The organism is Novosphingobium sp. Sphag1I, assembly GCF_056279125.1.
Genome location: NZ_JBWBQS010000008.1, coordinates 56,909 through 114,579, shown reverse-complemented (window position 1 = coordinate 114,579; position 57,671 = coordinate 56,909). Strand labels below are relative to the sequence as shown.

At 62.5% G+C, this 57,671-nt stretch carries 47 protein-coding genes (2 of these 47 running past the window's edge); 26 read left to right on the top strand and 21 right to left on the bottom strand.

Features of this window, described 5'->3' with window-relative positions; all coding sequences use genetic code 11:
- The 7 genes in view from ACZ9HU_RS11090 to ACZ9HU_RS11060 are tightly spaced (at most 47 nt apart) and all read left to right on the top strand, a layout consistent with a single transcriptional unit that may run on beyond the window.
- Positions 1–348, top strand: partial view of a chemotaxis protein CheA gene (locus ACZ9HU_RS11090; RefSeq protein ID WP_476104938.1) — the final stretch only. The gene continues 1,635 nt to the left of window position 1, outside the view; 348 of the gene's 1,983 nt are visible here — the last part of the coding sequence; its start codon lies off the left edge, out of view; it ends in the stop codon at positions 346–348.
- Positions 345–836, top strand: coding sequence for a chemotaxis protein CheW (locus ACZ9HU_RS11085; RefSeq protein WP_476104936.1), 492 nt, complete (start codon positions 345–347; stop codon positions 834–836). Before ACZ9HU_RS11090 ends, ACZ9HU_RS11085 begins: the two co-directional genes overlap by 4 nt.
- A gap of 47 nt (positions 837–883) precedes the next feature.
- Entirely contained in the window at positions 884–2,572 is a 1,689-nt protein-coding gene (locus tag ACZ9HU_RS11080; protein WP_476104934.1) for a methyl-accepting chemotaxis protein, read from the top strand.
- Positions 2,569–3,054: a chemotaxis protein CheW gene (locus ACZ9HU_RS11075; protein WP_476104932.1), complete on the top strand. Its 486-nt coding sequence runs from the start codon at positions 2,569–2,571 to the stop codon at positions 3,052–3,054. Before ACZ9HU_RS11080 ends, ACZ9HU_RS11075 begins: the two co-directional genes overlap by 4 nt.
- 5 nt (positions 3,055–3,059) lie before the next feature.
- Positions 3,060–3,917 carry a CheR family methyltransferase gene (locus ACZ9HU_RS11070; protein ID WP_476104931.1) on the top strand — a complete coding sequence of 286 codons (858 nt, stop codon included), beginning with the start codon at positions 3,060–3,062 and terminating at the stop codon, positions 3,915–3,917.
- 5 nt (positions 3,918–3,922) lie between these two features.
- The gene (locus ACZ9HU_RS11065; RefSeq protein ID WP_476104930.1) at positions 3,923–4,993 is read left to right on the top strand and encodes a protein-glutamate methylesterase/protein-glutamine glutaminase; all 1,071 of its coding nucleotides are present in this window, start codon (positions 3,923–3,925) and stop codon (positions 4,991–4,993) included.
- A 10-nt stretch (positions 4,994–5,003) separates the two neighbouring features.
- On the top strand, positions 5,004–6,770 hold the full coding sequence (locus tag ACZ9HU_RS11060; RefSeq protein ID WP_476104928.1) for a chemotaxis protein: 1,767 nt from the start codon (positions 5,004–5,006) through the stop codon (positions 6,768–6,770).
- Here ACZ9HU_RS11060 and ACZ9HU_RS11055 read toward each other — a convergent pair.
- From ACZ9HU_RS11055 to ACZ9HU_RS11045, 3 genes are read right to left on the bottom strand one after another with little or no spacing between them, the layout of a single operon-like run.
- Positions 6,767–8,164, bottom strand: coding sequence for an efflux transporter outer membrane subunit (locus tag ACZ9HU_RS11055; RefSeq protein WP_476104927.1), 1,398 nt, complete (start codon positions 8,162–8,164; stop codon positions 6,767–6,769). The two genes, ACZ9HU_RS11060 and ACZ9HU_RS11055, sit on opposite strands and share 4 nt — an antisense overlap.
- Positions 8,157–9,323, bottom strand: a complete 1,167-nt coding sequence (locus ACZ9HU_RS11050) for an efflux RND transporter periplasmic adaptor subunit (protein WP_476104926.1) — start codon at positions 9,321–9,323, stop codon at positions 8,157–8,159. The genes ACZ9HU_RS11055 and ACZ9HU_RS11050 overlap by 8 nt, the downstream gene beginning before the upstream one ends.
- Positions 9,316–12,507 (bottom strand): efflux RND transporter permease subunit, encoded by a 3,192-nt coding sequence (locus ACZ9HU_RS11045; protein WP_476104925.1) that lies wholly within the window; start codon positions 12,505–12,507, stop codon positions 9,316–9,318. Before ACZ9HU_RS11045 ends, ACZ9HU_RS11050 begins: the two co-directional genes overlap by 8 nt.
- 350 nt (positions 12,508–12,857) lie before the next feature.
- On the opposite strand from ACZ9HU_RS11045, the gene ACZ9HU_RS11040 reads away from it, so the two are divergent.
- Complete coding sequence (locus ACZ9HU_RS11040; protein ID WP_476104924.1) at positions 12,858–13,019, top strand: hypothetical protein; 162 nt, start codon at positions 12,858–12,860, stop codon at positions 13,017–13,019.
- A gap of 50 nt (positions 13,020–13,069) precedes the next feature.
- On the opposite strand, the gene ACZ9HU_RS11035 is transcribed toward ACZ9HU_RS11040, so the two are convergent.
- The 3 genes from ACZ9HU_RS11035 to ACZ9HU_RS11025 form a co-directional block, all read right to left on the bottom strand.
- Positions 13,070–14,419 (bottom strand): sensor histidine kinase, encoded by a 1,350-nt coding sequence (locus ACZ9HU_RS11035; RefSeq protein WP_476104923.1) that lies wholly within the window; start codon positions 14,417–14,419, stop codon positions 13,070–13,072.
- Between the two features lie 23 nt (positions 14,420–14,442).
- Positions 14,443–15,135, bottom strand: coding sequence for a response regulator transcription factor (locus tag ACZ9HU_RS11030; protein ID WP_476104922.1), 693 nt, complete (start codon positions 15,133–15,135; stop codon positions 14,443–14,445).
- Between the two features lie 68 nt (positions 15,136–15,203).
- Positions 15,204–16,199: a YeiH family protein gene (locus ACZ9HU_RS11025; protein ID WP_476104921.1), complete on the bottom strand. Its 996-nt coding sequence runs from the start codon at positions 16,197–16,199 to the stop codon at positions 15,204–15,206.
- A gap of 75 nt (positions 16,200–16,274) precedes the next feature.
- On the opposite strand from ACZ9HU_RS11025, the gene ACZ9HU_RS11020 reads away from it, so the two are divergent.
- A complete protein-coding gene (locus ACZ9HU_RS11020) occupies positions 16,275–17,153 on the top strand; it encodes a LysR substrate-binding domain-containing protein (protein WP_476104920.1) in 879 nt (292 codons plus the stop codon).
- Here ACZ9HU_RS11020 and ACZ9HU_RS11015 read toward each other — a convergent pair.
- From ACZ9HU_RS11015 to ACZ9HU_RS11005, 3 genes are read right to left on the bottom strand one after another with little or no spacing between them, the layout of a single operon-like run.
- Positions 17,136–20,303: an error-prone DNA polymerase gene (locus ACZ9HU_RS11015; RefSeq protein ID WP_476104919.1), complete on the bottom strand. Its 3,168-nt coding sequence runs from the start codon at positions 20,301–20,303 to the stop codon at positions 17,136–17,138. The genes ACZ9HU_RS11020 and ACZ9HU_RS11015 overlap by 18 nt on opposite strands.
- Positions 20,300–21,772 (bottom strand): Y-family DNA polymerase, encoded by a 1,473-nt coding sequence (locus ACZ9HU_RS11010; RefSeq protein WP_476105125.1) that lies wholly within the window; start codon positions 21,770–21,772, stop codon positions 20,300–20,302. The genes ACZ9HU_RS11015 and ACZ9HU_RS11010 overlap by 4 nt, the downstream gene beginning before the upstream one ends.
- Positions 21,773–21,785: 13 nt before the next feature.
- Positions 21,786–22,580, bottom strand: coding sequence for an ImuA family protein (locus ACZ9HU_RS11005; RefSeq protein ID WP_476104918.1), 795 nt, complete (start codon positions 22,578–22,580; stop codon positions 21,786–21,788).
- A gap of 172 nt (positions 22,581–22,752) precedes the next feature.
- On the opposite strand from ACZ9HU_RS11005, the gene ACZ9HU_RS11000 reads away from it, so the two are divergent.
- From ACZ9HU_RS11000 to mdoH, 4 genes are read left to right on the top strand one after another with little or no spacing between them, the layout of a single operon-like run.
- A complete protein-coding gene (locus ACZ9HU_RS11000) occupies positions 22,753–23,616 on the top strand; it encodes a TolC family protein (RefSeq protein WP_476104916.1) in 864 nt (287 codons plus the stop codon).
- Positions 23,609–24,787 (top strand): efflux RND transporter periplasmic adaptor subunit, encoded by a 1,179-nt coding sequence (locus ACZ9HU_RS10995; protein ID WP_476104915.1) that lies wholly within the window; start codon positions 23,609–23,611, stop codon positions 24,785–24,787. The genes ACZ9HU_RS11000 and ACZ9HU_RS10995 overlap by 8 nt, the downstream gene beginning before the upstream one ends.
- The gene (locus ACZ9HU_RS10990; protein WP_476104913.1) at positions 24,784–26,286 is read left to right on the top strand and encodes a glucan biosynthesis protein; all 1,503 of its coding nucleotides are present in this window, start codon (positions 24,784–24,786) and stop codon (positions 26,284–26,286) included. The genes ACZ9HU_RS10995 and ACZ9HU_RS10990 overlap by 4 nt, the downstream gene beginning before the upstream one ends.
- The gene (gene mdoH, locus ACZ9HU_RS10985; protein ID WP_476104912.1) at positions 26,283–28,055 is read left to right on the top strand and encodes a glucans biosynthesis glucosyltransferase MdoH; all 1,773 of its coding nucleotides are present in this window, start codon (positions 26,283–26,285) and stop codon (positions 28,053–28,055) included. Before ACZ9HU_RS10990 ends, mdoH begins: the two co-directional genes overlap by 4 nt.
- 79 nt (positions 28,056–28,134) lie before the next feature.
- Here the strand turns inward: mdoH and ACZ9HU_RS10980 are convergent, their stop codons facing one another.
- The 4 genes from ACZ9HU_RS10980 to ACZ9HU_RS10965 form a co-directional block, all read right to left on the bottom strand.
- Positions 28,135–28,632, bottom strand: a complete 498-nt coding sequence (locus ACZ9HU_RS10980) for a RidA family protein (protein ID WP_476104911.1) — start codon at positions 28,630–28,632, stop codon at positions 28,135–28,137.
- A 73-nt stretch (positions 28,633–28,705) separates the two neighbouring features.
- Positions 28,706–30,025, bottom strand: a complete 1,320-nt coding sequence (locus ACZ9HU_RS10975) for an APC family permease (RefSeq protein ID WP_476104909.1) — start codon at positions 30,023–30,025, stop codon at positions 28,706–28,708.
- 10 nt (positions 30,026–30,035) lie between these two features.
- Complete coding sequence (gene dacB / locus ACZ9HU_RS10970) at positions 30,036–31,472, bottom strand: D-alanyl-D-alanine carboxypeptidase/D-alanyl-D-alanine endopeptidase (protein ID WP_476104906.1); 1,437 nt, start codon at positions 31,470–31,472, stop codon at positions 30,036–30,038.
- A 13-nt stretch (positions 31,473–31,485) separates the two neighbouring features.
- A complete protein-coding gene (locus tag ACZ9HU_RS10965) occupies positions 31,486–33,537 on the bottom strand; it encodes a M3 family metallopeptidase (protein WP_476104904.1) in 2,052 nt (683 codons plus the stop codon).
- A 139-nt stretch (positions 33,538–33,676) separates the two neighbouring features.
- Between ACZ9HU_RS10965 and ACZ9HU_RS10960 the strand changes: the two genes are divergently transcribed.
- Positions 33,677–34,141, top strand: coding sequence for a (2Fe-2S)-binding protein (locus tag ACZ9HU_RS10960; RefSeq protein WP_476104902.1), 465 nt, complete (start codon positions 33,677–33,679; stop codon positions 34,139–34,141).
- On the top strand, positions 34,138–36,195 hold the full coding sequence (locus ACZ9HU_RS10955; protein WP_476104900.1) for a xanthine dehydrogenase family protein molybdopterin-binding subunit: 2,058 nt from the start codon (positions 34,138–34,140) through the stop codon (positions 36,193–36,195). Before ACZ9HU_RS10960 ends, ACZ9HU_RS10955 begins: the two co-directional genes overlap by 4 nt.
- Before the next feature lie 2 nt (positions 36,196–36,197).
- Here ACZ9HU_RS10955 and ACZ9HU_RS10950 read toward each other — a convergent pair whose 3' ends face one another.
- Complete coding sequence (locus ACZ9HU_RS10950) at positions 36,198–37,544, bottom strand: amino acid permease (RefSeq protein ID WP_476104899.1); 1,347 nt, start codon at positions 37,542–37,544, stop codon at positions 36,198–36,200.
- A gap of 76 nt (positions 37,545–37,620) precedes the next feature.
- Positions 37,621–38,097: a vgr related protein gene (locus ACZ9HU_RS10945; RefSeq protein WP_476104897.1), complete on the bottom strand. Its 477-nt coding sequence runs from the start codon at positions 38,095–38,097 to the stop codon at positions 37,621–37,623.
- 120 nt (positions 38,098–38,217) lie between these two features.
- On the opposite strand from ACZ9HU_RS10945, the gene ACZ9HU_RS10940 reads away from it, so the two are divergent.
- Positions 38,218–39,789 (top strand): amidase, encoded by a 1,572-nt coding sequence (locus ACZ9HU_RS10940; protein WP_476104895.1) that lies wholly within the window; start codon positions 38,218–38,220, stop codon positions 39,787–39,789.
- A gap of 9 nt (positions 39,790–39,798) precedes the next feature.
- Here ACZ9HU_RS10940 and ACZ9HU_RS10935 read toward each other — a convergent pair whose 3' ends face one another.
- Positions 39,799–40,377, bottom strand: coding sequence for a response regulator transcription factor (locus tag ACZ9HU_RS10935; protein WP_476104894.1), 579 nt, complete (start codon positions 40,375–40,377; stop codon positions 39,799–39,801).
- A 184-nt stretch (positions 40,378–40,561) separates the two neighbouring features.
- Between ACZ9HU_RS10935 and ACZ9HU_RS10930 the strand changes: the two genes are divergently transcribed.
- From ACZ9HU_RS10930 to ACZ9HU_RS10900, 7 genes are all read left to right on the top strand, one after another.
- Positions 40,562–41,509 carry an NAD(P)/FAD-dependent oxidoreductase gene (locus ACZ9HU_RS10930; protein ID WP_476104893.1) on the top strand — a complete coding sequence of 316 codons (948 nt, stop codon included), beginning with the start codon at positions 40,562–40,564 and terminating at the stop codon, positions 41,507–41,509.
- Between the two features lie 18 nt (positions 41,510–41,527).
- Complete coding sequence (locus ACZ9HU_RS10925) at positions 41,528–42,739, top strand: BaiN/RdsA family NAD(P)/FAD-dependent oxidoreductase (RefSeq protein WP_476104891.1); 1,212 nt, start codon at positions 41,528–41,530, stop codon at positions 42,737–42,739.
- Positions 42,740–42,813: 74 nt separating this feature from the next.
- Complete coding sequence (gene adhP / locus ACZ9HU_RS10920) at positions 42,814–43,839, top strand: alcohol dehydrogenase AdhP (RefSeq protein ID WP_476105123.1); 1,026 nt, start codon at positions 42,814–42,816, stop codon at positions 43,837–43,839.
- Between the two features lie 127 nt (positions 43,840–43,966).
- The gene (locus ACZ9HU_RS10915; RefSeq protein ID WP_476104889.1) at positions 43,967–45,049 is read left to right on the top strand and encodes a hypothetical protein; all 1,083 of its coding nucleotides are present in this window, start codon (positions 43,967–43,969) and stop codon (positions 45,047–45,049) included.
- Positions 45,046–46,050 (top strand): KpsF/GutQ family sugar-phosphate isomerase, encoded by a 1,005-nt coding sequence (locus ACZ9HU_RS10910; protein ID WP_476104887.1) that lies wholly within the window; start codon positions 45,046–45,048, stop codon positions 46,048–46,050. The genes ACZ9HU_RS10915 and ACZ9HU_RS10910 overlap by 4 nt, the downstream gene beginning before the upstream one ends.
- Positions 46,047–47,402, top strand: a complete 1,356-nt coding sequence (locus ACZ9HU_RS10905) for an RraA family protein (protein ID WP_476104885.1) — start codon at positions 46,047–46,049, stop codon at positions 47,400–47,402. Before ACZ9HU_RS10910 ends, ACZ9HU_RS10905 begins: the two co-directional genes overlap by 4 nt.
- A gap of 92 nt (positions 47,403–47,494) precedes the next feature.
- Positions 47,495–48,403: an SDR family NAD(P)-dependent oxidoreductase gene (locus tag ACZ9HU_RS10900; RefSeq protein ID WP_476104884.1), complete on the top strand. Its 909-nt coding sequence runs from the start codon at positions 47,495–47,497 to the stop codon at positions 48,401–48,403.
- A 123-nt stretch (positions 48,404–48,526) separates the two neighbouring features.
- On the opposite strand, the gene ACZ9HU_RS10895 is transcribed toward ACZ9HU_RS10900, so the two are convergent.
- Complete coding sequence (locus ACZ9HU_RS10895) at positions 48,527–49,120, bottom strand: TetR/AcrR family transcriptional regulator (protein WP_476104882.1); 594 nt, start codon at positions 49,118–49,120, stop codon at positions 48,527–48,529.
- Between the two features lie 207 nt (positions 49,121–49,327).
- Between ACZ9HU_RS10895 and ACZ9HU_RS10890 the strand changes: the two genes are divergently transcribed.
- The 3 genes from ACZ9HU_RS10890 to ACZ9HU_RS10880 all read left to right on the top strand — a co-directional run bounded on the left by ACZ9HU_RS10890 (position 49,328) and on the right by ACZ9HU_RS10880 (position 54,542).
- Complete coding sequence (locus tag ACZ9HU_RS10890) at positions 49,328–51,736, top strand: TonB-dependent receptor (RefSeq protein ID WP_476104881.1); 2,409 nt, start codon at positions 49,328–49,330, stop codon at positions 51,734–51,736.
- A gap of 3 nt (positions 51,737–51,739) precedes the next feature.
- Positions 51,740–52,879 (top strand): glycerophosphodiester phosphodiesterase, encoded by a 1,140-nt coding sequence (locus ACZ9HU_RS10885; protein ID WP_476104880.1) that lies wholly within the window; start codon positions 51,740–51,742, stop codon positions 52,877–52,879.
- 166 nt (positions 52,880–53,045) lie between these two features.
- Positions 53,046–54,542 (top strand): phosphomannomutase, encoded by a 1,497-nt coding sequence (locus ACZ9HU_RS10880; protein WP_476104879.1) that lies wholly within the window; start codon positions 53,046–53,048, stop codon positions 54,540–54,542.
- A gap of 261 nt (positions 54,543–54,803) precedes the next feature.
- Here the strand turns inward: ACZ9HU_RS10880 and ACZ9HU_RS10875 are convergent, their stop codons facing one another.
- The 4 genes in view from ACZ9HU_RS10875 to cyoD are tightly spaced (at most 33 nt apart) and all read right to left on the bottom strand, a layout consistent with a single transcriptional unit that may run on beyond the window.
- Positions 54,804–55,340 (bottom strand): response regulator transcription factor, encoded by a 537-nt coding sequence (locus ACZ9HU_RS10875; RefSeq protein WP_476104877.1) that lies wholly within the window; start codon positions 55,338–55,340, stop codon positions 54,804–54,806.
- Complete coding sequence (locus ACZ9HU_RS10870; RefSeq protein WP_476104875.1) at positions 55,337–56,638, bottom strand: ATP-binding protein; 1,302 nt, start codon at positions 56,636–56,638, stop codon at positions 55,337–55,339. The genes ACZ9HU_RS10875 and ACZ9HU_RS10870 overlap by 4 nt, the downstream gene beginning before the upstream one ends.
- Positions 56,639–56,671: 33 nt before the next feature.
- Positions 56,672–57,397 carry an SURF1 family protein gene (locus ACZ9HU_RS10865; RefSeq protein ID WP_476104873.1) on the bottom strand — a complete coding sequence of 242 codons (726 nt, stop codon included), beginning with the start codon at positions 57,395–57,397 and terminating at the stop codon, positions 56,672–56,674.
- Positions 57,397–57,671, bottom strand: partial view of a cytochrome o ubiquinol oxidase subunit IV gene (cyoD, locus tag ACZ9HU_RS10860; RefSeq protein WP_476104872.1) — the 3' portion only. 85 nt of this gene lie beyond the right edge of the window; 275 of the gene's 360 nt are visible here — the last part of the coding sequence; the start codon falls outside the window, past its right edge — the gene reads right to left on this strand; it ends in the stop codon at positions 57,397–57,399. The genes ACZ9HU_RS10865 and cyoD overlap by 1 nt, the downstream gene beginning before the upstream one ends.

The window sequence follows — 57,671 nt, the reverse complement described above, 5'->3', positions numbered from 1 at the left end:
GTGACCTCGACGGCCAAGCGCAACTTCCTCGACGTGCGTGGCGAACTGGTGCCCTATGTCCGGCTGCGCGACAGTTTCGGCACCGATTATCCCGCCGACCTGTTCCAGAAAGTCGTCATTGTCGGACAGGGGCGCGGCCGCGTCGGTCTGGTCGTCGATCAGATCATCGGCAACACCCAGACCGTCATCAAATCGCTCTCGCGCTTTCATGCGGGGCAAGGCTGTTTTTCGGGCGCCACCATCCTTGGCGATGGCAGCGTGGCGCTGATCCTTGATGTGTCGACGCTGATTGTCGGTGCGCAAAAGAACCAGCGCCTGCTGGCCGAACGGGCGGGGGAAGTGGCATGAACATGATGAATGGCGTTCCTGTTCCCGAACGGGTGCTGACCTTTGCGCTGGATGGCGAAATGTTTGCCATTGATGCGCAGGCCGTGCGCGAAATCCTTGAGGTTCCGCCCATTACGCGGGTGCCGGGCGCGCCTTCCTTTGCCAATGCTCTGATCAATGTGCGCGGGGCGATTGTGCCGATGGCCGATCTGGCCGTGGCCTTTGGCATGGCCAAAATCGACCATGGTGAGGACACGCGCGTTATCGTCATCGAGGCCGATGTCGAAGGCGAACCCACCACGATTGGCGTGGTTGCGGACAAGGTGCTGGACGTGGCCGCCATGGAGGGCGTTCCCATCGAGGAAGCGCCGCCCGTCGGCATGCGTTGGCGGGCCGATTTCATCCGCGCGATTGCCCGGCCCAACGGGCAATTCGTCATCCTGCCCGATCTTGAACTGATCTTTGCCGAAAGCCTGGCCCAGTCCGCACGGCAACATAACATCAATTGATCGCCGCCCCTAAATTCCAGAGGCCCCAAATTCCAGAGGATTGCCTTATGAAACTTACCCTTAGGACGAAATTGGCGGCGGCCTTTTCTGCCGTCCTGCTGCTTTCCACGGTGCTGGGCATCGTGGGCATTTTCAACATGAGCAAGATCAACGATCAGGCAGTCGAGATCAACACCAACTGGATGCCCAGCATCGATTTGATCCACACGATCGATACGGGCACGTCGGATCTGCGCGTCAATGAATTGACCCATGTGGCCAACACCGATCAGGCCAAGATGGCCGAGGTTGAAAAGGACACCGATCGTTTGCTCAAGGCGATTGCCGACACGCGCGCAAAATATGCGGCGCTGATTTCATCGCCGGAGGAAAAGGCGGTTTATGACCGATTTTCCCAGAAATATGAGCAGTTTCTGGTGATCCATAATGAGATCATCCAGCATTCGCGCAAGAATGAGAATGATGATGCGCACCGCAAAATCTTCTCGTCCAAGCCGCTGTATGATGACTTTTCGACTGACCTGAAAACGCTGGTCAAGATCAACGTCGATGGCGGCGCGGCCACGGCCAAGATGGCGGCGGAAACCTATACCAATGCGCGGCTGATGTTCCTTGCCATCATGGTTCTGGCCATTGTGGTCGGGGTTGGCGCGGCGGTCGTCGTCATCCGCAGCGTGATGAAGCAATTGGGCGGTGAACCCGATTATGCCCGCGATGTGATCAGCAAGATTGCCGAAGGCGACCTGACCGTGCGCGTGGAGACCAAGGATGGCGACACGACCAGCCTTCTGGCCAGCGCGCGCGACATGGTGAACAAGTTGGCGCAGGTGATCGGCAATGTGTCGAGCGCGGCGGACAATGTCGCATCGGGTTCGCAGCAAATGTCGGCAGGCGCCGAAACCCTGTCGCAAGGCGCCACTGAACAGGCCGCCAGCACCGAGGAAGCATCCAGTTCGATCGAGGAAATGGCCGGCAACATCAAGCAGAACGCCGACAATTCCGCCCAGACCGAAAAGATCGCCCGCCAATCGGCCAAGGACGCCGAAGTCAGCGGCGCCGCCGTCAGCAAGGCCGTCGTGGCCATGCAGACCATCGCGTCAAAGATCAGCATTGTTCAGGAAATCGCCCGTCAAACCGACCTGCTGGCGCTGAACGCCGCGGTCGAGGCGGCGCGGGCGGGCGAACATGGGCGCGGCTTTGCCGTGGTGGCCTCCGAAGTGCGCAAACTGGCCGAACGCAGTCAAGTGGCGGCCAGCGAAATCAGCACCCTGTCGACCGACACCGTCAAGGCGGCCACCGAAGCGGGCGAGATGCTGACCAAACTGGTGCCCGACATTCGCCGCACCGCCGAACTGGTGGCGGAAATCAGCGCGGCGTGCCGCGAACAGGACATCGGTTCGGCCCAGATCAACACCGCGATCCAGCAATTGGACAAGGTGACGCAGCAAAACGCCGGTTCGTCCGAGGAAATTTCCGCGACCGCCGAGGAACTTGCTTCGCAGGCCGAGGAATTGCAGGCCAGCGTCGCTTTCTTCCGCACCGACAACAAATCGCATGTCGCGCCGGTCAAGAAGGCCGCCAAGCCCGTCCGCAAGGCGCCGGTCGCACGCCCCACATTCCGCGCCCCGCGCGTGAATACTGTGGCCCATCAACAGGACCGCGTGCGCGGCTTTGCCCTCGATCTGGATCAGGGTGGACCTGACGCCGACGACCTCGATTTCGAGCGCGTGGCATGAGCGGGGACGGCGCCGTGCAGGCAGTCACTTTCAGCATCGGGGCTGAAATCTTCGCCGTTCCGGTCGAGCAGGTGCGCGAGATCCTGGATTATCAGGAATCGTTCCACCTGCCCGGCGCGCCGGAACATTTCCTTGGGTTGATCGACGTACGCGGGTTGGGCGTGCCCACCATCGACCTGCGGCTGCGCCTTGGCCTGCCGCGGGCCGAACCCACGCCTTTGACGCGCATTCTCATCCTTGAGGTGCCGCGTGAAGGGGAAACGATCGTGTTGGGTCTGGTCATCGACCGGGCGCTGGTGGTCAATGCCTATCCGCGCGACACCATCGAAAAGGCGCCCGATATCGGCGTGCGCTGGCGTTCCGATTACATCACCGGGGTCATTCGTCAGGATGGCGGCTTTGTCGTGCTGATCGACATTGCCAAGGTTTTGACCAGTCAGGATGCGGCCATGATCGGCCAATCGACCGAAAGGGCGGCATAAACATTATGTCCGGCAAGGCTCTCGCACTGGATACAGGTACCGGGTCCATCGGTGACCGGCAATTCCGGCAGATCGCGGCCTATATTCAGGCCCAAACCGGGATCAAGATGCCGGCGACCAAGGCCCAAATGATCGAGGGTCGCCTGATCCGGCGCGTGCGCGAGGGCGGCTTTTCCAGCATCAATGAATATTGCGAACACATCCTGTCGGGCTATGCCACGGATGAGGCGGTCGATGATTTCATCAACGCCATCACCACCAACAAGACCGACTTTTTCCGCGAACCGGGCCATTTCGATTACATGGCGCAAAAAATCCTGCCCGAAATGCAGGCCGAAGGGCGGCGGCGGATCCGGTGCTGGAGTTCGGCCGCATCGACCGGGATGGAGGCCTATACGATGGCCATGATGCTGGCCGATTTTGTCGGCACGCGTAAGGATATGGAATATTTCATCCTGGCCACCGACATTGACACCAATGTTTTGGCCGAGGCGCGGCGGGGGATTTATCCGGTGACCGCGCTTGCGCCCGTGCCGTCGCAATTGCGCGCGCGCTATGTCGCCGCCGCCCGCGATCCGCGCCGCGGCGAAGCCCGCATCATTCCCGAATTGCGGCGCAAGGTGGGCTTTGCCCGGTTGAACCTGATGGATGAGAAATATCCGGTTGGCGAACCGATGGACATTATCTTTTGCCGCAACGTGTTGATCTATTTCGAGCGTGATACGCAATACAAGGTCATCTCACGCCTTTGCGACAATCTGCGCCCCGGAGGCCATTTGATCCTTGGCCATTCGGAATCGATCCATGGCTTTGATCTGCCGCTCACCACCGTGGCCAACACGGTGTTCAGGAAAAAGGGGTAAGGCTGATGCCCAAGATCCGTGTCTTGATCGTCGATGATTCGGCCAGCGTGCGCCAGATGATGACAAAGATCCTGTCCGCCGATCCCCAGATTGAGGTGATCGCGGCGGCCAGCGACCCTTTTGCCGCGGCGCGCTATATCAAGGATGAATTGCCCGATGTGGTGACGCTGGATGTGGAAATGCCGCGCATGGACGGCATCACGTTCCTGCGCAAATTGATGAGCCAGTGTCCGGTGCCGGTGGTCATGTGTTCATCGCTGACCGAGGATGGTTCCGAAACCTTGCTGCAGGCGCTGGAGGCGGGCGCTGTGGACATCATCCTCAAGCCGCAGGCCGGGGTGGCCGATTTCCTTGCCGAACAGCATCAGCGCATCCGCGATGTGGTCAAAGGCGCCGCCCGCGCCCGCGTTTCGGCGCGCAACGAACGCACGATGATCAAGCCCCAGCAAAAGCTGACCGCCGACGCGGTTCTGCCGCCGCCGGGCACGCGGGCGATGAGCCGGACCACCGAACAGATCGTGTGCATCGGCGCCTCCACCGGCGGGACCGAGGCGTTGCGTGAAGTGTTGGAAGCTCTGCCCGCGAACTCGCCCGGCATTGTCATTGTCCAGCATATGCCGGAACATTTTACGCGATCCTTTGCCCAACGTCTCAATGACTTGTGCGAGGTTGATGTCAAAGAGGCCGAAGATGGCGACACCGTCATGCGCGGCCATGTGCTGATCGCGCCGGGGGGGCGCCATACGCTGCTGACCCGTCAAGGCGCGCGATATACGGTCAGTGTGCGCGAAGGGCCGCTGGTGTCGCGCCACCGGCCTTCGGTCGATGTTCTGTTCCGTTCGGCGGCGCAATCGGCGGGCAGCAATGCCGTCGGCGTGATCCTGACCGGGATGGGCGATGATGGGGCGCAGGGCATGCTGGAAATGAAGCAGGCCGGCGCGCGCACCATTGCCCAGGACGAAGCCACCAGCATCGTCTTTGGCATGCCCAAGGAAGCCATCGCTCGCGGTGCGGTCGACCGGGTCGTACCGCTGGGCAATGTGGCGCGTGAACTGCTCCACGCGGCCTCGAAATAAGGGAAACTTGATGAAACATACCAGCTTCCCCGTTTTCGACGCCACCAGCCCCGGCATCGGCCAGACCGCCGATGCACAGGCGGGTATGGCCGATATCGTCATCAGCCTCGATTCCCGCTTTATTCCGGCGGGCGAAACGCTGGCGCGGCTGGTCGAGGCGATGGGGGCTGTGCTTTCCGGTCTTGACGTGATGGGCCGCGTTCTGGGCGACGGATCGGGTGAGGACAGCGAGGCGGCAGAGGCTTTGCTCTCGGCAGCACGCCAGTTGCGCGAGGCGCCCGAACGCCAGAGCGAAAGGTCGCGTCAGGTCACCGCTCTGGCGTCTGTGATGCAGAAATTGGGCACATTGTCGGCGGAAATCGCGCGCATTTTGACGGTGCTGGAATTCTATACGGTCAATTTGAAGATCGCGGCGGCGGGCGCCGATGAATTTGTCGAATTCGCCAATGACATGGCCATCAAGCTGAAATCAGGCAGCCGCGAGGTCGAAGCCTTCAACAATCAGATCAAGGTGATGCAATCCAGCCTTGCCGATATGCGCCGGGTGGATGATGTTCTGGCCCGCGAATGCGCACGCGTGATCCCCCAAGTGCCCAATCGTCTTGTGGACGAGGTGCAGCAATTACGGTCGCGTCAAGCCTGGTTGTCAGAAATGGCGGGCAACACCCGCGCCATCATCATGCGGCTGCAAAGCCGGGTGGGCACGGCGCTGGCCGCGATGCAGGTGGGCGATATTACGCGGCAAAGGCTCGAACACGTGCTGGATGGCTGCCGCGCGCTGGAAAGCCTGCTGGCCGATCCGGCGGCGGTCGATCCGGACGGGACGCGGGGCCATATGCTGCGCCTTTATGGCGATCAATTGGGTGATCTGACCCGCGACTTTATCGACCAGACCGGCGATCTGCTCGATGCTTTGGGCGCGCTGGGGCCGGATTGCGCGCAATTGCTGGGCAATGGCCGCCGTGACGACACGATGCACCAAAGCAATGACTTTCTGCATGATCTGAGCAATTGCATCGCCGACGCCCATGGCATGACCGGCCAGTTGCAGCGCGCCAATGAAAAGGCCACCGAAATTGCCGAAGTCGTGGTGCAGGTTGTCCACGCCCTGCGCCAACGGGTACAGGCGATCGAAAGCCTGCGCTTTGACGTCGATTACATGGCGATCAACGTGAACATTCGCGCCCGCCGCGATGCCCAGATCGGGCGCCCGGTGGCGGTGATCGCCGATGAAATCCGTATCTGTTCCCAGCAACTGGCCGAATTGATCCTTGGCATCGGACATGTGGCCGACGATCTGGGGGTGCAAAGTCAGGCGTTCGAAAATGGCCATAGCATGACCGGCCAACCGGGCGTCGACACGATGCTGGGCAATGCGTTGCAGATCATCCGGCAAGGCGCGAGCGAGAGCGAGCAGGCCATGGCCGATGTTGACAAACGCGCCCAGGGCATTGCCAGCATGATTGATGCGGCGTCCGATGAACTGTCCATTTGCGGCACGTTGTCGGAAAGCCTGCGCGCGATGACCGACAGTTTTGCCGTTCTGGCCGGACGCGATGAGGTCGATGTCGCGGCGCAAAAGCCCCATCCGGTCGAAGGGTTGATGGGAGATATGGCCCGCAAATATACGATGAGCAGCGAACGGCGCGTGCATGATCGCCATCTGTTGCCCGGCATGGCGCCACTGATGGGCATCTCTGTGGTCCATGCCGGGCTGGGCGCCACCAATCCGCCGCCGGATGATGATGACGCCCTGTTCGATGACGCGTTGTTCTAAGCTGCTGGCCCTCCCAGCGCCCGGACGAGGGCGATGCTGACCTGCACGCGCTGCGTTGCGACTTGCGCGGCGCGGCGGCGGGCGGCCAGTTCGGCGGTTTCAGCCGTCACCACGTCCAGCAAGGTGTTGGCGCCCTTGATGTAGAGTTCATAGGACAGTTTGGAGGCTTGCCCTGCGGCGGCGGCGGCCCGGTTTTGCGCGGCGCCTTCCTGTTGCAATTGGTCCATGGATGTCAGGCTGTCCTCAACCTCGCGCATGGCCTGCAACACGCTGCCGCGATAATTGGCGCTGGCCGCGTCCCAATCGGCTCTTGCGGCTTCGATGCGCGCCTTGATCCGCCCCCCGTCAAAGATCGGCAGGCTGAATTGCGGCCCCACGGCCCAGAACGCATTGGGCGCGGAAATCAGGCTGGACACCGCCATGCTCTGAAACCCGCCATTGCCGCCCAGCGAGATTTGCGGAAACCGTGCGGCGCGGGCAACGCCGATGGCGCGATTGGCGGCATACATGCGCCTTTCAGCCGCCGCGATGTCCGGCCTGCGCTGCAACAGCGTGGCGGGCAGGGCGGCGGGCGTCGACAACACGCCAAGCGTTCCATCAAGCGGCGCAAATTGGGCTTCACCCGCCGGAATACCCGCCAATGTGGCTACGGCATGGGCCAGAATGGCGCGCTGGGCGCGGACCTGCGCCAGTTGTGCCTGCGCATCGGCCAATTGCGCATCGGCGCGGCCCACGTCGATGCCATTGGCAATGCCGCCGTCATAGCGGTGATGCGTCACATCATCGGCGCGTTGATAGGCCGCCACCGCATCGGACAGGATCGCGATTTCCAGATCCGCCCCGCGCATGGCCGCCCATGTGCTGGCCAGATCGGCCTGTAGCGCAAGGCGCAGCGCAGCCGCGTCATCGGCGCTGGCCAGAGCATTGGCTTTCGCCGCACGGACGGAATCGCGCACCCGGCCCCACATGTCCAGTTCATAGCTGACCGTGGCGCCGACCGTATCGGAACCATAATAATCGGGCTGTGTTCCGCCGCGCAAAGGGCGGTCATCCGATTGCCGGTTGCGTGTCAACGTGCCTGATGATTCCACATCGGGCATCTGCGCCGCCTTGCTCTGGCGCAGCGCGGCCATGGCAAGCCGGTGCTTGGCAAGGATCGCGGCAAGGCTGGGATTGTCCTTGTCCAGCCGTTCCTCCAACGCATCGAGCGCCGGATCGTTAAGCCCATGCCACCATGCCTTGTCCACCTGCGGCGCGGCGGGCTGGGCCTCGCCCCATACTTTGTCGGCATCGGCGAACGTGGCGGGCAGGGGCGCCTGGGGCGGGCGATAGGCGGGTGCCTGACTACAGGCCGCCGCCAGAAGGGGTAAAAACCCGATCCAGCGCTTAGCCATTCGCGCCCCCTGCAACATGGACCTTTTGACCGTCCAGCAGCGAGTCCGGCGGGCTGTCGATGACCTTCTCGCCCGGTTTCAGGCCGGATGAGATGTCGACCGAATTGCCCTGATCCTGCGCGATGGTGACGTTGGCGAAATGGACCTTGCCCGATGCATCCACGGTGGCCACCTTGGTCCCGCCGCCGCGCAGGATCAGCGCGCTGGCCGGAAGGTTCAGCCGTCCGGCGGGCACCGGCACATCAAAGTGCACTTGCGCAAAGCCGCCGGGGCGCAGCGCGTCGTCGGCATTGTCCATCACCAATTGCACCTGAAGCGAGCCGGTCTGCGGATTGATCGCGCCCGATTGATCGACCAGCCGGGCCGTGAAATTGCGCCCCGGCCATGCAGGCGCGGTCAAACGCGCCGTCAGGCCCGAACGCATCAGCGGGGCATATTGCTGGGGTACGCTGACATAGACGCGCAGGCGGTGGCCGTCGGCCATGGCGAACATCGGGTTGGGATTGGTCGATCCCGGCCCGACCAGATCGCCAATGTCGGCGTTACGTAAAGTAACCGTCCCGGCAAAGGGCGCGCGGATCGTGGCATAGGCCTTCATCGCCAGAAGCCGGCCCAGATTGGCCTGCGCCTCGTTCACGGCGGCGACGTGGGTGGCGGCATTGGCGTTTTTTTCATCGGTCTCCTGCTGGGAAACCGAATGGCTTTTGAGCAGGTCGGTCCAGCGCGCCGCCGTGGTGCGGGCCAACGTCGCCTCGGCCTTGACGCGGACAAGGGTGGCGCGGGCCTGAATGATCTGCTGGTCCAATTCGGGCGTGTCGATGGCGCCAAGGGGCGCGCCTGCGGCAACCTTTGCGCCAATATCGGCGTACCATGCGCGGACATATCCGGGGACGCGGGCGAACAGGCGGGCCGATGTCCATGCCTCGATCGTGCCAGGTTGAACCAGTTCGTCGCTGGCGCCGGTGGGCTTGGGCGTGATCAGGCGCACGGTGGGGGTGCTCTGGTCATCGGCCCATGCGCGCGCTTCGTTGTTTTCATGTGCGCGCGACCAGGTGCCGGCGAGCACCACGGCGATGGCTATTGCCCCTGCCGCGATGCCCGCCGACCGCAGGCCCCGAGGGGGGGGAGGGGTGGCCTGCGTAAAGGAAGTATCAGTCATTTTCGGAAAGCTCCTTCTGATCGCCGCGATGGATCAGGCTGAACACCACAGGCACGAAAACCAGCGTGGCCATGGTGGCAAAGATAAGTCCGCCGATAACGGCACGGCCCAGCGGGGCGTTCTGTTCACCGCCTTCGCCCATGCCCAGCGCCATCGGACCCATGCCGATGATCATGGCCAAAGCCGTCATCAGAACCGGGCGGAAACGGGTGGACCCGGCCTCCAACGCGGCCTGAAGCGCATTGCCGCAGGCCGCCAGCCTTTCGCGGGCGAAACTGACCACAAGCACAGAGTTGGCGGTCGCCACGCCCATGCACAGGATGGCCCCAGTCAGTGCGGGCACCGAAAGCGTGGTGCCCGTGGCGAACAATATCCATGCGATCCCCGCCAATGCCGCAGGCAGAGCCGAGACGATGGCGGCCGGATCGGCCCAGCTTTGGAAATTCACCACGATCAGCAGGTAGATCAGCACGATGGCCCCCGCCAAACCGGCAATCAGGCCGACAAAGGCGGTGTTCATCGTTTCCACCTGACCGCGCAAGGCAACCTGTGCGCCCTTGGGCAGGTCGCCCTTGGTGGCGTCGAGGATCTTCTGGATGTCGGCCGAAACCGCGCCCAGATCGCGCCCTTGCGTCGCGGCATAGATGTCAAAGGCGGGGCGCACCGCATAATGGGTGATCACCGCCGGGCTGGGGCCGCGCTTTAACGTGCCCAGAGCGGACAGCGTCTGGAACGCGCCGGTGCTGCCGCTGATGGGGGTATTTTGCAGGGCGGCGATGCTGTCGGTGTGCCACAGCGGGGCCTGGACCACGATTGGGTAGGACACGCCATTTTTGGGGTTGAGCCAGAAGGTGGGCGCCACCTGACTGGACCCCGACAGGCCGACGGATAGCGAGCGTGTCACGTCATTTTCGGTAATGCCCAGACGGTCCGCCTGTGCGCGGTCGATGTTGACGCCGATCTGGGGATAGTTGGACGCCTGTTGCAGGCGAACGTCCACCACGCCGCCAATGCGCGCCATTTTTGCCGCGACCATATGGGCATAGGCTTCATTGGCGGTGGCATCGGGGCCGGTGACCATCACGTCGATCGGGGCGGGCGCGCCAAAGTTCAGGATCTGGCTGACGATATCCACCGGCAGGAACGAGAAGACCGCGCCCGGAAACGCCTTGGGAAGATCGGCGCGCAGTTGGCGGACATAATCGTCGGTTGCGCCATGGTCTTCCTTCAGCGAGATCAGGATGTCGCCGTCCTGTGGGCCGATGCCGCCGGTGTTCGAATAGGCGCGGTTGATGCCCGATACCGGCGGGCCGATGTTGTCGGTCATGCTGGCGATTTCGCCCTTGGGCAATTGCGAGCGGACGCGGTCTTCGATCCGGTCGAACATGGCGGCGGTTTCTTCGATACGCGTGCCAACCGGCGCGCGGACGTGAATGCCGATCTGGCCCGTATCCACCGCCGGAAAGAAGTTGCGGCCAAGGAAGGGCACCAGCACCAGCGAAAGCGCGACGATGACCGCAAAGCCGACGATCACCTGTTTACGCCGGTTGAGCGCAAGGCTGAGTGCGCCGACATACCAGCTGCGGATCTTTTCAAAGCGCACCTCGAAACCATGCTGGAACCGGCGCAGCGGGTTGTGCGTGCCGGGATGGCCGACGGCGGCGTCATGCTCGCGCATTTGTTCGCCGATATGTTCGGGGGCATGGGCGCGCAGCAGATAGTTGCCCATGGTGGGAACCAAAGTACGGCTGAGGATGAACGAGGCGATCATTGCAAAGACGACCGACTTGGCCATCGGCGCAAAGAGGAAGCCGGCCACACCGGGCAGGAAGAACATCGGCACAAAGGCGATGCAGATGCACAGCAGGCTGACGAGAGCAGGCTGAACAATCTGTTGCGCGCCATCGAGGATGGCCTCCTGCACGCCTTTGCCCTGTTCAAGGTGCCAGTTGATGTTTTCGATGGTGACGGTCGCGTCATCCACCAGAATGCCGACCGCCAGCGACAGGCCGCCCAGCGTCATGATGTTGAGCGTTTCGCCCGTCATCGCCAAACCCATCACCGCGGCCAGAACCGCCAGCGGGATCGAGGTTGCGATGATCACCGTCGAGCGCCACGAACCAAGGAAGAGCAGAATCATCAGGCTGGTCAGCACGGCGGCAATCACGCCTTCGCGGATCACGCCCGAAACCGCGCCTTTGACAAAGACCGACTGGTCGGAAAGGAACGAAATATGCAGGTCCGAGGGCAGGGTAAGCTGTAATTGCGGCACGATCTTTTTGACGCCATCGACAATCGCCACGGTCGAGGCGGACCCTGCCTTGAGGATGGTCATCAGCACTGCGCGGGTGCCATTGACGCGCACGATATTCTGTTGCGGGGGCGATCCGTCGTGAACGTGGGCCACATCGCCAATCGTGATCGTCGTGCCGCCCACCGTGCGGATGGGCAGCTTGTTGAGATCATCGATCGCGCTGGGGCTGTTGTTCAGATGGACGGTATATTCAAACGTGCCGATGCGCGCGGTGCCCGGGGGCACGATCTGGTTTTGCGCGGCAAGGGCGGTGCCGACATCGGTGGCCGACAGGTGGTGGGCCTGAAGGGCGGCGGGATCGATGTCGATCTGGATCTGACGTTCGCGCCCGCCATAGGGGGTGGGGACGGCGGCGCCTTCGACCTGGGCCAGGCCGGGGCGGATGGCGTTGATGCCAAAGTCGAACGTCTTTTGTTCGCCCAGCGTCGGCGATGACAGCGCCAATTGCAGGATCGGCACGGTCGAGGCGTTATAATTCATCACCAGCGGCGGCGTCATGCCCGGCGGCATCTGTTTCAGCACGGTTTGCGAAATCGCGGTCACCTGCGCAGTGGCGGTGCGGATGTCGACGCCGGGGTGAAAGAAGATTTTGACCACGCCCATGCCGGCATAGGACTGGCTTTCGACGTGATCGATGTCGTTGACGGTGGTCGATAGCTGGCGTTCGTAATAGTAAACGACGCGCCCGGCCATGTCTTCGGGGGGCAGGCCCTTATAGGACCACACCGCCGCGATGACGGGCATTTTGATGTCCGGGAAAATGTCGGTGGGGGAACGAAGCCAGGCGATGGAACCGCCAAGCACGATGAGGATGGCCATCACCACAAAGGTATATGGCTTGCCTAGTGCGATTTTGACGAGTTGAAGCATGAAGACCCGATCTTGGCGACGCGATGGGGGGGGATGCGCCGGTTGCAGGTCTGCGTTTCGTACCCTTGGGGCGGGGTTTCAAATGAATTGGATTTTAGTTTGCTGCATTGCGGCAATCGGGGGCAATCTGACATGCGGTTTTTGCAATTGCGATGGATTGGATTGTCGCTTGCGCAAGGATGGTCACCGGGCGTATGGGCGCCAATGCCCGACGGAATTGGTCCTTTTTTAATGGTAAAGGGTGTCGCCGGGACAGGTTCAAGCGTTGATGCCCTGCATTGTGCAGATTTCCATCTGGACCGGCGTTTTGAGGCAATTTGCCTCGCCATAGAAAGAGTCAGCTATTCGCCATGGAATGGGTTCCCGTATTTTTGATCACCCTCAAGGTCGTTGTTTTTGGGACGGGAATGTTCTTCTCGATCAAATGGCATTACGATCAGGACAAGAAAAAGAAGCAGGAAGCCGCCATGGCGCAGGAGCGCGCAGAAGCGGGTGCCGAGGTTCAGGACTGACTGAATTCTGAGCGAGGCGTTTCTTTTACGGCATGCCTCGCTTCGCGGCTTTACGCGGCGTCGTTGCGCCATTCCGCGGCGCGTATGCGCACAACCAATCCCGGTCCGGCATCGCCCAGTTCCAATCCGAACCCGTGCAGATGCACAATCGCCGCAACCAGATTGAGGCCAAGCCCCGATCCCGGCGTTTGCCTGCTGGCCGCGCCGCGATAGAAACGGCGCAGCACCGCGTCGCGTTCCGACCGCGCAATGCCCGGCCCATTATCGGCCAGTTCGATGATAAGTTCCTGCGCCCGCCGGATCAGGTTCAGGCGGATACGCCCACCTTGCGGCGCGAACTTGATCGCATTGTCCAGCAGGTTGCCCACCGCCTCGACCAGCAGCGCTTCATCGCCCATGATCTGATGGCCGTAACTGCCGCTGATGGCGATTTCGATCCCGCGCTCCTCGGCCAGCGGTTCATAGAGTTCGGCCGCCGTGGTCATCAGCATCATCGGGTCAAGCGGGCCGAAACCGGCGCGGCGATTGGCCGCTTCCAATTCGGCAATGCGCAACAGGGCGTCGAAACGGCCCAGCACCGCGTCAATATCCTCTACCGCCTGATCCACGCCTTCGGGGCGCGGGTCCATCATGGCCAAACGCATGCGAAGCCGCGCCAACGGGCTGCGCAGATCATGGGCAATGGCATCGGTCGCACCTTTGACCTGTTCCATCAGGCGCTCAATCTCCTCGACCATGCCGTTCATCGTGTCGGCGACCAGATCGAGTTCATCGCCGCGCGGCGAAACCAGAATGCGGTGTGAAAACTCGCCCGCCGAAATGCGTTTGGCATCGGTGCGCAATTGGGCAATCCGGCGGATCGGGCCAAGGCTGAGCGCGATGGCGGCGATGGAGGCGGACAGGATCACGATGGCCCCCGCCGTCAGCGATAGGTCCAGAATGCGGGTGCGAAATTCAACCGCCGGGGTAATGTCGCGCGCCACGATCAGACTTTGCCCATCGGGCAGGCGCGTGGTCATGGACAACAGTGGTCCGGGGGCCAGCGTCCCGGCGGGCCACTCCTTCATCGCCTCGGTCGGGGGTGGGCCATTCCATTTCAGGTTGCCTGCGATTTCATGCCCTTGCGCATCGATCAGGGCAAAATAGTTGAGACCCGAAATGCTGGTGGCAATGGCGGCCTTTACCTCATCGGCGCGCAGGTTGGTGGGGGCATGGCCCAACCTTGCGGTTTCCGATGCGATGATGCGGTCGGACCGGTTGATCAACTCGCCCTTGGTCAGAAAATAGGTCAAGCCCAACAGCGCGACCACCGCCAGCAAGAACACTGCGCCCAGCATCAGCATCAGCCTGAACGCCGATGTCCGGCGCAATTCGCCCCATGGCAGATCGGGGCGCGGCATACGAGGGGGCTTGATGGGCAAGTTCAGTCTGCCACCAGCCGATAGCCTTCGCCCTTCACCGTTTCGATGATGGCGTTTTGGCTCTTGCCAGATTGGTTGGGCCGTTCCAGCTTGCGGCGCAATTTTCCGATATGGACATTGATCAGATTGTCCGCCGGATCAAAGAAATAGCCCCAGACCTGTTCAAAGATCATCTGGCGGCTCAAAATCTGGCCGGGATGGCGAGCAAGGAATTCAAGCAGACGAAATTCCTTTTGCAGCAAGGCGACCGGTTCGCCGCCCAACCAGACCTTGCGCTTGATGAGATCCATTTCCAGTTGGCCGACCACAAGGCGCCCTTCGGCGGGATAATCCCGTCCGCGCCGCAACAGCACCTCGACGCGCATGGCGACTTCATCGGGGGAAAATGGCTTGACCATATAATCATCGCCGCCCGCCCGCAGGCCCGCAATGCGCTGATCCACATCGCCCAGCGAGGAAATCATCAGCACCGGCGTCATCACCTGTTCGGCGCGCAACCGCGCCACCAGCGCCAGCCCGTCCATATCGGGCAGCATCCGGTCCAGCGTAATCGCATCAAAGCGGGTCGTGCGGGTGTGGGCAAGCGCCTCGCGCCCGGTTGTGGCTTGCAGGACATGATGACCTTGCGCGCGCAGGCAATCGGTGATCACCTGTGCCACTTCGGCATCATCTTCCACCACCATTATCTGGTTCATCGTCTTTCACTAAGGCCTTGGCGCGGGGCGGGGCAAGTGAAATGAAATTCATGCCGCCAGTTTGACGATCATGCCAGTTTGACGATCAAGATCGCCACGCCAAACAGCACGCCAAGGCACAGGATCGCGCTGGCGCTGACCCGCAGGCCAGAACGTGCGACAAGGGCCAGATCGACGCTGAGCCCCAGTCCCGCCATGGCCAGAACCGTGAGCAGCAGGCTGGCCCGATGGGCCGCATCCGACAGGGCGAGGGGGATGATGCCCACCGAATGCGCCACTGCCAGAGCCAGAAAGATCAGGATGAAGGCCGGAAAGAACCGCCCCCGCGCCGCGCCGTTTCCGCGATGGGCCAGCGACAGGACCGTCACCACCGGCCCCAGCATCAGCACCCGCACCAGTTTCACCAGCGCGCCCACCTGTACCGCAACGGCCCCCATCGGATGGGCCGCGGCCAGTACCTGCGGCACGGCATAGACGGTCAGCCCCGCCAGCATCCCGCCCCGCACCGCGTCCAGATGCAAGGCCCCCGCCAGAACCGGAACCAGCAGCACGACCACAATGCCCAGCACCGCCGTAAATCCGATCGAGGCAGCCACATCATCGCCATCGGCCTCAATCGCGGGGGCCACGGCGGCGATGGCCGAATTGCCGCAGATCGCATTGCCGCAGGCCACCAACAGCGCCATCTGCCCGCTCAGCCCCAGCCAGCGGCCAAGGGCATAGCCCAGCGCAATGGTCATCGCGATCAATCCGACAATCGCCCCCACCAGCGTCCATCCCATGCCCGCCAATGCGCCAAGGCTGATCGTGGCGCCCATCATCGCGACGGCCCATTCCATCACCGGCTTGGCGGCAAAAGCGATGCCGGTGGCGCATGTTTGCGGCGCGGGCTGGATTGTGCGACACAGTGCGCCAAGGATGATGGCCACCACCAAGGCATCCAGCCACACCCGGCCCAGCAGCGCCTGTTGCACCCATTCCACCCCAAAGGCGGCAAGGGCAATGGCGCCAACCAGCGTCAGGCCGGGCAGCAGGTGGGCAGGGATGTTGGGACGGTTCAGCATGGGATGCTTTTGCGCGTTTGCTATTCAATGATCCAATCAATTGAATATGTATATTTGATAGGCTATTTCTATGGAATGACCCTTGAACAGCTCCGCATCTTTGTTGAAGTCGCGCAAAGCCTGAACATGACCCGCGCGGCGCAGGCGCTGAACCTGACCCAGCCTTCGGTCAGCGCGGCGATTGCGGTGCTGGAGGGGCGGCACGGGTTGCGCCTGTTCGACAGGGTGGGGCGGTCCATCGAATTGTCCGAAGCGGGGAGAGCGTTCCTGCCCGAGGCACGCGGCGTTCTGGCGCGGGCGAGAGAGGCGGCGCAGGCGCTGGACGATCTGGCCGGATTGCGGCGCGGCCATCTGCGCATCGCGGCCAGCCAGACGGTGGCGACCTATTGGCTGCCCGCACGCATGGCCCGTTTTGCGCAGCGCCATCCGGGGATCACACTGGCCCTGACGCTGGGCAATACGCAGGAGGGGGCGCAGGCGGTATTGGCGGGCGATGCCGATCTGGCCTTTGTTGAGGGCGAGGCGCAGGGCGATCTGTTGCGCGTTACGGCGGTGGGAGAAGATCGCCTTGGCCTCTATGCGCGGCCCGGCCATCCTCTGGCGGGGCGGGCGCTGGACCGGGATGCTTTGCGCGGCGCGGTCTGGGTGTTGCGAGAGGAGGGTTCGGGCACGCGGGCGCATCTGGGCATGGCCCTGGCGCAGGCGGGGCTGGATTGGGAGGATCTGGACGTGCGGCTGGAATTGCCCGCCAATGGCGCAGTGCTGGAGGCGCTGGATGGCGGCGATCTGATCACGGCGGTGTCGGAATTTGCGGCTGCTTCGCGCGTGGCGGCGGGGCGGATCGTGCGTCTCGACTGGCCCTTTGCCGCCCGCCAGTTCTCGATGTTGACCCACCGCGCCCGGCGTTTGAGCGCGGCGAGCGAGGCCTTTATCACATCAATGGAAATCGCGTGATTTGGGCATGATGCGGACATTGCGCGGATGGGTGCGGGTGGGGGCGGGCCCATCTGTCTGCGTATCGGTCAAGGTGCCCAGCATAGCGGTGCGGTCGATGACACGGTCGATCATGACATGGACGACATTCTCCTTGCTGCGCTGAACCACGCCTTCGAGCAACATCAGGCGCGCGCCCATCACCGCGGCGCGCTGTTTTTCCATGTCACGTGCCCACAGCAAGCCATTAGCGACGCCGGTTTCATCCTCGATGGTGATAAAGACTGCATTGCCCTTGCCCGGACGTTGCCGGGTCAGCACCACGCCGGCCACGCGGATCTTGCTGCCATCCTTTACGTTTTGCAGGACAGAACAGGGCTTTACCCCCTCCTGCGTCAAAGCCTCTCGCAAAAAGCGCATCGGGTGGCCTTTGAGCGAATAGCGCAAGGTCTGGTAATCGGCGATGACTTCCTCGGCCGTGGGCATGGCGGGCAAGGGCGCATCGGTTTCGCGCCCCAATTCAGGCGCATCGGCATGGGCGAAAAGCGGCAATTGCGCGGGCGGTTTGCGGCGCACTTCCCACAGAGCCTCACGCCGGGAATGGCCCAGCGATCCCAGCGCATCGGCATCGGCCAGTTTGCGCAAGGCCGCAGGAGGCAAAGCCGCGCGATGGGCCAGATCCTCGACCGAGGCATAGGGCGCGCGGTTGCGTTCACGCGCCATCGCATCGCCCCATTCGCGCCGAAATCCGTCCAGCCGGGAAAATCCCAGCCGCAAAACCTGTCCCCCCTCCTCCAGCGTGCAATCCCATGCGCTGTGGCTCACATCGACACGGCGCACCACCACGCCATGTTCCTGCGCGTCACGGATCAGTTGCGCGGGGGCGTAAAACCCCATCGGCTGGCTGTTGAGCAGCGCGCAGGTGAAGGCCGCCGGATGCCGACATTTCAGCCATGAGGACACATAGGCCAGCCACGCAAAGGCCTGCGCATGGCTTTCGGGGAAACCATATTCGCCAAAGCCTTTGACCTGTTCAAAGCATCTTTCGGCAAAGTCGGGATCATAGCCATTGTCGATCATGCCGGCGATGAACTTGCGTCTGTGGTTTTCCTCGATCTGGCCATTGCGGCGGAACGCGGCCATATCGCGGCGCAGACGGTCGGCGTCGACCACACTATAGCCGGCACCGACCATCGCCAGTTTCATCGCCTGTTCCTGAAACAGCGGCACGCCCAGTGTGCGTTTGAGCAAATCGCGCAGGGCGGGGCTGGGATAGACCACCTTCTCCTCGCCATTGCGGCGGCGCAGATAGGGGTGAACCATCCCCCCTTGAATCGGGCCGGGGCGGACAATGGCCACCTGAATTACCAGATCATAGAGTTTGCCGGGCCGCATCCGGGGCAGCATCGCCATCTGGGCGCGGCTTTCCACCTGAAACGTGCCGATACTGTCGCCCCTTTGCAGCATGCGATAGGTGGCCGGATCCTCCAGCGGGACATTGCTGAGCCGATAATCGCCCAGCCGGTGCTGGCGAAGCAGGTCGAAGCTCTTGCGGATACAGGTCAACATGCCCAGCGCCAGCACATCGACCTTCATCAGGCCCAATTCGTCAATATCGTCCTTGTCCCATTCGATGAACGTCCGGTCGGGCATGGCGGCATTGTGGATCGGCACCATTTCATCCAACCGCCCATGGGTCAGCACAAAACCGCCCACATGCTGTGACAAATGGCGCGGAAAACACAGCAATTGATCGACCAGATTTTTCATGCGCGCAATCACCGGATTGGCCGGATCAAAGCCCGCCTGTGTCACCCGCGCATCGGGCACATCGCCGCCCCAACTGCCCCATATGGTCGAGGACAGGCGCGCGGTCACATCCTCGCTCATGCCTAATGCCTTGCCCACTTCGCGGATCGTGCTGCGCGGGCGGTAATGGATGACGGTGGCGGCAATCCCGGCGCGGTCACGGCCATAGCGGGCATAGATATATTGCATGACCTCTTCGCGCCGTTCATGTTCGAAATCGACGTCAATGTCGGGCGGTTCGTTGCGCGCCTCGGACAGGAAACGGGAAAAGAGCAGCTTTTCACGCACCGGATCAATCGGCGTGATGCCCAGAAAATAGCACACCAGCGAATTGGCCGCGCTGCCGCGCCCCTGACACAGGATGGGGGGATCAAGGCTGCGCGCGTGACGCACGATGTCATGCACGGTCAGGAAATAGGGCGCATATTTGCAAGAGCGGATGAGGCGGAATTCCTCGTTCAGCACGGCCCAATAGTCCGGCGTCAGACCATCGGGGAAATAGGCGCGGCTGCCCTCCAGCACGAGATGTTCCAGCCACCTTTGCGCATCCCACCCATCGGGCACGGGTTCATGGGGATATTCATAGTGCAATTCGTCCAGCGTAAAGGTGATGCGGTTCAGCACATCGATGCTGGCCGCGATGGCTTCGGGACAGGCCCGGAACAGGCGGGCCATTTCGGCGGGGCTTTTCAAATAGCGCTCTGCATTGATGGCAAGGCGGCGCCCGGCGGTGTGGATCGTTGCGCCCTCGCGGATACAGGTGAGGATGTCGTGCAGCGGGCGCGCATCGGGCGTATCGTAAAGCGCATCATTGCTGGCCAGAATTGGCGCGCCGGTGGCCGCCGACAGGGCCTGAACCTGCGCCAGACGCCGCGCATCGGCCCCGCTGCGCAACATATGCGCGGCGATCCAGACCGCATCGGGCCGCGCCTCGCGCAATTGTTCGACCACCGCGCGGTCCTGTCCCGTCGCGATCAGCAGCAGATCATCGGCATGATCGAGCAGATCAGGCAGGCGCAGGATGCAATCGCCCTTTTCCGCCCGCCGATTGCCCAGCGTCAGCAAGCGCGTCAGCCGCCCCCAGCCATGCCGCGTGGTCGGATAGGCGACAATATCGGGCGTATCATCGGCAAAAACCAGCCGCGCACCCACCACCAGTTTCAGCCCGCTTTCCTCGCGGCCCAACTCCTTCCACGCCTTATGCGCGCGCACCACGCCCGCCACGCTGTTGCGGTCGGCAATGCCCATGCCGACCATGCCCAATCTGACCGCCCGCACCACCATGTCGGCGGGGTGCGATGCCCCGCGCAGAAAGCTGTAATTACTGGCCGCGATCATTTCGGCAAATGCGGGGGCATTCATGCGAAAAGCCCGTGCATATACCATTTCGGATCGGGCTTTTCCTCATACAACCCGTGGCGAAAGATCCAGTAACGCCGCCCGCGCACATCCTCGACCCGGTAATAATCGCGGGTCAATCCGCCCATGCCGGGGGTCTCGCCTTCCTTGCGCCGCCACCATGGCGCGGCGATGCGTTCGGGGCCTTCATACAGGCGGATCTCATACATTTTACGTTGCCAGCGGAAACGGTGCGGGGGACCATCGGGCACTTCGGCAATGACCTCGACCGGCTGGGGCGGATCGAACAGGAACAGGGGGCGCAGGGGCGGCTCTCCGGGCGGCGGGGCGGGCCATCGGCGGGGAGTGGGCAGATTCATCGCGGGGAGGGCCAGTTGCGCCTGTTCGGGCATATGGCTGTCCTGCGGCACCAGACGGCGCAGCGCCTGCGGCCCCAAGCGCGTGCTTAACCGGTCGATCAATTCGGCCAGCGCGGCATCCTGTTGTTCCGCGCCGTCCAACTCGGGCTGACTGGCGGCCAAAGGCTGGGCCACAGGGATGAACAGCGTGATCCGGTCATAGCCAAAGCCGGGATCAAGCGGATCGGCCAGCGCCGCGATCCGTTCATCAAACAGCCGCAGCACCAGCGCCGGATCACGCGTGGGCTGGCCGGTTTCGATCATCAACCGATGCCGCGCCCCATCGCTGCGAAACAGGGTGAGGGCAAAGCGTCGCCCGCCCAGATCGCGTTCCCCCATCGCGGCGGCGGCCTGATGCAACAGGTCAAGGAAACAGGCCGCTACGGTCGATTGCAAGGCAATGGGTTCGGGAAAACGCCGTTCAAAACGCAGCGGGCGCGGGCGGGTGATCGGCGCGATCGGCGCCTGTTCCTCACCCAGCAGGCGGCGCAGGGCGGTGACCGCATCGGCCCCGAAACGCGCGGCAATGCTGGCCATCGACCGCCCCGCCACATCGCCGACCGATTTCAGCCCCGCCCGGGTCAGCGCCAGCGTGGCTTCCCCGTCCAACCCCAGCGCGACAATGGGCAGGGCGCGGATCGCGGCGTCCTCATCCCTGACCGGCCCATCTCTCACCGGCCCATCCCTGACCGGGCATGCGCCATAATGCGCCAATGCCTGCGCCGCCTCGGGCGTGGGGGCGGCGGCGATGCGGATGTCCATGCCGATCTGGGTCATCGCGTCTTCGATTTGCGCGGCCAATCCGGCCTCTCCGCCGAACAGATGATCGACGCCCGTGCTTTCCAGCACCAGCCCATCGGGGGGCGCCACCATCACATGGGGCGACCATACATCGCACCGCCGCGCCAGACGCATCAGCCAGTGGGCATCGGCATCCTCGTCCATATCGGCCACGATCAGTTCGGGCAGCACCGCCCGCGCATCGGCCAGCGTCATGCCCACGCTCATGCCCCGATCCCGCGCCGCGCGATTGACCGCGCCCAGCCTGATGCCCCCGCGCACCTTGGCCACCATGGCCAAAGGCGCATCAGGCGGCGTGCTGTCGCCCTGTTCTATCCGGAACCTGTCGGTGGACAGGCGCGGAAACCACAGCGCCAGATAGCGCTTCACGGAATTGGCATTGCTCACGGTCCCACTCCAGCCGCCATTCAAGGCCCGACGGCCCCGAACGTTGGCGCAACAAAGTCACATCAAAGGTGGCGCGCCCCGGCGCCAGACCCGGCCCGGCTTGTGCCAGCCCCTGCGAAGGGGCGGCGCAAATCTGCCACCGGGTGCGGGCGGCGCTGGGCGCGGGGGCGGCGTCCACGCGCAGCACGAAAAGCGGCACGCCCGATTGTTCGGCCGCCAGCGCAAAGCGGCGCGTGGCGGTCAGATCGAGTTCGCGCATCGCCCCCCAGCATTCCATCACCACCGCGCCCAGCGCCCCGCAGCGCAGCCCATCAACCGCCGCCCGCATCAACCCGACGGTGTCACCCACAACCCCCATCAGCCCGCCATCATGCGCCCCGCTTAAATCCGCCCAACCGGCCCCCTGAAACACGCCCACCGCCCCGACACAGCGCCGTGAACGCAACCACAGCATCGGGCGCGGCGTACCATTTGCACCATCGCTTATCCCGCCCCCACTCATCCCAGTTGCCGCGGCCAGAGTGAAACCGGCGGCGGCGGCGGCATCGCCCACCTCTCCGGCATAGATTTCATGCATCGATCCATAGGCCAGACCGCCGCCCAGCGCGGCATCCATGGCGTCGACACCACAACTCCACCGGCGGATCGGCGGCGCATCGCTGTAAAGCGGGGAAGGGGCGTTTATGATTCTCATATGTTCTTATTATGTTCCATTTGACGCAGTAATCAAGCCCGACCTTTCACCATCCCAAACCCCGGATTTGTCACAGGTTGACCGCCAAAGCGTTGCCCATGCGCGATGGATGGAGTGGTCTTTGTACCCTGTTCAGCTTTCCTTCTGCTAAGCACGTGGGGTGCACAAACTTATGTTTCCCCAACGCTGGGCCTCTTTCCAAGGGGTTGCTGCGGCGCTCATCCTTGCCTGCGGAGCCTGTACGCCGCAGACGGGCGTTCCTACGCAGGCCGGTTCTTCACAAATTTCAGAAGCTTCCACATCGGGGCCATGGTGGCGCCAATCGGGCGACGCGTTGCTTGATGATATGGTGGCGCAGGCGCTGACATCCATGCCGCCGGTTTGCATGCCGGCGCCCGGCGGGTTTCGCGGCAGGATTCAGAGCGCGCTGCATCACAAGGCCAAGCAAAAGCGCCATGCCGAGGAGGCCGATCGCGCCGCGCAAAGATTGCGCAAGGCCGAAGCGGTGGCCGAGGCCTATCTGCGCCTGCGCGCGTGGCAGGAGCGTTTGACCGCCCGCCATGCGATGATGGCACCATGGGCGGACAATGCCGAAATCGCCCATTTCCGCCATGAAGCCGGGCTGGTGCCGGGGCTGGACGAGGATATGGCCGGGGTCATGGTCGGATTGAACGCCACGGACGAGGATGCGGCGCGCAATGCCCGTGACCTTGCGCTGGCCGATCTGGCGCGACTGACCGGACAGGATGCGGGTTCGCTGCGCGCAAGGTTGGAAAAGACATCGCCCATGCCGCTTAGCAATGCCGTTACGGCCAAGGGGGATGCCGACGAATTGCTGGCCAAGGCCGAGGCGGTTCTGGCCACGGCGCGCATCGCCTATCGCGGCGGGGCGACGACATTTGCCGCGCTCTATATTGCCGAAGCCAATGTTCTGGCCGCGCGTGAGGCGCAGATCATGGCCGCCCATGCCGCCGCCCTTGCCACCATCCGCCAATGGAGCGAGAAGGGTATGGGCGAGGAGGCGCATTGTGGTTGAACTGTCGCCAACCGATAGTCTGCTGGGCGCGCAAAGGCCCCGGCGGCGGCGCGGACTGGTCGTGCTGTTGCTGGTCCTGCTGGCCGGGTTTGCGGCGCTTTGGCTGTTCACACGCTTTCTGGTGGGGACGGATTCGCCCTATTTCACCGCCCCGGTCGAAAGGGGCGATCTGACGCCCACGCTCTCGCTGCGCGGCACTCTGCATGGCGAAGGCGAGGTGACGATTGCCGCCGCGCAGGATGGCGTGGTGGTCAGCCTGACCTCGCCCGGCGACATGCGGGTCGCGGCGGGGCAGGAACTGGTGGTTCTGGATACACAGGCCGTTGCCCGCAGCATCGCCGCCAACGAAGCCGCCTTGCAAAGCGCCAAGGAGGCCCAGCAGCGCGCCCAGATCACCCTGCGTGAACATCAGGTGCGGTTGGACCGCTATGAAAGCGTGTGGCGCAAATCGGGCGGGCGGGTGCCTTCGGTCAACGAGATGGAGGGTGCGCGCGCCGATGTTTCACGCGCGCAGATCGATCTGGGCCGGGCGCAGGATGCCATCGCCGAAGGTGAGCGCAAGCTGGAGGAAGACCGCGCCCTGATGGGCAATGCCATGGCGCGGGCGCCTTTTGCGGGCTATCTGGTGGCCTGTTCGGTGGCGCCGGGGCAATGGGTCCATGCGGGGCAACCGCTTTGCACCATCGCGGCCAATCCGGAAAAGCTGATCATGACGGTGCCGATCACGGAAAGCGATGCGGGGCGTCTGGCGGCCAAGGCCGGGGCCCGCGTGTTGATCGATGGCAAAAGCGATGCCGAACGCAGCGCCACGCTGATCCGTGTCGACCGTCTGGCCCATGGCGGGCGCGAGGCAATCTTTGCCCTTGCCCCGCCGGACAAGGACAAGCCGGGGGCCAATCTGTTGCCCGGACTGGACGGTTCGGCGCAAATTGATTTGGCCGAACGCGAAAATGTTCTGCTGGTTCCCAATGCCGCCCTCACTTTCAGCCTGCATGGTGAGGAACGCAGTCGCCAGAGCGGCGTTTACGTTTCAGGCAGCGATGGCGCACCGCGTTTCGTTGCCGTCGCGCTGGGGGCCAATGACGGTCGCCGTAGCGAGGTTTTGTCTAGCGCTCTTCAACCGGGCGATCAGGTGATCATCGGTTGGCGACGCGACCACAAAGGATCATGATGACTTTTGGAATGACCCGCCGGGACGTGGCGAAAAGCGGATTTGGTGCTTTATTGACGGTTTTGGCCGGGAACGCGTGGGCGGCCGGCAAAACCGATGGACGGTTCGGCCCGCCACGGGTTTTTGCATGGGACGATCTGGTCAAACAGGCGCAGTTGCGGGCGCGCAAACCCTATGCGCGGCAATTGGCGACCAAGACCGTGCCCGATTTCGACGCCCATGCGCGGTTGAGCTATGAGCCCGCCGATACAATCGCGGGCCGTTTGCGCCTGTTCCCGGCCAAGGGCGATACGGCGCCCGACCGTGTGAACATCCATGTTGTCGAAGGCGGCATGGCGCGCACGGTCATCGATACGCATGGCCTGTTCGGCGGCGGGCAATCGGTCGATGTCGCAGGTTTTCGCGTGCTGGAGACAAAGGGGTGGGGCGACTGGCTGGCTTCGCTTGGCGCGTCCTATTTCCGTGCGGTGGGGCCGACGGGGCAATATGGCCTGTCCGCCCGCGCCGTGGCGGTTGACACCGCCATGCCGGGGCCGGAGGAATTTCCCGCCTTCACCGATTTCTGGATCGAGCAGAAGGGCGAGGATCACCTGTTGATCCATGCCATGGTCGATGGGCCTTCGCTGACTGGTGCCTATGCGTTCGATATCCAGCGTTCGGCCAGCGGTGTGGAACATGGCATCCGTGCATCGCTGTTCATCCGGCGCGACATCCGGCGGCTGGGTTTGGCGCCCATCACCAGCATGTATTATTTCGATCAGGCCCAGCGCAACACGCCCGGTGATTGGCGCCCGGAAGTGCATGACAGCGACGGTCTGGCCATCCATACGGGCAATGGAGAGCGGATCTGGCGCCCGCTGGACAATCCGCCGGGGCCGCGTGTCCATATGCTGCGCGCCGACAGTATGAAGGGCTTTGGCATGATCCAGCGCGATCAGGCCTTTGACCACTATCAGGACGACCTCAATTTCTACAACCGCCGTCCCTCGCTCTGGGTCGAACCGCAGGGGGATTGGGGGCCGGGCGAGGTCATGTTGTACGAGATGAACACGATCTCGGAAAATGTTGATAATATGGCCGCTATGTGGATTTCCGACCGACCGGCGCGGGCCGGTGACCGCCGCGATTTCGCCTATCGCCTGCGTTGGGGACAGGGCGACATGATGGGCGATGGCAATGCCATTTGCGTCGATTACTTCATGGGGCCGGGGGGTATTCCGGGCGGTGATCCGATTGCCGGGGCCACGCGCTATATCTTCGATTTCGCGGGCGCGTCGCTGCGCGGATTGAACCGGGACAGCCGTGTCGAGGCGGTGACGGATCTGCCCAAGGGGGCGGTATTGTTGAACAATGTCATGCCGGTTGAAGGACAGAAGGATCTGTGGCGCGTGACGCTGGACATTCGCGTTGACGGGTTGAAGCAGAACGAGTTCCGCCTGTTCCTGCGCCGCAATGGCGGGGCGTTGAGCGAGACGGTGATCAAAACGGTGAGGCCGTGATAAACCTGCCCCAACTCCCCCCGGAATCGCCGCTGGAGATGCCGGTACAGGATTTGTTCGGCAATCCTCCGGGCCGGATCGAGGTTTTGACGCGCCCCCACGGCATGGGGATGAAGCGGCTTTTGCTGGCGCTGTTGACGGCGGTTTTGAGTTTGGCCGCGTCCAGCGAACTGCGCGTGCAATTCTCGCTCGACGGGCTGGATTGGTTCGAGGTCGCGCTGCTGATCTGTTTCGTGCCTTTGTTCAGCTGGGTGGCTTTTGGCTTTGTCACCTCGCTGATCGGCTTTATGCAACTGATCAGCGGCGAGCATCCCGGTTTCACCGAAATCCCCAGTCCGGCCAAGGCGTTGCGCCATCGCACCGCCGTCCTGATGCCTGTCTATAACGAAAGCGTCGAGGAAGTCTTTGCCCGCGTCGAGGCGATGGGCCATTCGATTGCCGCATCGGGCGGCGGTCCGTGGATCGATTATTTCATCCTGAGCGACTCGCGCCCCGATCATGGCGCGTTGGAGGAAGCGGCATGGGCCAAGCTGGCGCCGCGCCTGCCGATACGCCTGTTTTACCGCCGCCGGACCCAGAATACCGAGCGTAAACCCGGCAACATTGCCGAATGGGTCCGTCGCTTTGGCGGGGCCTATGAGAATATGCTGGTGCTGGACGCCGACAGTTTGATGAGCGGCCATGCGATTGTCGGCATGGCGGCTATCATGGAGGAGCGTCCATCGGTCGGCCTGTTGCAGACCGTACCGATGATTACCAATGCGCGCACCCTGTTCCAGCGCTGGATGCAATTTGCCAGCGAGGCCTATGGTCCGATCGCTTCGGCGGGGCTGTTGTGGTGGTCGGGGTCGGAGGCCAATTTCTGGGGCCATAATGCGATTGTGCGCACGCGCGCCTTTGCCGAATGCTGCGGATTGCCGCAATTGCCGGGCAATCCGCCCTTTGGCGGGGCGATCCAGAGCCATGACATGTTCGAATCCGCCCTGCTGCGCCGCAGGGGCTGGGCCGTTCACATGATCATGATCGGCGGCAGTTACGAGGAATTCCCGCCCAGCATCGTCGATTTCGCCATCCGCGACCGGCGCTGGATGCAGGGCAATCTGCAACATCTCCAATTGCTGGGCGCATCGGGCTTGAGCCTCACGCACCGGTTGCATCTGTTGCTGGGCGCTTCGGCCTATCTGACGTCGCCGGGGTGGTTGCTGCTGGTCATCACCTCGATCCTGCGCATGGGCGCGGCGGGGGAATGGCAGGCGGGCGGCGGGATGCCGATCAACGTCCTTTGGCTGACGCTGGTGTTGCTATTCGGGCCAAAGGTGATGGGCGTTTTGTGGATGATGTCGGATGCCAAACGCTCGCGCGAATTTGGCGGGGCGGGGGGCATTTTGCGCTCGGTCGGGCTGGAGGTGGTGCTGTCCATCCTGCTGGCCCCGGTGACGATGGTGACCCAGACCAAGGCGCTTGGGGCGCTGTTGATGGGCGTGCCGTCGGGCTGGAACACACAGGCGCGTGAGGCGCGGCGGTTGCCGGTGCGCGATCTGATCCCGTCCTTGCGCGAACATCTGATTCTTGGCGCGCTGTTTGCCGCGGCCTTTTTTTACAGCACAAGCCTTGGCTGGTGGCTGTCGCCGCTGGCGCTGGGGCTGTTGCTCTCGCCATGGCTGATCAGCCTGACCTCGTCCGAGGATCTGGGCGCGGCGGCGGGCCATGCGGGGGTCTTTACGGTGCCCACGCCCGAAATCGTCGATCCGACCGGGCCGAAGGAATAATCCACCGGGCACAAAAAAGGGGCGGCAGGGAGGAATTCCCCGCCGCCCCTTTTTGTTGGGTCGATTACTTCTTGCCGGATTACTTCTTGGGCGTCTTGGCGGCGGTCGCCTCGATTTCCACCAGGAAGGCCGGACCGGCAAGAGCGGCAACCTGCACCACCGAACGGGCCGACTTGTTGGGCTGGGTGGCGGTGCCGAAGAACTGGCTATAGGCTTCGTTGAAACCCTTGAAGTCCAGCTTGCCGCCATTGGCCGGATCGCCGACCAGGAACACCGTCAGCTTAATCACGTCCGACATTTCATAACCCTGCGCCTTGAGCAGGGCTTCGATTTTCTTGAACGTGCTGATCGCCTGCGTCTTGGTGTCGCCATAGGTGGCGATGGCGTCGGGGGCGCCGCCCTGAACGACGGGCGCAGGGACCTGACCCGACAGGATCAGCATGTCGGCCTTGGCCGGAACGAACACGCCCGCCAGAATGGGCGAGGTCGCGCCGCCGGGGATGCGGGTGACGTCCTGCGCGTGGCCCGCGGCGGGCAGGGCGGCAAGGAGGGCGGCGGCGGTCAAAAGGCGTTTCATGGGTTCTGCTCCGTCAAGAAGGATGGCGCCTTGTGGCACGCCTACATGACCGCGCCAAGACCGGGCTAAAGCGCTATTTTGCGTATGCATGTGCGCGGCGGCGCAAAAGAAAGTCCAGCCCCGCACCCATCGCCAGAACCAGCGCGCCAAACACCGCGCCCATCCCCAACTGAACAAAGGAGGCATAGAGCATATAGGCCGCCAGCATCAGGAACAGCACAGGGAACAACGGAAACAGAGGCGTCTTGACCGGGCGGGGCAGATCGGGATGGATGATCCGCAACCGGATCGCGGCGGCCATGCCCATGCCGATGAACAGCCAGTAGACCGGCGTCATGTAATCCACCATCGCATTAAACCCGCTGCCCGTCAGCGCGGAAAGGAGGGTCAGCAACAGCGATACGCCGCCCACCGCCAGCGCCGCGCGCGTTGGCGTTCCGCGCGTGGGATGCCAATGGGCAAGGCGGCCAAGGCCGGGATGATCGCGCGCCGCGGCATAGGTGGTGCGCGCGCAAACGATGATGGTGGAATTGATGCTGGCCACCGCCGATATGCCCACCACCACCATGATCAGCACCTGTCCGGGCCAGCCAAAGGCCATGCGCGCCAGATCCGCCGCCGGGGCCACGGAATGGGCCAGCGCATGTTCACCCAGCCCCCGCATCAGCGCCCAGTTGAGCGCGACATAGATCACGCCCAGCAGGCTGATCGAGCCGATGACGGCGATGAACATACCGCGCCGCCCGGATCGCACCTCGGCCGACAGGGTGGCCGCATCGCTCCACCCGCCATAGGCAAGGAAGATGTAGATCAGCGCCACGGCGATTTTGCCCATGTCGGGTCGCGGCGCGTCGGGCATCAGGGGCGCGGCGGGCATAATTGCGCCCGCCAGAATGACGCTGATGAAACCCAGCGCGACCATCACCACCAGCGCGGCCTGCGTCAGAAAGCCCAGCCGGACATGGGCGATGTTCAACCCCGTCATCGCCATCACCAGCCCGACCGAGAGCATCAACCGCCCGCCCGCAGCCAGCCCCAGCGGCGCACCAATATAGTCCGCGGCCAGATGCGCCATCAACGCGACCCATCCGGTATGCATGATGGCAAAGCGCGACCACGCGTAAAGCGTGCCCACCCTTTCGCCCCATGCGCGGCGGATAAAGCTGTATTCGCCCCCGGCATCGGGAAAGGCGGCGGCCATTTCGACATAGGACAATCCGCCGATGATCGAAATCACTGCGCCCGCCACCCACAGGCCAAGGAAATTCCAGTGGCCGATCGAGGCGACAATCGTCGGCGCGGTTTTCAGCGCATCGGTGGACATGATCATGCCCAGCGCCAGCAGCATCGCGTGCAGGCTGTGAAGGTGCCGTTGCGGCTGATGGATACTCATGAAACGCCCGTTAGTTGGCCGATGCGATCAGCGCCAGTGCCTCGTCCATCGCGGGCAGAACCGAAGGCGCGCCCGAAGGCCGGTCATTGGCGTAAATGGCAAAGACCAATTCGCGCCCGCTGGCCGTGGTCAGGTATCCGGCCAGCGCATTGGCGGCCAGCAGGGTTCCGGTCTTGGCAAAGACCTTGCCCTGAAGAAGCGGGTTTTTCATCCGGCGGCCAATCGTGCCATCCACCCCGCCGATGGGCAGGGTCTTGCGCCAATGTGCCGCCCAAGGTTGCGCATCGACCCAATGGAGATATTGCACCATTGCGCGCGGCGTGATGCGATTGTCGGGCGAGAGGCCCGATCCGTCATAAAAATCATGCGTCCAATCGGCCAGTCCCGCACGGGCGATGGTCTGGTTCAACACGATGCGGCCTGCGGGCGTCGAGGGCGGCAGGCCCTGCGTCAAAGCCAGCTTTTTCAGGAACAGATGGGCGTGCAGGTTCTGGCTGACCTTTGACGTAATGGTCAGATCCTCGATCAGATCAGGCGGGGTGAGGGTGGCAAGATCGGGCGCTTGCACCGTGGGCGTGACCGGTGCCGGGATCAGATCCACCGGCCCCATCGGCGCATGGCGGGCGCGGGGCTTGCCCGCAACCTTTACCCCGCGTTCGCGCAGCAATTGGGCCAGACGGATCGCGGCATAATCGGCCGGATCGTCAATGTCGAAATCCAGCCTCTGCTCCTTGCCGCCAAGGGGCAGTGAGCCCAGCAGGCGGATCTGCCGCGTGCCCGGAACCATGTCGACCATGACTTCGGCACGGGAATCGGCGGGGCCGGTGGTGATCTGGTTGATGATTTCCATTTCCGGCGCGTTGATTTCCAGCGCGGCTCGGCCTGGCGCGCCCACGGCCTCGCCCGGATTGGCCAGAATCACCAATTCATTGTCATTGATGGTCAGCGCCGAGATTTGCGTGCGCGTGCCGGGCCGGATGCGATCCGAAATGACCCAGCGGTCATAAGGCATGAAAGTATCGTCACCGATCACATCGCCCACGCGCTTGACCCCACCCGCTACGACTGCATCGGCCAGAGCGGCAAGGCAATCCTTCGCGCAATCGGGCGTGTCCTTCATCATCGCATCGCCGCGCCCGACGATGACGATATTCTTTCGGCCATGATCCTCCTCGATCCGCACGCCATTGCCCGCATTGGGAAAGGGCGCGCGAGACATGGCGTCAAACACGGCGGTCGTCACAAAGACCTTGGTGTTCGATGCGGGTTGAAACCTTTCATCCGGCGCGATGGAGGCGATGACATGGCCCTCCTTATCCTCAACCCGGACGCCCCAGCGGGTGCCCTCGATGGCGGGTTTGGCAAGGATGGCTCGGATTTGCGATTCCAGATCGGCGGCCATGGCTGGAGTTGAAAGCGCCAGAAGCGGCAAGAACCAGAAACGCATCACTTATCCCCGCTCACTTATCTTTCGCCAATTCGGCCTTGTAGGCGTCCAGACTGATCGGACGGCCCAGAAAATCCTGTACCAGTTGCGCGGCAGGCTTGCTGCCCCCCGGCGCCAGCACCAGATTGCGATAGCGCGTGGCCGTGGCCCGATCATGCAATCCGTTCTTCGCAAACTGGCTGAAAAGGTCGAGCGCAATCACCTTTGACCAGCGATAGGTGTAATAGACCGCCGAATAGCCGACCAGATGGCCGAAACTGTCCTGAAATTGCGAAAATTCGGGCGGGGGCAGGATGGCATAGGCCCCGTCCAGCCGCCGCGTTGCCGCGCCCAGATCGGCGGGCGCGGGCCCTTTGTGCAGGCCCAGCGAGATATTGCTGAAACCCAATTGCCGCATATCCTGCATGCCCAGATCGAAGTAACGCGCCCGGTTCATCTTTTCCACCAGATCGCGCGGGATCACCTCGCCCGCATCATTGGCGGCAAAGCGTTTGAGCGTGTCGTAATCGTAAACCCATTCCTCCAGCATCTGTGAAGGCGCCTCGACAAAGTCCCATTCGGTCGAAACCCCGCTTTGCCCGGCCCAGCGCGCCGATTGCCCGCCAAAGATGTGGTGCAGCATATGGCCGAATTCGTGGAGGAAGGTTTCCACGTCATGATGCTCCATCAATCCGCCATTGGCCCCGCCGGTCGACACATTCATCACCAAAGCGCCGACGGGCACGCTGACGCCTTTTATGCCCGCCTCCCTTATTCCGGGACGTAGGGGGACGGCATTGGCATGTTCATATTTGCCGGGGCGGGGGTGGGAATCGAAATAGAAGCGGCCAATGACCTGTCCTTTTTCGACCATTTCATAGGCTTCGACATCCTTGTCCCACACCGCCGTTTTCCACGGACGGATGGTCACGTCGAACAATTCCTGCGTCAGCGCCAGAATGCCGTCGCGCACCCGATTATACGCGAAATAGGGGCGCAGTGCCGATCGGTCGAAGGCATAATCGGCCTTGGCCACCTGATTGGTCAGGAAATTGTTGTTCCACGCGCCATAGGATGTCGCGCCGGGATGGTCGCCCTGCCACAGTTTCAATTTGCGGTCATAGTCGCGCATCCCGACCGGCCGCGCGACCGCCGCCATGTCGGACAGCAAGCCATCCACCTTGGCGGGCGTATCCAGCATCTTGTCTTCCAGCACCAGCGCCGCATGGTTCGGGCGGCCCAGAAGCGTGGCCAGTTGTTGACGCAGGTTGAGGATTTCGGTCAGCCGAGCGTCATTTTCCGGATAGGCCCGCGTGACATTGGCCTCATACAACCGCTTTTTCAGATCTTCGGATCGGGCATAGCCCATGACCGGCACGATGTCGGTGTAATCGGTGGACAGGGTGATTTTGCCATCCGGGCCGAGCTTGTGGCTGGCTATGAAATCGGCGGGCATGCCGGACAATTCATCGGGCGTGGCCGAAACCGTGCGGCGGCCATCGGCAATCGCCTTTTCAAACGCCGTGCCGACCTCGGAAATCCGGTCGGACAATTTGCGTGCTTCCTCGCGCTGTTTTTCGGGCAAGGCCACGCCTGACCGCTCAAACCCTTGCAAGGTCCGGGTCAGATAGAGCCGCGTCGGCGCATCCAGCCCCTTTTGCGGAATGGCTTTCAACCGGTCATACATCGGGCGCGACAGGGACAGGGCATTGCCCGCCTGTGACAGGCGCACCTCACACGCCGCCCCGGCATCGCGCCGCGCGGCATCGGCCATGACTTCGCGATAGAGGCCATATTCACCAGCGCCGCCCGACAGAACCTGCGACAGATCATCATAGCGTTGCAGCGTGGCCAGCGTTGCCGGCCCCTTTTCCGCCTCCAACTGCTTCTGCCGCCGGGTGCCTTCGGCAAGGATCGTGTCGCAGCGCTTGTTTAACACATCGGCATTGGCCGCATCGGCCATCACGCCCCCCAGAAAGGCGGCTGCCCCCGCGGCTGCTTTTACCGGTGCGGCGACGGCGGGCGCGGCGATCAGGGCGGAAAGTGTGACCATTCCGGCCATGGGCAGGCTCAATTTGCGGCGCATGGTAACATTCCCCTCGATCACACAGGCGCGCGATCATTGCAGAAGGACGCGCCGCGGCAAAGAGGCAAACCCGCGCCAACTTTGCGTATTTTCGCCCTTATGCGCCTTGGTTTAGCATCCGCCCCAAGGGGGAATTGTCATGCCAATCATCTTGAGTGTGAATGGGCAAAAACACAGCGTGGACAACAGTGCCGCCGATGTGCCGCTCTTGTGGGTTTTGCGCGATATAGTCGGCATGACGGGCACGAAATTCGGTTGCGGCGTCGGGCTTTGCGGGGCCTGCGGCGTGTTGATCGGTGGCCAACGCTATTTCAGTTGCCAGACGCCTTTGCGTGCGGTGATCGGACAGGATGTCACCACGATCGAGGGGCTGGGCGATGATCCTCAGGGCGCCGCGCTGCAAAAGGCGTGGGATGAGGTTGATGTGGTCCAATGCGGATATTGCCAACCGGGGCAATTGATCGCGGCCTGCGCGCTGTTGAAGGCCAATACCAAACCCGATGATGCCGCGATTGACGAAGGGATGAGCGGTAATCTGTGCCGTTGCGGCACCTATCCGCGCATTCGCAAGGCGGTGAAACTGGCGGCGGGAGGCGTGAAATGAGCGAGGGCGGAATTTCACGCCGCACCATGTTGCAGGGCGCGGCGGCGGTTGGCGCGGCCTTGGTGGTGCCGGTTGCGCGCGGGGCCCGTGGTGGCGGAACGCTGGCGGCCAATGGCTATATCTCGATTACGGCGCAGGGCGTGGAACTGGCCTTGCCCAAGACCGAGATGGGGCAGGGGGTGATCACCTCGCTCTCCATGCTGGTGGCTGAGGAGATCGGCGTCGGTCTGGACAAGGTGCGGGTCAGCATCCCCGATGGCGACGCGGCCCGATTTGCGCCGATCATTCAGGAAACCGGCGGTTCGACCTCTATCCGCGAAGTGTACAAGCCGATGCGGCAGGCCGCGGCCCGTGCGCGCGTGGCTTTGATTGAGGCAGCGGCGCGGCAATGGGGTGTTGCGCCGGGCCTGTGCGATTTGGTCGACGGTGCGGTGGTGTCGGGCAAACGGCGTATCCCCATGGGCGAATTGATCGCCGGGGCGGTTTTGCCCAAGGACGCCCCCCTGCGCCAGAATCTGCGCCTGATCGGAAAGCCCACGCGCCGGATGGACAGCCGCGCCAAGATCACCGGCGCGACGCAATTCGGCATCGATTTCCGTCTGCCGGGGATGAAGGTCGCGACGCTGGCGCAATGCCCGATCTATGGCGGCATGCTGGCGGGGTTGGATGAAAAGGCGGCGCTGGCCGTGCCGGGCGTGGTCAAAGTGGTGAAGGGGCGCGACGTCGTTTTTGTCGTGGCCGATCATTATTGGGCCGCGATACAAGGCTATGTGGCGGCCAATGTGCAATGGGCGGCGGGGCCAAAACCGGCCGAACAGGGCGCGATTGTCGCCGATCTTGACGCCGCGCTGGAACGGCCCGGCCATTCGGCCAAGTCACAGGGCGACCTGAAAGCCGCGCATGGGCGCGAAATTTCCGCCACCTATCACCAGCCATTTCTGGCCCATGCCGCGATGGAGCCTTTGGCCTGCACCATCCATGTCACGGAAAAAGGCTGCGAAATCTGGTCCGGGTCGCAGGTGCCGTCTCAGGCGCGGAGCGATGCGGCCAAGGCTTTGGGGATCGGTGAGGAGAAAGTTACTTTTCACAACTTTCAAATGGGCGGGGGTTTCGGGCGACGTCTGGAAACCGACATGGTGCTGCGCGCAGTCGAATTGGGGCGGGCTGTACCCTATCCTGTCAAACTGGTGTGGAGCCGCGAGGAAGATGTCCAGCACGACATGTTTCGCCCTGCCTATGCCGACCGGATCAGCGCGAAGGTCGATGAAAAGGGGCGGCCCGTTGCATGGGAACACCGCATCGCCGGTTCATCGATTATGGCCCGTTTGATGGGCGACGGGTTCAAGGGCGTGGATGGCGATGCGATCGAAGGCGCTGTGGAAATGCCCTATGCCGTCCCGGCCCATCACGTCACGTTTCAACAGGTGGAAAGCGCGGTCCCGACCAGTTGGTGGCGCGGGGTGGGCGGCTTGCGCTCATGCTTTGTGGTGGAAAGCTTTATCGATGAGCTGGCCCATGGCGCGGGGGCGGATCCGCTGGCCTATCGGCTGGCCCTGATGGAGGATGCGCGCAGCCGTGCCGTCTTGACCCGCGCCGCGAAAGAGGCCGGATGGGGCCGCGCCTTGCCGCCGGGGCATGGTATGGGGATGGCCGTGCTGAAACTATGGGGCACGCATATTGCCGCGGTGGTCGAGGCCAAGGTGGATGAGGGACAGATCAGCGTGCCGCGTGTGACGGTTGCGGTGGATTGCGGGCTGGCGATCAACCCTCTGGGCATAGAGGCGCAGGTGGAGAGCGGGGTGGTGTTCGGCCTTTCGGCGGCGCTGTTCGGCGAAATCACCATGAAGGGCGGGATGGCAGAGCAGTCGAATTACCACGACTTTCGCATCCTGCGCATGAATGAGGCGCCGCGCATCGCGATCCACCTGATCCCGAGTCAGGCCGATCCGGGCGGCATGGGCGAACCGCCCTGTGCGGTGGTGGCACCGGCTTTGGCCAATGCGGTCTTTGCCGCCACGGGTCAGAGGATGCGCAAATTGCCCCTGATGGCCTGAAATCAGGCGCGCCGGTTTCGCCACCACGCGAAACCGGCCGCAATGCCCAGCGTGACAAGGCTGCTGATCAATTCCACCCGGCGGGCGGGGGCAAACATCATCGCCACCAGAATGCTCAGGATCGCGGCCAGCGTGGCATAGGAAAGCCATGGGAACAGCCACATGCGGATGGGCATCTGTTCACGGCCCTCCGCCTCGATCCGGCGGCGCTGGATAATCTGGGCCAGACCGACGGCGAAATAGACAAACAGCATTAGCGCGCCCGATGCGTTCACCAGAAAAGAGAACACCAGTTCGGGCGAGATCACCGATGCGGCCAGCGCCAGATAGCCAAAAAGACTGGCAATCAGGATGGCGCGGGCGGGCACCTTGCGCTTGTTCACCGCCACCAGCCATGCGGGGGCGTCCCCCTTGTCGGCCAGTACAAACAGCACGCGGCTGGTCACATACATGCCCGAATTGAGGCAGGAGAGCACCGCCACCAGCACGACAAGGTTCATCAGAAACTCGGCATGGGGGATCGCCATGTGGCCAAGGGCAATGGCAAAAGGTGACGTTCCCGGCACAATGTCCGTCCACGGCATGACCGCCACGATCAACAGCAGCGAAAGCACGTAAAACAGGATGATCCGGGCCGCCACGCTGCTGGTGATGCGGGCGATGGTGCGGGCCGGTTCATGCGATTCGGCCGCCGCCACGGTCGCGATTTCCGCCCCCGTCAGGGCAAATATCACGCTGGCCGTGCCCGCCAGAACCGCGCCCCACCCCTTGGGCGCAAAGCCGCCATGGGCGCTCAGGTTGCTCCATGTCGGGCCGGTGGGCGATGTCAGGCCAAAGGCCCAGACCCCGGCAATGGCGATAAAGGCGACAATGGCGATCACCTTCATCAGCGAGAACCAATATTCAAACTCGCCATAGGACCGGGTGGACATCAGGTTCACCCCGGTCAACATGCCCAGCAAAGCGACGCCAATCGCCCAGACCGGCGCGTCGATCCATAGATGCAGGATCTTGGCCCCGGCAATCGCCTCGATCGGCACGACGATGACCCAGAAATACCAATAGAGCCAGCCGCAGATGAACCCCGCGCGCGGCCCCAGCACATCGCGCACCAGTTCGGTGAACGCGCCAAGGCCGGGGCGCAGGGCCGCCATTTCGGCCATCATCCGCATGACCATCAGCACCACCGTCCCGGCCAAGGCATAGGACATGACCACCGCCGGGCCGACTTGCGCAATCGAACTGGACGATCCGACGAAAAGCCCCGCACCGATGATGCCCCCGATGGCAATCATCGAGACATGGCGCGATTTCAAGGCGGCCTGAAGCTGATTATCCTGCGCGGCCAAACAAGTTCCCCCTGACACCGATCCTGATGCCGAATGAACAGCCAGGATCGGGCCGGGTCAAGCCCCGCGCGATACGCTATTTGCCCCGGCCAAAAGGTATCAGCCGTTCCAGATCGGCAAGGCGCGGTGCATCTTCCCATTGCGCACCATGGCGCAGCAGGAATGTGTGGCGGATGATTTCGGCTTGTTGTTCAATATTGTAATCGGCAAAGGTTCTGGCCGAGTGCAAATCATAATCGTATCGACAGAAGGGCAGCCGTCGGAGGAGCAGGTTGATGCCCGCCTGATGCTGCCAAACATGGGCCATTTCGTGGATGAACAGCCCTTGCGCCGCCAATGTGCCATGGCCGAAACAGGGGTGCCAGAGCGGACTGTCGGGATGGAAATGCAGCGATCCGCGCGGCGCCATCACCACATTGCGCGGTTGAAGCCACCACCATCGGCGGCGATGCACCCGCACCGGACCGGGATCGACCGCATCCCCGAACATATCTGCCACAAGGCCTTTTTCAGCCAAGGTCAGCGGGCGGGAAGTGGGAAGCGCATCGTCCATGGATCGGCATATGGCGATTGTCGCGCCGCGGTGCCAGCCTGAGCCACCAACTTTGCCCAATTGACGCATTGCGCCTGTGCTTTGTTGGGATAGACTTTGACGCGAACCAAAGGGGGCGAGATGAAATTTCACTGGATCGCATGGGCCGCCGTGATCGCGCCCTCTGCACAGGCGGCAACCACGGTGGAGGAAGTGCCGCTGTCGGAAATTTCCGCCCAATTGGCCAATCGGACGATCAGCAGTGAGGCTGTGACCGCCGCTTATCTGGAACGCATTGCCGCGATGGACCGCAAGGGGCCGCAATTGCGCGCTATTCTGGCGGTGAACCCGGACGCCATCGCGCAGGCCCGCGCATCGGACGCGCGGCGCAAGGCGGGCAAGGCTTTGGGGCCGCTTGATGGCGTGCCCATCCTGATCAAGGACAATATCGAGACGCAGGACCCTGTCGCCACCACGGCGGGCAGTCTGGCGCTGCGCGACAATGTCAGCGGGCGTGACGCGCCGGTGGTGGCTTTGCTGCGCGGGGCGGGGGCCGTGATCCTTGCCAAGACGAACCTTTCGGAATGGGCCAACATCCGCTCCAGCCACTCGATTTCGGGGTGGAGCGGTATGGGCGGACAGGTGCGCAACCCCTATGCGCTGGACCGCAGCCCCTGCGGATCGTCCAGCGGCACGGGCGCGGGCGTCGCGGCCAGTTTTGGCGCGGGCGGATTGGGCACGGAAACCGATGGGTCGGTGGTGTGCCCGTCCTCGCTCAATGGGTTGGTGGGATTGAAACCGACCGTGGGCATGGTCAGCCGCACCCATGTCGTGCCCATCAGCCACAGCCAGGACACCCCCGGCCCAATGGCGCGCAGCGTGCGTGATGTGGCCATGCTGTTTTCCGCCATGGTGGGGCGTGATGAACGTGATCCCGCCACCGCCGATGCCGATACCCACAAACAGGATTTCGCCGCAGCCTTGGACAGCGCCAGTCTGAAAGGGGTGCGGATCGCCTATTACCGCCCGGTGATGATCGCCGCCTTGGCCCAGCGGTTTGACGCCGCGCTGGAAGTGCTGAAAGCGCAAGGGGCCGAATTGGTTGAGGTGCAGCGGCCCGCTTTGGAAGGGTTGAGTCAGGCCGAACATGATGCGTTGCGCACAGAGTTGAAGGCCGATCTCAACGCTTACCTGTTTACGTCGACCACAGCGGTCAAGACGCGCAGCCTGGCCGAGGTAATTGCGTTTAACAAGGCGAATGCGGCGGCGGAAATGCCGTTGTTCGCGCAGGAAAGTTTTGAAGAGGCCGAGACGACGCGCGGGGTAAATGACGCCGAATATCTGGGCGCGCGGGCGAAATCGGTCCGGCTGGCCGCGCGCGAAGGGTTGGATGTGATGTTGGCCAAGGCCGATATTCTGGTGCAGCCGACAACGGGGCCAGCGTGGTTGATCGACCCGATCTATACCGACCAAGGGCGCGGGCCGTCGGCCAGCGGGCTTCCGGCGGTGTCGGGCTATCCGCATCTGACCGTGCCGATGGGGCTGGTGGGCGGATTGCCGGTGGGCCTGTCCTTTATCGCGCGGCCCTATGAAGAGGGTAAATTGCTGGGCGCGGGCTATGTCTATGAACAGGCGGCCAAGGCCCGCGTCGCGCCGACCTATCGCGCGACGGTGGATATGGGCGCGGCGTTCAAGGGCGCGGTAGAACCATAGGGCGGGGCGTTACAGCCCCGCTTCGACCGCGACACGGATGGCTTCGGCGCTGGAACGCACGCCCAAGGTTTTGAACATGGCCGAACGGTGCATCTTGATCGTGCGTTCCGACAGGCCCAATTCCCATGCAACCTGCTTGTTCAGCTTGCCCGCGGCCATTTCGATCAGAATCTGACGTTGACGCGGGGGAAGGGTGTTGACGCGTTCAAGCGCCTGTTCGCGGGTTTGGCCGCCGGTTTCGGCAACCTCGACCTGCGAGCCGAGGAAATATTCAACGCCGCCGTCGGTATCGAATATTGGCGCAATCATCACGGCATTACGAAAAGGCGTGCCGTCTTTTTTATAATTGCGGATCTCGACAATGGCGGGTTGGCTTTTGCGGATTGCATCGCGCAAGACTTCGGTCAGTTCGCTTTCAGTATCCGGCCCACGCAGAAACCGGCAATTGCGCCCGATCACTTCTTGCCGAGAATAGCCGGTCAGGTCGAGAAATGCCTCATTGCATGCGATAATCGGGTTATCGGGTTGCCTTGGATCGCTGATAACAGCAGGAATCGGGCTTAGCTGGATCATTTCGTCAGGTGACATACACGCACTTTAGGGCAGTTTGCCCAGTTTTCCAAGCGTTTCGCACGGAACAGGCTTGTTGTTCAAAACATTCAATGTCATTGTGTTGTGTGTAAATAATCTGCCATATTGTTTTTGTTTAATTTGATGTTCATTCAAATATAAGCCTGATGATTTTATAGTAATTGTTTTGGAGTTTTAATCAATGCAGATCGGTATCATCGGCGCCGGAATGGCCGGCCTCTGCGCGGCCGATCTGTTGGTCGGGCAAGGGCACACCGTGACCCTGTTCGACAAGGGGCGGGCGGCGGGCGGGCGGTTGTCCACTCGGCGAGTGGACGATGGCCACTGGCAATTTGATCATGGCGCGCCGTGGTTTTCGGCGCGGGACGAAGGTTTCATCGCGGCGATGACCCAATGGGAAAAGCGCGGCGTGGTTGCCCGCTGGCCCAACCCCGATGGACAGCACTGGGTGGGCGTGCCGGGCATGAATGCGCTGGTCCGCCATGCGGCCGAAGGGCATGATGTGCGCTTTGGGGTTCAGATCACATCGCTGCTCCATGCCGGGGATTGGTGGTTGAACGCGGGTGATAAACCCTATGGCCCCTTTAATGCGATCCTTTTGGCTTTGCCGGCTGAACAGGCTGCGCTTCTGGCCGGGCTGTATGATTTCAACATGGCACGTGTGGCGGCGTCTGTGCGCTCGGTTCCGGTGTGGACGGGGATGTTTGCCTTTGACCGTATCCTTGCCGCGCCTGATGTCATTTCGGCCAAGGGTGGCATTGACCTTGCCCTGCGCAACGGGGCCAAGCCGGGGCGGGGCGGGGGCGAGACCTGGGTGGTCCACGCCACCTCGCAATGGAGCGCGCAGCATCTGGAAGATGCGGCCGAGGATGTGGCGGGGGCGTTGCTTTCACAATTTGGCGATATGGTGGATGATGCTTTGCCAAAGCCTGTATTCATGCAGGCGCATCGTTGGCGATTTGCCCTTCCCAGCGACAATCCCGCCTCGACCCAATTTGCCCTGTGGAACCCGCAGATCCAGCTGGGCGCTTGCGGCGACTGGCTGGGCGGCAATGGCGTAGAGGCGGCGTGGCTCTCGGGACGGGCATTGGCCACGCGAATGCTGGAGGGGTGGCGCAAGGGCGCATGATGGCCTAAGGCCCGCGCCATGACGGCGACACCTGAAAATCATGATGCGATCGTGCTGGGCGCGGGCGCGGCGGGCCTGTTTTGCGCAAGCGTTGCGGGGCAACGGGGCGCAAAGGTGATCGTGCTCGATCATGCCCCCGAACCGGGACGCAAGATCCTGATTTCGGGCGGCGGGCGCTGTAACTTCACCAATATTCACGCCAGCCACGAACGCTATCTGTCGGCCAACAAGCATTTCGCGCGTTCGGCCCTGTCGCGCTATACGGCGGCGGATTTTCTGGCGCTGGTCGAGCGTTATGGCATCGCATGGCATGAAAAGACGTTGGGCCAATTGTTCTGCGATGGTTCGGCGCGTGAAATTCTGGCCATGCTGGTCGAGGAATGCCGGGTGGGCGGCGTGGAAATCGCCTGCGGCATGGCACTGGGCGAGGTCAGTCATGCCGATGGTTTGTTCCATGTCCGTGCGGGGGATCAGGTAATTTCGGCGCGCAATCTGGTGATCGCGACGGGTGGGCCTTCGATCCCCAAGATGGGGGCGACCGGGATCGCCTATGATCTGGCGCGGCAATTTGGGTTGAAAGTGGTCCAGCCGCGGCCCGCGCTGGTGCCTTTGACCCTGCCGGGGGACGAGGCGCTGTTTCGCGAGTTGTCGGGCGTGGCCACCCCGGTCGAAACCCGCGTGACCGATGGCCCATGGGGCAAGGCGGCGTTTCGTGAGGCGGCGCTGTTTACCCATCGCGGCCTGTCGGGGCCGGCGATCCTGCAAATCTCATCCTATTGGCAGCGCGGCGTGCCGCTGGGCATCAACTTCCTGCCCGATCTGGCGCAGGGGTGGTTGGTGGAGGCCAAGAAGGCCAATCCCAAGGCTGCTTTGCGCCGGGTGTTGGGCGCCCATCTGCCCGATCGTCTGGCGGTGGCTCTGGCCGAAAGGCTGAATTTGCCGGGCGATCTGGGCAATCAGTCGGACAAGGCCCTGCGCGCCGCCGAGGCCCAAATGGCCGACTGGCGTTTCAACCCCGATGGCAGCGAAGGCTATGCCAAGGCCGAAGTCACCGCAGGCGGCATCGCCACCACGGGCCTTTCACAAAAGACGATGGAGGCCAGCACCGTCCCCGGTCTTTACGCCATTGGCGAGGCGGTGGATGTAACGGGCTGGCTGGGCGGCTATAATTTCCAATGGGCATGGGCCAGCGGCCATGCCGCCGGAACCGCCATCGCCGGGGCTATTTGACAGGTATCAAGGCGGGGCCATGGCGCGGGGTCTAGGGCAACATCATCCTTTCAAGGAGATGTCCGATGACTTCGATCCCCCCCACCATGCGCGCGGCGGTTGTACGCGAATTTGGCGCCCCGCTGACCATCGAGCAATGGCCCGTGCCCACCCCCGCGCGGGGTGAAGTGCTGGTCAGGTTGGTCGCGACCGGGGTTTGCCATACCGATTTGCATGCCGCACATGGCGACTGGCCGGTCAAGCCGACCTTGCCTTTCATTCCGGGCCACGAGGGCGTGGGCTATGTTGCCGCTCTGGGCGAAGGGGTGGATGATCTGGCGATTGGTGACGCGGTGGGCGTGCCATGGCTGCATGATGCCTGCGGGCAATGCGAATTTTGCCAGACGGGCTGGGAAACGCTTTGTGAAAAGCAGCATAATACCGGCTATTCGGTCAATGGCACCTATGCCGAATATGTCACGGCGCCCGCGGCCTATGTCGGGCGTTTGCCAAAGGGGGCGGACCTTGTGCCTTTGGCCCCGATCCTTTGCGCCGGGGTTACGACCTATAAGGGGTTGAAGGAAACTGAGGCCCGGCCCGGCGAATGGGTGGCCATTTCAGGCGTGGGCGGACTGGGCCATGTCGCCGTGCAATATGCCAAGGCGATGGGGCTGAAGGTCGTTGGCGTCGATGTGGGGCAGGACAAGCTGGACCTTGCGCTGGCGCTGGGCGCGGATATGGCGGTCAATGCGCTGGACCTGGATGCGGCGGCGCGCGTGGTCGAGGCGACGGGCGGCGGCGTTCATGGCGTATTGGTGACGGCGGTATCGGTGCCCGCCTTTGAACAGGCGCTGGCCATGGTTCGGCGGCGGGGGACGGTCGCGCTGGTGGGCCTGCCGCCGGGGGCGTTTCCGACGCCGATCTTTGATGTCGTCCTGAAACGCATCACCGTGCGCGGGTCGATTGTCGGCACACGCCGCGATCTGGCCGAAGCGATTGCCTTTGCCGCAGAGGGCAAGGTCAAGAGCACGATCCAGACCGCGCCGATGGAAGATATTAATGCCATTTTCGACCGGATGATTGCCGGAAAGATCGAAGGTCGCATCGTCCTGACGTTTTGAACGCGGCGATTAGGTAAACCTGCATAATCAAGGCACAGCCATGCTTTAGGCATCCTTGTTCATAAAGCGAGGCGACAGGGGCGGACATTAAAAATCCGATTCCTGTTGCCAAGCTGCAGGGAACAGGATGCGCCTTCTCTTCTATCTTCCGGTGATCACGCCTTGGTGGTTTGAGGCCATCATTTCGCCCATGCTGGTGCGGCTGAACGACGACGCATGGGTGCATGAAATCCACGTGATGGTGGCCCCGCTCTGGCGCAATACCGGGGTGGAGGGGCAACAGCTCGAACCCTTGCTGGACCTGCATAAGCTGCGCTGGCACATTATGGACGAGGGCGACCCGTCCCGGTTCCGGATGCGCGGCATGGCCGTGCCGGGGCTGATTGAAACGGTGGCCTCGATAAAGCCTGACCTGACTTTGGCGCGAAGCTGTGATTTTGCCACGCCCGCCATGTTCCCCGGCATCGTCCGCTATATCATGGAGGCCGCCGCCGCCCCCTTCATCACCGATCCGACATGGGTCGTGCTGGAGGAGGAGCCCTTTTCCTATGGCTTCACGCCGGACGACTGGAGCCTCCCAGAGGAACTGGGCGAACGGGTCGACGCCTTGTGGCAGGCGGCCGCCAAACGCTTTGGCACGATTTCCATTCCCCTCTCGCGCCCGCAACTGGCCGTCCCTCTGCCCTATGAGCATGAGGAAAACCTGTTCCTTCAACACAGCGTCTATCGCGAGGGGGAGGTTCTGTTGCGGCATCTGCTCGACACCTTGCCCGAAGAATGGCGGATTACGGTCAGCGACCACCCGCTCAACACGCTGCATGTCGATCGCGGCGCTCTGAACGTGTTCCTTGCCACCGCATCGGATCGGTTGAGCGGCGCGCCCGATGACACCAATGCCATGATCGCGGGCGCGACAGCGGTCTTTACCGACCTTTCCAAGAGCTGGACGCTGGCTGCCTTTGCCGGAAAGCCGATGCTGCATCTGGGGCAAAAGCCGATGGCGCCGTGGCTGAACGCCCATGCCAATATTGGCGAATTGACGCCCCCTGATCGGGCGGCGGCGCGGCGTTGGTTCGAATGGCATCTGGCGGCGCGTTTGCTGCGGCCCGAAGCGGTCGAACTCAACCTGTTGCTGCGCCACGCCAGGGGGGAGCAGACGTTCGATGACATGGATGCCAATCTGGACGCGTTGGAAGTGATTGTCCCATGATCATGCAACCAGTCTTGCCCCTGCGCGCGGTCGAACTGGTTGCCACGCCGGTCGAGGAATGGGCGTTGGAGGTGCTGCGCGGCGAGATGCAGGCGCTGGCCGATTGTCTGGCCCAACCGCCGGAGGGATTGTCGGCCGCGATCCATGCGGTCGCGGCGACGCGGTTGCCGGTTCTGTGCTGCGGGGTTGGCAAATCGGGGCTGGTTGCGGCCAAAATTGCGGCAACCTTGTCCAGCCTCGGCACGCCTTCGTTCTGTTTGTCGGCGGGCGATGCCAGCCATGGCGACCTTGGCGCCGTCACACAGGGCAGCGTGGTGATCCTGTTTTCGAACAGCGGAACGACGGTGGAATTGATGCGTATTCTGCCCGGATTGCGCGACCGGCGGTGTCACCTGATCGGCCTTGTCGGTCGCGCCGATACGGCTCTGGCGCGCGCGGTGGATACTTTGGTGTTGCTGCCCATCCTGCGTGAAGCCGACCATCTGGGCATGGCCCCTACGGCCAGCACGACGCTGCAAATGGCGATGGGGGACGCGATGGCCGTTGCGGCCAGCCAGTTGCGCGGCTTCGCCCGCACCGATTTCCTGCGCAGCCACCCCGCCGGCGCGCTGGGCCAACGCGCTCAATCGATCCGCAGCGTCATGCGTGAAGGGGCTTCCTTGCCCCTTGTCGCGCCCGATGCCAGTCTGGCCGATGTGATTGCGGCCATTTCCATGGGGCGGATGGGAGCGGCATGTGTGGTCGACGGTGGCTATCTGGTCGGGTTGATCGTCGATGGCGACATCCGCCGTGCGGTGGCCGCCCGCCGCGACATCTATGCCGAACGCGCCGCCGACGTGATGCGCGCCGACCCCACCGTCCTTTCGCCCTCGGCCACCATGGGAGATGCGCTGGATCTGATGCGCGACCATGGGGCGGGGTTTTCCGTTTTGCCTGTGACCGATGACGCCGGTCGCCTGCTGGGCATGGTGCACAGCGTCGATCTGGTGCAGAGCCTATGAACGCCCATTCGTCCATCCCGTCCCGCCCGCGTGTGGCCGCCCTGATGCCCGCCAAGGGCAATAGTGAGCGGATCGAGGCCAAGAACACGCAGGTTCTGGACGGCGACCATCTGTTCCTGCGCAAATTGCGGCAATTGCTGGCCTGTGGGGCGGTGGATGCGGTCTATCTGGACACGGAATGCGATGTGATCGGCGCTTTGGTCGGTGATCTGCCGGTGCGCCGCCTGCATCGCCCGGTCGAATTGGCCAGCAATGCCTGCGACGGCCATGGATTGTTCGCATGGGAATGCGCCGCAGCCGATCAGGTCGATGGTCCCTATGACCTCTATCTTCAGGCCTTATGCACCGCGCCATTTGTCACCGAACACACCGTGGCGCGGGCCATTCAGGCGATGATCGACAATCCCGAAGCCGACAGCCTGGTCGCGGTCAGCCGTGCCAAGCAATATTGCTGGGACGGGGTTGAACCGATGTATGGCCGTGGCCGCATCCCCAACAGCGTCGAATTGCCCCCCACGGTGATTGAGGCCATGAGCCTTTACATCGTGCGCCGTCGTCCCGGCGATCCGGTGCCGACCCAGCGTTTCGGGCGCAACCCCATCCTGTTCGAACTGGACCCGACCGAGCAGGTGGACATCAACAATCCCGCCGACCTGATCATGGCCGAGGCGCTGTGTGCCGGGCACCGGGCGCAGGAGGTCACGCGGTTGCGCGCCCTGACGCAATATCTGTCCTCGCCTGTTCTGGCCGATATCACCAAGGAGATGGGGCTTCGCGCGGTCTTGCCCGCCCATATCGCGGCGACCAGTCCGGGCAAAATGCTGGGCCGGGCGCGCACGTTACAATTGGTGGCCATCACGGCGGAGGAGCGTGAAAGCGGGCGGTGGAAGGGCATTTATGATGCGCTGGATTCCTATCGTTTCGTGCGTCCCGGTTGCGTCATCACCGTCGCCAATGAAGCGCCCGGTTTTGCCTATTTCGGCGATCTGAACGCGACGCTGGCCATTCGCGCGGGGGCTGTGGGGGCGGTGATCGACGGCGTGACGCGTGACAGCCGTGATGTGTCGCTGCTGGGCCTGCCGGTCTATGCACGGCGGTCCTATTGCGACGATATCAAATATGAAGGCACGCTGGGTTCGATGAACATGCCGGTCAAGATCGGCGATGTGCGTATCGAACATGACGACATGATCTTTGGCGACGAAAACGGCGTGGTTGTCATCCCCCACGCGCTGTGGCCCAAGGTCGAGGAAGCCGCCTGGGACGTGCTGACCAATGAGGCGCGCATCCGCATTATGGCGGCGCGGGGAAGGCCCACCGGACAGATACTTTCGGAATGCGGGACGTTCTGATCCTCTTGCGCATCGCTCCTTACAATGTAAGTATAACATACAAAGGCGACTCAGGTTTCAGATCGCCCGTATGGTAAGAGAGGATGCGATTTATGCAGGATTTCAACGGGCAAGTTGCCTTTATCACCGGCGGCGCCTCGGGCGCTGGCCTAGGACAGGCGTTGGTGTTCGGTCGCGCCGGGGCCAAGATCGTGATCGCCGATCTGCGCGCCGATGCGATTGAGGCGGCCCTGACGCAATTGCGGGCCGAAGGCATCACCGCCCATGGTATCGTGCTGGATATCACCGACCGCGCCGCCTATGCCCGCGCCGCCGACGAGGTCGAGCAGGTCTTTGGGGCCGCCCCGACGATGCTGTTCAACACGGCGGGCGTGAACAGCTTTGGCCCGGTGGAAAAGACCACCTATGCCGATTTCGACTGGCTGATCGGGGTGAACCTTGGCGGGGTGATCAATGGCATGGTGACCTTTGTCCCGCGCATGATCGAGAGCGGGCGTCCCGGCCATATCGTCACCACATCCTCGCTTGGCGGCCTTTCGGGCAGCGCTCTTGCCGCGCCCTATTCGGCGGCCAAGGCGGCGGTGATCAACCTGATGGAAGGCTATGCGCAGGGGTTGGCCAAGTATAATATCGGCGTGTCGGTGATTTGCCCCGCCAACATCAAGAGCAACATTGCCGAGGCCAGCAAGCTGCGCCCCGCCGACCTTGGCCCGTCCGGCTATCGCGAGGATGAGGCGACGATCCAGTCGCTGCATTCGATCCACCGCCATGGGATGGAGCCGGTCGAATTGGCCGAATGGACCAAGAAGGGCATCGAGAAGGGCGACCTCTACATCATCCCCTATCCCGAAGCGAAGGAACAGATCCGCGCCCATTTTGACCGTATCGTCGATGCGGTCCTGCCGATCGAGGCCGATCCCGAAGGCGCCAAGGCCCGCACCCAGGCCTTGATGGAATGGGCGACCAATGGGGCAAAGGTTTTCGCCAAAACTGAGGGTTAACCGACAAGCCTGCGTCAGTGCAGGAATGGACAGGCGGAGGGATGCCCAAGGGTTTCGCCCTCCCTCCGCTCATATTCGTCGGATCAGGGGCTGGGCGCTACGCAGGATAGCGCTAAGGCGCTGTTATTTTTGACGCCGGCATTCAAAACCAGCGATCAGCGTATTCACGCTTTCGGTCATCGCCGGTTCAATCGGATCGAGTTGCTCCAGCGCCTCGCCGTAAAATTTGTTGAACCCGGTCCAGCCAATCACAATCGCGTGAATGGAGGCATGGAGCTGAATGGCCTCGGCCGCGGAAAGCCCCAGAGGTTGCAGAATTTCGGCCAAATGTTGCCGGAAGCCCCTGATTTCCTCGACACCATAACCCAGCGAAAATGTCAGGCGCGCCGCATCGCGGGCTCCGTGATACATGATCCACAGCGCGTGCGCGTAATTGGACGCCCAATCCTGCCATGTTTGGGCGGCGGGCATATCCTTGGTGGCCTCGGCATAGAGCTGCTTGCTCATGCGGCGCAGCAATTCTTCCTTGTTGGGGATGTGCCAATAGATCGACATGGCCTGTACGCCCAACCGCCCGGCAAGGCGCCGCAAAGAGACCGCGTCGAGCCCTTGTTCCTGCATCAAGGCGATGGCTTCATCCACGATGCGCTCGGCATTCAGCGGGGCAGAGGAGATGTCTGCGCCCGGCTTGTCGGAGGGATTTGTCGCGCTGCACATGATGAAATGCCTAGGCCCACATGCTGTGAATGGCAACTGGACACAAGCTTTAGGCATAAATCCTTGGCGGCGATTACCGAATGCAGCATTTTCACAAAAATGCCATCAATTTCATGGATTTGTCTCTGAACTGACGCGCAGTAGTCACGTGCTTCCCCTAGCGGCCTTCGCAACTGCAGCGCCATGCTGCAAAAGATGAGGAACGTCATGGGTCGAATCACATTGCGCGCCAGCCTTTCGCTGGTTGCCGTTTCGCTTGCGCTGGCCACCACGCCCGCTTTTGCCGCCAACCTACCTGTTCCTGCGGCCGATGCCGCCGACGCCTCGGCGGATATGGGCGAAACCATCGTCGTCAACGCCAAGACCACGCGTTCGGCCACGGCCATTCCGGCGGCGGAAATGCAGAAAATCCTGCCCGGCATCTCGCCGCTCAAGGCGATCCAGAGCCTGCCCGGCGTATTGTATGTGACCGCCGACCCGTGGGGCAACAATGAACAGAACGCCCAGATGTTCGTCCACGGCTTCTCGGCCCAGCAATTGGGCTATACGATGGATGGCGTGCCGCTGGGCGACCAGAACTATGGCAATTACAACGGCCTTTCGCCCAGCCGCGCGCTGATTTCGGAAAACACCGGGCGCACGGTTGTTGCCACCGGTGCCGGTGAATTGGGCGTGGCCTCGATCAGCAACCTTGGCGGTGCGGTCGAAATCTCCAGCCGCGATCCGTCGAACGAGCGCGGTCTGGAAATCAACCACACCGGCGGTTCCTATGGCACGGCGCGCACGTTCGTCCGCGTGGATTCGGGTGAATTCGGCAATGGCAACAAACTCTTCCTGTCGGGCAGCCGCCAGCGCGCCCGCGCATGGGACTTTGCCGGGGTTCAGGGTGGCTATCAGGCCAATGGTAAATTCATCCACGAAGACAGCCACGGCAAACTGACCGCCTATTTCGCCTATTCGGACAAGGTGGAGCCGAACGAAGACGCCACCACCATCTATACCAACCCCACCACTGCGGCGCAGGCCTATCAGCCCTATACGCGCCCCTTCACCTATCCCAGCTTCAGCGCGGCGCTGAACTATCTGGATGCCAGCGGCAATGTGCCGGCGGCGGCGGCCAACAATTATCGCAATTTCTATTCCGATGCACAGCGCACCGACTATCTGGGTTATGTCAAATATGATGTGAATCTGTCGAAGGCGGTCAAGTGGTCGAACCAGTTCTATATCCACCACAATGACGGCGTGGGCGTGGTGGCCGGGCCGATCACGGTGGCGGGCCTGCCTTCGCTCTTTGCGAAATACTTTCCCGGTCAGGATCTGAAAACCGTGTTCGGCGGATCGGGTTACGCCATCCGTACCACCGAATATATGATCCACCGCGAAGGCATCATCAGCAATCTGAACATTGACGCGGGCGATCACCGGATCGAGGCGGGCGTTTGGTTCCACCACAATGAATCTTCGGCCTATCGCCGTTGGTATCCGATGAATGTGAACACGCCCAACGCCTACAGCCCCTATATCCGCCCGACCGGCTATCTGATCACGCAATATGCGGTCGAAATGCGCACGGATAACCTGCAACTGCACATTCAGGACGCATGGCGCGTCAACAGCCGCCTGAACGTCGAAGGCGGTATCAAGACCAGCGCGCAATTCGCCAATGGCGTATTCACGGTGCAGGAAATCAACAACCCGCGCCCCAGTGGCCGGATCAATTCGACCAATTGGTTCCTGCCTTCGTTTGGCGCCAATTATGATCTGAACGGTTCCGAAAAACTCTATTTCAACGTCCAGAAGAACCTGCGCCAATTCCAGGCCTATGGCGCGGGCGGTTCGGCCGACCCGTGGAGCACCGGCAGCCAGGCAGCGTTTGACTACATCAAGGCCAATGTCCGCCCCGAAACGGCATGGGTTTATGAAGTGGGTCTGCGCAGCCACCGCAACTTCTCCGGCCTGCTCAGCAGCATCGATGCGCAGGTCAACTATTACCACGTCGATTTCAGCAACCGCCTGCTGGCGCTCTCGACATCGGGTGCGATCAATTCGATCAACGCCTCGACCACGGCGCTGTTCAACGTGGGCAGCGTGACCACAGATGGTGTCGACGCCGCCGTGACCCTTGGTTTTGGTCAGCATGTGAAGCTCTATAATGCGCTCAGCTATAACAGCTCGCGTTATGGCAGCGACTATTCGACCGTGACGGGCGCGGCCACCGGCACGCAGATCGGCGGCTATGCCACCGTTGGCGGCGTGGTTCCCACCGGCGGCAAGCAGATTCCCGGCTCGCCCCAGTGGATGAACAAGACTATGCTGACGGTGAATTATGGCGATGCCGAGGTTCAACTGATCGGCGACTATATCGGCCGCCGCTACGCGACCTATACCAATGACGCCTCGATCCCCAGCCTGTTCATGGCATCGGCCCGCGTGGCTTATCAGTTGCCCGCGCAACTGGTGCATGCCAAGAAGGCCGAGCTGAGCCTGAACATCACCAACCTGTTCGACAAGAAGGGCTGGTTGCAGGTGTCGAGCTTCAACAATGCTGGCAGCTTTGCGGCCTATCCGGTTGCCCCGCGCCAGTTCTTTATCACCCTGGCCGTGGGGCTTTGATCGATGCGTAATCCGCTCTCTCGTCGCAATGTGTTGTCGCAAGGTCTGCTGATGGCGGGCGCCGTGACGGGGGGGCGGAGCATGGCTTTTGCCGCGCCGGCGGGGGAGCGCGTTTCGGCGCGTGTCCGTCCGGCGCGGCCTTTGCTGTTGGCCCATCGCGGGGCATCGGCTTTGCGCCCGGAACATACTCTGGGTTCCTATGCCAAGGCGATTGCCGATGGGGCCGATTTCATTGAACCGGACCTGTGCTGTACCAAGGATGGCGTGTTGGTGGCGCGGCATGAAAACAACATTGCCGAAACCACCGATGTTGCGGCGCACCCTGAATTTGCCAATCGCCGGGTGGAAAAGGTGGTCGATGGTGAAAAGCTTGTCGGCTGGTTCACCGAGGATTTCACTCTGGCCGAATTGAAAACGCTGCGGGCCAAGGAGCGGCTTGGCGCAGTGCGGCCCGAAAGCCAGAGCTATGACGGCCAGTTCCAGATTGTGATGCTGGAGGAAATCGCCGATTTCGTCGCGGCCGAGGCGGCGGCGCGCGGGCGGGTGATCGGTCTTATTCCAGAGGTCAAACATTCGACCTATTTCGCCGGGATTGGTTTGCCCATCGAACCCCGCCTGATCGAACGGTTGAACGCCAGTGCTTATTTGAAAACGGCTCCTGTCGTGATTCAGAGCTTTGAGGTTGCCAATCTCAAGGCGTTGAAAAAGATGCTGGCGGGGCGGAGTAATATTCAATTGATGCAATTGGTGGGCGATCCGCGCCAAAGCCCTGTTGATTTCGTGGCTGCTGGCGACAAAAGGGTGTGGGCCGATCTGTTGACGCCGCAGGGGTTGGGCGAAATTGCCACCTATGCTGACTGGCTGGCGCCCGCCACGCGCATGTTGATCCCGTTGGAGGCCGATGGACGTCTGGGCAAACCGACCGGATTGGTCGAGGCGGCGCATCGTGCGGGATTATTGGTGGGCACATGGACATTCCGCCCGGAAAACCGCTTTATGGCCGCCGATTTCCGCAGCGGCGAAGGTGAAAACGCGCGCCATGTCGAAGGCAGCATTGCCGAAATCCGCCGCTATCTGGCGCTGGGGCTGGACGGGTTCTTCACCGATGATCCGGCATTGGGGTTTGCCGCGCGCGGCAATTGACGGTAACGGCGGTCGAATTGTCGTATCTGGTACAGCGCAGGGCATGCTGATGGTTCGTTTCCTACGATCCGATTAGGCACTTTGTTGCGATGCAAGATATTGTATAATGGAATTCACCTAGGCATCGACATGCCTTGTACAGTGCGACCGTACAAAGGAAGATCAAATGACCAGCACCGCCGCTCTTGCGCCGCTCACCGTTGATTTGTTGATGCAACAATCGGGTGTGCAATTTGGCACCAGCGGCGCGCGCGGAGAGGTCGTCGCGATGACGGACCATGTGTGCTACGGATACACACAGGGTTTTCTTTCTTATTTGTGTGAAATTGGCGAATATTCTGGCGGTCGTGTGGCACTGGCCGGGGATTTGCGCCCCAGCACGCCGCGCATTCTGGCCGCCTGTGCGCAAGCCATCCGCGATCTGGGGGGCGAGCCGGTGTTCTGCGGCTATGTTCCGACGCCCGCTCTCGCGCTCTATGCCTTTGGGCAGGCGATCCCCAGCCTGATGGTAACAGGCAGCCATATTCCCGATGACCGCAATGGCATCAAATTCTATCGCCCCGCCGGCGAAGTGCTGAAATCCGACGAAGCGGGCATGAAGCGTCAGGTGGTCAAGCTGGCCGATGGCGCGTTTGATGATGCGGGCATGTTGGTGTCGCCCGCGCCGTTGCCCAAAGTGACCGACGCGGAAACCGCCTATATCGCGCGTTATGTCGCGGCGTTTGGTGATGATGCCCTGGCCGGGCGGACCATTGGCGTTTATCAGCATTCAGCAGTCGGGCGCGATGTTGTCCTGTCCATTGTCGAGGCGCTGGGCGCCAAGGGCGTGCCGATTGGGCGTGCGACCAAATTCATCCCGGTCGATACCGAAGCCATCCGCCCCGAAGACGTTGTTCTGGCCCGTGAATGGGCGGCGGAATATGGGTTCGATGCGATCATTTCGACCGATGGCGACAGCGACCGTCCCTTGCTGGCCGACCATACGGGTGAATGGATGCGCGGCGACGTTTTGGGCGTCCTGTGCGCGCGGGCATTGGGTGCGGGTACGGTGGTGACGCCTGTGTCGAGCAACACTGTGCTGGAACTGTCGGGCGCGTTTGCCCATTGCGCGCGCACGCGCATCGGTTCGCCCTTTGTAATCGACGCCATGAATGCCGCGCTGGCCGCCGGGCAGGGCAATGTTTGCGGCTATGAGGCGAATGGCGGCTTTTTGCTGGCCAGCGATTTTGATTTGGGCGGGCGCAAGATTTCGGCGCTGCCCACGCGTGATGCCGTGTTGCCGGTGGTGGCAGTGATCGCCGCGGCGCGGGGGCGCCGCGTTGCCGATCTGCTGGGCGAATTGCCGCCGCGCGTGACCTATTCCGACCGCATTCAGAGCTTTGCCACCGAGCGCAGCGAAGCGATCTTTGCCGCCTTGCTGGAAGGTGGAACCCAGGAGCAGTTGGATCGGATGAGCGGCTATTTCGGCGGGATCGCGGGCGCGATCATCGGCGTGGATCTGACCGATGGTATCCGCATGTCTTGCGCGGATGGTTCGGTGTTGCACCTGCGCCGTTCGGGCAATGCCCCTGAACTGCGGTGTTACAGCGAAGCCGATGATGCCGAAAAGGCGGCGGCCATCAATGCGGCGGCGTTGAAGGTGGTTTTGGAGGAATTGGCGTAAGAGACTGTGCCTCCGGCGGGCAAAGGGCGGGGGCCCTTTGCAATCCCGTTATGGGGTGGTGTGAAGACGGCGGCGAAGCGTTTCGGGCAATTTTTGTAAAGCCTGCGGCGCGGCAACCTCATGCCTGATGCGCAGCAGGCTTTATAATTTCATCGCTGCGTCAATCCACTGTGCTTGATCCGGCGCGCAACATAGGCAGTATCGGGATTGCAAAGGAACCGAGTCCCTTTGCCCGCCGGAGGCAAAGCTCCCCAAACCCCATCACTTAACCTGCTGCTTTTCCAGCTTTCTGGCCAAAGTCCGTCGATGCATCCCCAACCGGCGCGCGGCTTCGGAGATGTTGAAATTGCATTCGGCCAGAGTGGTGTGGATATATTCCCATTCCACCGTTTTGATGCTGGTCTTGCGCCCTTCGACGGGGACGGCGGCATTGCCTTCGCGCTTGGAGAAGGCTTCTTCGATATCATCGGTGTTGGCGGGCTTGGCCAGATAATGCGCCGCGCCCAGCTTGATGGCCTCGACCGCCGTGGCGATGCTGGCAAATCCGGTCAGCACGACGATGGTGGTTTCCGGGTCTTTTTCATGCAGCATCTGCACACAGGTCAGCCCCGAAGCCGTACCCAGTTTCAGGTCCACCACCGCATAATGGAACCGCGTGCTTTGCATCAGCAGCGTCAGTTCTTCCGGGCTGGTGGCCAGCAGCACCTCGTAACCCCGGCGTTCGAACGACCGGCGAAGTGTGCGGCCAAAGGCGGGGTCATCCTCGACGATCACCAGATGGGGCAGGGGGTTGTTCATGATGCTCCTTTGCCCGTAAAAGCCAGCGCCGACAATGGGATCGATAGGATGACAAGCGCGCCGCCTTGTTCGGCGCCTTCCTCATCATCAATATTGCTGACCTCGATCCGTCCGCCAAGTTGACGCAAGACGTTGACCACAAGGAACAGGCCAAGCCCGCCGCCATCGCGCCCCTTGGTTGAGCGATAGGGGCGGCCGACCTGATCGATCATATCAGGCGCGAAACCGGGGCCGAAATCGCGCACGGCAATTTGCCAGATATCGCCGTCGCGCGCGGTGGCGATGGTGATACCTTCGGGCGAAACTTCCAGCGCATTGTCGACCACATTGCCGATAACCTGACGCAGCGCGGGGTCGGCGATGATGGGGACGTCCTCGCCCAGTCGGTCGTCCAATTCGATGGGAACGGGGCTGCGCGCGCGCCAGTCTTCAACGATTTCACACAGGAACCCGCGCGCTGTGGTGACGGAGGGGTTTTCGCCGCGCACTTCACCCGCCGCCATCAGGATGCCCGACAGGATGGCTTTGCAGCGTTTGAGTTCGGCCTGCATATCGGCCACATCCGCCGACAGGTCAGGGTCACCCGCGATTGTCTTTTCTCGCGCCCAATCACCAAGGATCACCGACATGGACGCCATGGGCGTGCCCAATTCATGCGCCGCGCCGCTGGCCAGCAATCCCAGCCGCACGATATGGTTCTCTTCTGCCGCCTGTTGGCGCAGGGCGGCAAGGGCTGCGCTGCTGGCTCGTTGGTTACGATCCATACGGACCACGAAATAGACCAGAATGGCCGCGATCAGGACAAAGCAGGCCAGACTGCCCAGCAGATAGAGCCGGAAATGTTCGCCAGCATAAGCGGGCGGCAATTCCAGTGGCCTATAGTCAAAGGTCAGAAACGCGACATCGCAACAGGCCACCAGCGCGACAATCCAGCTCCACCGTGCAGGCAAAAGAATCGCGCCCAGCATGATCTGGACCAGAAACAGGAAGATGAAAGGATTGGTCGCGCCGCCGGTGAAATAGAGCTGCCAGCTCAACGCTTCGACGTCGAGCATCAGCGCGCCCAGCAGTTCCAGATAGGAATAGCCCGCGCGTTGCCGCCCATAGGCCCATGTGCCGACATTCATCAGCGCCAAAAGCGCTGGCACCGCCACCAGTTCGGCCATGGGTAGCCTGACGTCCAAAACGCGCCAGGCCACCCAGATCGTGACCAATTGCCCCAGCACCGCGATCCAGCGCAGCTGAACCAGCAGGCCCATGTTGCCATAGGAGGCCGGGGCAATGTCAAAGTCGGCCATGTGTGTCGGTTGTGATGCCATGGCCGCGCTTTATCAGGCGCCGCGCCGACAGACCAGCCAGATGCCGAACAGGCTGGCCAGCGCCATGGCGAACCATGTCAGCGCATATTGCAGATGGTTGTTCGGGAATTGCACCACGGTCAGCCCCGGCACCGGTTGCCCGGCAATTTCAGGCCCTTGTGCGTCAATGAACCAAGCGGCATTGCCCACGACGCCGCGTGCCTCGGACATGGCGGCGACATCGCGCGAATACCAACGGTCCTGCGCCGGGACATTGGCCTGAAGGAACCGGCCTTTCGGTTCGGTCTTGCGCAGCAGGCCGGTGATGGCCACTTCGCCCATCGGGGTGGACGCGGCGATGGACTGGGCCGTGCTGCCCAGCGGGACATAACCGCGGTTGATCCACACCGCCCGCCCATCACCCATGCGCAGCGGCGTCAGCACCCAATAGCCCGCGCCGCGTTCGGTCAGCGCCGACACCAGCGTGGTGGCCTGCGTTTCAAACCGCCCCAAGGCCCAGACGCGGCGATATTCCAGATCCGCCAGTTCCGCCTTTGTGGGCACCATGGGTAACATCCGCGCCTCGACCGGATTGGCCGTGGACACTTCATCGACATGCGCGATCAACGCGCGTTTCCATGCCAGCCTGTTCACCTGCCATGCGCCCAATGCCGAAAACAGCACCGCACAAAGCAGCAGGGCGGCCACCGGAATAATCCGGCGCCGCCCCTTTTGCTGGCCATTAAGGCCGGACTTCATCAGCCCATGCCGTCCATCTTGACCGGCATCATGTTGGTGTTGAGGTGGAACATCACCCACAACGTGCCCGACAGGATGATCGCCACCAGAAGGATGGTGAAGAGCGCGGCCATCAGGTTCCAGCCGCCCTCGATCTTGCCGTTCATGTGCAGGAAGTAGATCATGTGGACCACAACCTGAACCGCGGCAAAGGCGGTGATGATGATGGCGGCGGTCGATTTATCGGCAACCGCGCCGGTCATCACCAGCCAGAAGGGGATGGCGGTCAGGATGA

Excerpts from the sequence above, each read along its gene's own strand:
- ACZ9HU_RS11085 (WP_476104936.1), top strand. The coding sequence starts at position 345 with ATGAACATGATGAATGGCGTTCCTGTTCCCGAACGGGTGCTGACCTTT.
- ACZ9HU_RS10885 (WP_476104880.1), top strand. The coding sequence starts at position 51,740 with ATGCGTAATCCGCTCTCTCGTCGCAATGTGTTGTCGCAAGGTCTGCTG.
- ACZ9HU_RS11065 (WP_476104930.1), top strand. The coding sequence starts at position 3,923 with ATGCCCAAGATCCGTGTCTTGATCGTCGATGATTCGGCCAGCGTGCGC.
- ACZ9HU_RS10975 (WP_476104909.1), bottom strand. The coding sequence starts at position 30,025 with ATGAGTATCCATCAGCCGCAACGGCACCTTCACAGCCTGCACGCGATG.
- ACZ9HU_RS10915 (WP_476104889.1), top strand. The coding sequence starts at position 43,967 with ATGCGCCTTCTCTTCTATCTTCCGGTGATCACGCCTTGGTGGTTTGAG.
- ACZ9HU_RS10945 (WP_476104897.1), bottom strand. The coding sequence starts at position 38,097 with ATGGACGATGCGCTTCCCACTTCCCGCCCGCTGACCTTGGCTGAAAAA.
- ACZ9HU_RS10905 (WP_476104885.1), top strand. The coding sequence starts at position 46,047 with ATGAACGCCCATTCGTCCATCCCGTCCCGCCCGCGTGTGGCCGCCCTG.
- ACZ9HU_RS10890 (WP_476104881.1), top strand. The coding sequence starts at position 49,328 with ATGGGTCGAATCACATTGCGCGCCAGCCTTTCGCTGGTTGCCGTTTCG.
- ACZ9HU_RS11050 (WP_476104926.1), bottom strand. The coding sequence starts at position 9,323 with ATGACTGATACTTCCTTTACGCAGGCCACCCCTCCCCCCCCTCGGGGC.
- ACZ9HU_RS10880 (WP_476104879.1), top strand. The coding sequence starts at position 53,046 with ATGACCAGCACCGCCGCTCTTGCGCCGCTCACCGTTGATTTGTTGATG.
- ACZ9HU_RS10900 (WP_476104884.1), top strand. The coding sequence starts at position 47,495 with ATGCAGGATTTCAACGGGCAAGTTGCCTTTATCACCGGCGGCGCCTCG.
- ACZ9HU_RS11030 (WP_476104922.1), bottom strand. The coding sequence starts at position 15,135 with ATGAACCAGATAATGGTGGTGGAAGATGATGCCGAAGTGGCACAGGTG.
- ACZ9HU_RS10875 (WP_476104877.1), bottom strand. The coding sequence starts at position 55,340 with ATGAACAACCCCCTGCCCCATCTGGTGATCGTCGAGGATGACCCCGCC.
- ACZ9HU_RS11015 (WP_476104919.1), bottom strand. The coding sequence starts at position 20,303 with ATGAATGCCCCCGCATTTGCCGAAATGATCGCGGCCAGTAATTACAGC.
- ACZ9HU_RS11070 (WP_476104931.1), top strand. The coding sequence starts at position 3,060 with ATGTCCGGCAAGGCTCTCGCACTGGATACAGGTACCGGGTCCATCGGT.
- ACZ9HU_RS11045 (WP_476104925.1), bottom strand. The coding sequence starts at position 12,507 with ATGCTTCAACTCGTCAAAATCGCACTAGGCAAGCCATATACCTTTGTG.
- ACZ9HU_RS10965 (WP_476104904.1), bottom strand. The coding sequence starts at position 33,537 with ATGCGCCGCAAATTGAGCCTGCCCATGGCCGGAATGGTCACACTTTCC.
- ACZ9HU_RS10960 (WP_476104902.1), top strand. The coding sequence starts at position 33,677 with ATGCCAATCATCTTGAGTGTGAATGGGCAAAAACACAGCGTGGACAAC.
- ACZ9HU_RS10925 (WP_476104891.1), top strand. The coding sequence starts at position 41,528 with ATGACGGCGACACCTGAAAATCATGATGCGATCGTGCTGGGCGCGGGC.
- ACZ9HU_RS10980 (WP_476104911.1), bottom strand. The coding sequence starts at position 28,632 with ATGAAACGCCTTTTGACCGCCGCCGCCCTCCTTGCCGCCCTGCCCGCC.
- ACZ9HU_RS11040 (WP_476104924.1), top strand. The coding sequence starts at position 12,858 with ATGGAATGGGTTCCCGTATTTTTGATCACCCTCAAGGTCGTTGTTTTT.
- ACZ9HU_RS11020 (WP_476104920.1), top strand. The coding sequence starts at position 16,275 with ATGACCCTTGAACAGCTCCGCATCTTTGTTGAAGTCGCGCAAAGCCTG.
- dacB (WP_476104906.1), bottom strand. The coding sequence starts at position 31,472 with ATGCGTTTCTGGTTCTTGCCGCTTCTGGCGCTTTCAACTCCAGCCATG.
- ACZ9HU_RS10940 (WP_476104895.1), top strand. The coding sequence starts at position 38,218 with ATGAAATTTCACTGGATCGCATGGGCCGCCGTGATCGCGCCCTCTGCA.
- ACZ9HU_RS11000 (WP_476104916.1), top strand. The coding sequence starts at position 22,753 with ATGTTTCCCCAACGCTGGGCCTCTTTCCAAGGGGTTGCTGCGGCGCTC.
- ACZ9HU_RS10910 (WP_476104887.1), top strand. The coding sequence starts at position 45,046 with ATGATCATGCAACCAGTCTTGCCCCTGCGCGCGGTCGAACTGGTTGCC.
- ACZ9HU_RS10865 (WP_476104873.1), bottom strand. The coding sequence starts at position 57,397 with ATGAAGTCCGGCCTTAATGGCCAGCAAAAGGGGCGGCGCCGGATTATT.
- ACZ9HU_RS11080 (WP_476104934.1), top strand. The coding sequence starts at position 884 with ATGAAACTTACCCTTAGGACGAAATTGGCGGCGGCCTTTTCTGCCGTC.
- ACZ9HU_RS10870 (WP_476104875.1), bottom strand. The coding sequence starts at position 56,638 with ATGGCCGACTTTGACATTGCCCCGGCCTCCTATGGCAACATGGGCCTG.
- ACZ9HU_RS11075 (WP_476104932.1), top strand. The coding sequence starts at position 2,569 with ATGAGCGGGGACGGCGCCGTGCAGGCAGTCACTTTCAGCATCGGGGCT.
- ACZ9HU_RS10930 (WP_476104893.1), top strand. The coding sequence starts at position 40,562 with ATGCAGATCGGTATCATCGGCGCCGGAATGGCCGGCCTCTGCGCGGCC.
- ACZ9HU_RS11010 (WP_476105125.1), bottom strand. The coding sequence starts at position 21,772 with ATGGTGGCCAAGGTGCGCGGGGGCATCAGGCTGGGCGCGGTCAATCGC.
- ACZ9HU_RS11035 (WP_476104923.1), bottom strand. The coding sequence starts at position 14,419 with ATGCCGCGCCCCGATCTGCCATGGGGCGAATTGCGCCGGACATCGGCG.
- ACZ9HU_RS11055 (WP_476104927.1), bottom strand. The coding sequence starts at position 8,164 with ATGGCTAAGCGCTGGATCGGGTTTTTACCCCTTCTGGCGGCGGCCTGT.
- ACZ9HU_RS11025 (WP_476104921.1), bottom strand. The coding sequence starts at position 16,199 with ATGCTGAACCGTCCCAACATCCCTGCCCACCTGCTGCCCGGCCTGACG.
- ACZ9HU_RS11060 (WP_476104928.1), top strand. The coding sequence starts at position 5,004 with ATGAAACATACCAGCTTCCCCGTTTTCGACGCCACCAGCCCCGGCATC.
- ACZ9HU_RS11005 (WP_476104918.1), bottom strand. The coding sequence starts at position 22,580 with ATGAGAATCATAAACGCCCCTTCCCCGCTTTACAGCGATGCGCCGCCG.
- ACZ9HU_RS10935 (WP_476104894.1), bottom strand. The coding sequence starts at position 40,377 with ATGTCACCTGACGAAATGATCCAGCTAAGCCCGATTCCTGCTGTTATC.
- ACZ9HU_RS10895 (WP_476104882.1), bottom strand. The coding sequence starts at position 49,120 with ATGTGCAGCGCGACAAATCCCTCCGACAAGCCGGGCGCAGACATCTCC.
- ACZ9HU_RS10990 (WP_476104913.1), top strand. The coding sequence starts at position 24,784 with ATGATGACTTTTGGAATGACCCGCCGGGACGTGGCGAAAAGCGGATTT.
- ACZ9HU_RS10955 (WP_476104900.1), top strand. The coding sequence starts at position 34,138 with ATGAGCGAGGGCGGAATTTCACGCCGCACCATGTTGCAGGGCGCGGCG.